Annotated in this window: 55 protein-coding genes, 4 tRNA genes and 1 riboswitch (1 of these 60 only partly in view); of the genes, 29 read left to right on the top strand and 30 right to left on the bottom strand. The window is 70.8% G+C overall.

Translation table 11 applies throughout. The features are described from left to right. Positions 1–314: the 5' portion of a dUTP diphosphatase gene (dut, locus tag ACFWGP_RS18325; protein WP_231430848.1), read on the bottom strand. It extends 145 nt beyond the left edge of the window; 314 of the gene's 459 nt are visible here — the first part of the coding sequence; the start codon lies at positions 312–314; its stop codon lies beyond the left edge, outside the window. 59 nt (positions 315–373) lie between these two features. Between dut and ACFWGP_RS18320 the strand changes: the two genes are divergently transcribed. Next, the gene (locus tag ACFWGP_RS18320) at positions 374–838 is read left to right on the top strand and encodes a DUF3093 domain-containing protein (protein WP_231430847.1); all 465 of its coding nucleotides are present in this window, start codon (positions 374–376) and stop codon (positions 836–838) included. Here the strand turns inward: ACFWGP_RS18320 and ACFWGP_RS18315 are convergent. Beyond that, positions 835–1,128, bottom strand: a complete 294-nt coding sequence (locus ACFWGP_RS18315) for a DUF4193 domain-containing protein (RefSeq protein WP_026378289.1) — start codon at positions 1,126–1,128, stop codon at positions 835–837. The two genes, ACFWGP_RS18320 and ACFWGP_RS18315, sit on opposite strands and share 4 nt — an antisense overlap. Before the next feature lie 196 nt (positions 1,129–1,324). Between ACFWGP_RS18315 and sepH the strand changes: the two genes are divergently transcribed. Further along, positions 1,325–2,413 carry a septation protein SepH gene (gene sepH, locus ACFWGP_RS18310; RefSeq protein WP_275506895.1) on the top strand — a complete coding sequence of 363 codons (1,089 nt, stop codon included), beginning with the start codon at positions 1,325–1,327 and terminating at the stop codon, positions 2,411–2,413. Between the two features lie 67 nt (positions 2,414–2,480). Here sepH and clpX read toward each other — a convergent pair whose 3' ends face one another. The 6 genes from clpX to ACFWGP_RS18280 all read right to left on the bottom strand — a co-directional run bounded on the left by clpX (position 2,481) and on the right by ACFWGP_RS18280 (position 7,462). Continuing rightward, on the bottom strand, positions 2,481–3,758 hold the full coding sequence (clpX, locus tag ACFWGP_RS18305) for an ATP-dependent Clp protease ATP-binding subunit ClpX (RefSeq protein ID WP_231430845.1): 1,278 nt from the start codon (positions 3,756–3,758) through the stop codon (positions 2,481–2,483). Between the two features lie 175 nt (positions 3,759–3,933). Beyond that, entirely contained in the window at positions 3,934–4,617 is a 684-nt protein-coding gene (locus ACFWGP_RS18300) for an ATP-dependent Clp protease proteolytic subunit (protein WP_231430844.1), read from the bottom strand. 26 nt (positions 4,618–4,643) lie between these two features. Beyond that, a complete protein-coding gene (locus ACFWGP_RS18295; RefSeq protein ID WP_231430843.1) occupies positions 4,644–5,228 on the bottom strand; it encodes an ATP-dependent Clp protease proteolytic subunit in 585 nt (194 codons plus the stop codon). 74 nt (positions 5,229–5,302) lie between these two features. Beyond that, complete coding sequence (locus ACFWGP_RS18290) at positions 5,303–5,794, bottom strand: tetratricopeptide repeat protein (protein WP_231430842.1); 492 nt, start codon at positions 5,792–5,794, stop codon at positions 5,303–5,305. 86 nt (positions 5,795–5,880) lie between these two features. Next, positions 5,881–7,338, bottom strand: a complete 1,458-nt coding sequence (gene tig, locus ACFWGP_RS18285; protein WP_376931524.1) for a trigger factor — start codon at positions 7,336–7,338, stop codon at positions 5,881–5,883. A gap of 50 nt (positions 7,339–7,388) precedes the next feature. Further along, positions 7,389–7,462: transfer RNA gene (locus tag ACFWGP_RS18280), tRNA-Pro, on the bottom strand. 171 nt (positions 7,463–7,633) lie between these two features. On the opposite strand from ACFWGP_RS18280, the gene ACFWGP_RS18275 reads away from it, so the two are divergent. Continuing rightward, entirely contained in the window at positions 7,634–11,395 is a 3,762-nt protein-coding gene (locus tag ACFWGP_RS18275) for an SCO7613 C-terminal domain-containing membrane protein (protein ID WP_376931523.1), read from the top strand. 66 nt (positions 11,396–11,461) lie between these two features. Next, positions 11,462–11,532: transfer RNA gene (locus ACFWGP_RS18270), tRNA-Gly, on the top strand. 77 nt (positions 11,533–11,609) lie between these two features. Here ACFWGP_RS18270 and ACFWGP_RS18265 read toward each other — a convergent pair. Then, positions 11,610–12,005, bottom strand: coding sequence for an SHOCT domain-containing protein (locus ACFWGP_RS18265; RefSeq protein WP_231430839.1), 396 nt, complete (start codon positions 12,003–12,005; stop codon positions 11,610–11,612). A 197-nt stretch (positions 12,006–12,202) separates the two neighbouring features. On the opposite strand from ACFWGP_RS18265, the gene ACFWGP_RS18260 reads away from it, so the two are divergent. The 3 genes from ACFWGP_RS18260 to ACFWGP_RS18250 all read left to right on the top strand — a co-directional run bounded on the left by ACFWGP_RS18260 (position 12,203) and on the right by ACFWGP_RS18250 (position 14,546). Continuing rightward, complete coding sequence (locus tag ACFWGP_RS18260) at positions 12,203–12,691, top strand: Dps family protein (protein WP_231430838.1); 489 nt, start codon at positions 12,203–12,205, stop codon at positions 12,689–12,691. Between the two features lie 198 nt (positions 12,692–12,889). After that, a complete protein-coding gene (locus ACFWGP_RS18255) occupies positions 12,890–13,798 on the top strand; it encodes an alpha/beta fold hydrolase (RefSeq protein ID WP_231430837.1) in 909 nt (302 codons plus the stop codon). 49 nt (positions 13,799–13,847) lie between these two features. After that, the gene (locus tag ACFWGP_RS18250; RefSeq protein ID WP_231430836.1) at positions 13,848–14,546 is read left to right on the top strand and encodes a hypothetical protein; all 699 of its coding nucleotides are present in this window, start codon (positions 13,848–13,850) and stop codon (positions 14,544–14,546) included. A 4-nt stretch (positions 14,547–14,550) separates the two neighbouring features. On the opposite strand, the gene ACFWGP_RS18245 is transcribed toward ACFWGP_RS18250, so the two are convergent. From ACFWGP_RS18245 to ACFWGP_RS18215, 7 genes are all read right to left on the bottom strand, one after another. Further along, a complete protein-coding gene (locus ACFWGP_RS18245) occupies positions 14,551–15,210 on the bottom strand; it encodes a response regulator transcription factor (RefSeq protein WP_231430835.1) in 660 nt (219 codons plus the stop codon). A gap of 123 nt (positions 15,211–15,333) precedes the next feature. Continuing rightward, positions 15,334–16,746 (bottom strand): sensor histidine kinase, encoded by a 1,413-nt coding sequence (locus ACFWGP_RS18240; protein WP_376931522.1) that lies wholly within the window; start codon positions 16,744–16,746, stop codon positions 15,334–15,336. Continuing rightward, on the bottom strand, positions 16,736–18,292 hold the full coding sequence (locus ACFWGP_RS18235; protein WP_376931521.1) for a multicopper oxidase family protein: 1,557 nt from the start codon (positions 18,290–18,292) through the stop codon (positions 16,736–16,738). The genes ACFWGP_RS18240 and ACFWGP_RS18235 overlap by 11 nt, the downstream gene beginning before the upstream one ends. Before the next feature lie 81 nt (positions 18,293–18,373). Next, entirely contained in the window at positions 18,374–19,378 is a 1,005-nt protein-coding gene (locus ACFWGP_RS18230; RefSeq protein WP_231430832.1) for an Fpg/Nei family DNA glycosylase, read from the bottom strand. A 4-nt stretch (positions 19,379–19,382) separates the two neighbouring features. Then, entirely contained in the window at positions 19,383–19,898 is a 516-nt protein-coding gene (locus ACFWGP_RS18225; protein ID WP_275506889.1) for a ribose-5-phosphate isomerase, read from the bottom strand. A 9-nt stretch (positions 19,899–19,907) separates the two neighbouring features. Beyond that, entirely contained in the window at positions 19,908–20,900 is a 993-nt protein-coding gene (locus tag ACFWGP_RS18220) for a DUF2332 domain-containing protein (protein ID WP_376931520.1), read from the bottom strand. A 78-nt stretch (positions 20,901–20,978) separates the two neighbouring features. Then, positions 20,979–21,683, bottom strand: coding sequence for a DUF998 domain-containing protein (locus ACFWGP_RS18215; RefSeq protein WP_231430829.1), 705 nt, complete (start codon positions 21,681–21,683; stop codon positions 20,979–20,981). Between the two features lie 187 nt (positions 21,684–21,870). Here ACFWGP_RS18215 and ACFWGP_RS18210 point away from each other — a divergent pair, with 187 nt between their 5' ends. The 11 genes from ACFWGP_RS18210 to ACFWGP_RS18160 all read left to right on the top strand — a co-directional run bounded on the left by ACFWGP_RS18210 (position 21,871) and on the right by ACFWGP_RS18160 (position 36,122). Then, positions 21,871–22,224 carry a YciI family protein gene (locus ACFWGP_RS18210; RefSeq protein WP_231430828.1) on the top strand — a complete coding sequence of 118 codons (354 nt, stop codon included), beginning with the start codon at positions 21,871–21,873 and terminating at the stop codon, positions 22,222–22,224. A 55-nt stretch (positions 22,225–22,279) separates the two neighbouring features. Beyond that, positions 22,280–23,545, top strand: a complete 1,266-nt coding sequence (locus ACFWGP_RS18205; protein ID WP_376931533.1) for an RNA polymerase sigma factor — start codon at positions 22,280–22,282, stop codon at positions 23,543–23,545. Positions 23,546–23,725: 180 nt separating this feature from the next. Beyond that, positions 23,726–26,296: an aminopeptidase N gene (gene pepN, locus ACFWGP_RS18200; protein WP_376931519.1), complete on the top strand. Its 2,571-nt coding sequence runs from the start codon at positions 23,726–23,728 to the stop codon at positions 26,294–26,296. A gap of 117 nt (positions 26,297–26,413) precedes the next feature. Further along, entirely contained in the window at positions 26,414–27,325 is a 912-nt protein-coding gene (locus ACFWGP_RS18195; protein ID WP_275506885.1) for an ABC transporter ATP-binding protein, read from the top strand. Beyond that, complete coding sequence (locus tag ACFWGP_RS18190) at positions 27,322–28,170, top strand: ABC transporter permease (protein WP_231430825.1); 849 nt, start codon at positions 27,322–27,324, stop codon at positions 28,168–28,170. The genes ACFWGP_RS18195 and ACFWGP_RS18190 overlap by 4 nt, the downstream gene beginning before the upstream one ends. Before the next feature lie 10 nt (positions 28,171–28,180). Further along, positions 28,181–29,581, top strand: a complete 1,401-nt coding sequence (locus ACFWGP_RS18185) for a sensor histidine kinase (RefSeq protein ID WP_376931518.1) — start codon at positions 28,181–28,183, stop codon at positions 29,579–29,581. After that, positions 29,578–30,291 (top strand): response regulator, encoded by a 714-nt coding sequence (locus tag ACFWGP_RS18180; protein WP_376931517.1) that lies wholly within the window; start codon positions 29,578–29,580, stop codon positions 30,289–30,291. Before ACFWGP_RS18185 ends, ACFWGP_RS18180 begins: the two co-directional genes overlap by 4 nt. A gap of 53 nt (positions 30,292–30,344) precedes the next feature. Then, on the top strand, positions 30,345–32,915 hold the full coding sequence (gene pepN / locus ACFWGP_RS18175) for an aminopeptidase N (RefSeq protein WP_376931516.1): 2,571 nt from the start codon (positions 30,345–30,347) through the stop codon (positions 32,913–32,915). Positions 32,916–32,926: 11 nt separating this feature from the next. Beyond that, positions 32,927–34,042 (top strand): mechanosensitive ion channel family protein, encoded by a 1,116-nt coding sequence (locus tag ACFWGP_RS18170; RefSeq protein WP_231430821.1) that lies wholly within the window; start codon positions 32,927–32,929, stop codon positions 34,040–34,042. Further along, positions 34,039–34,425, top strand: a complete 387-nt coding sequence (locus ACFWGP_RS18165; RefSeq protein ID WP_275506881.1) for a globin — start codon at positions 34,039–34,041, stop codon at positions 34,423–34,425. The genes ACFWGP_RS18170 and ACFWGP_RS18165 overlap by 4 nt, the downstream gene beginning before the upstream one ends. Positions 34,426–34,472: 47 nt before the next feature. Beyond that, on the top strand, positions 34,473–36,122 hold the full coding sequence (locus tag ACFWGP_RS18160; protein ID WP_376931532.1) for an FAD-binding dehydrogenase: 1,650 nt from the start codon (positions 34,473–34,475) through the stop codon (positions 36,120–36,122). Positions 36,123–36,124: 2 nt separating this feature from the next. Here the strand turns inward: ACFWGP_RS18160 and ACFWGP_RS18155 are convergent, their stop codons facing one another. Next, complete coding sequence (locus tag ACFWGP_RS18155; RefSeq protein ID WP_231430819.1) at positions 36,125–36,805, bottom strand: hypothetical protein; 681 nt, start codon at positions 36,803–36,805, stop codon at positions 36,125–36,127. A 91-nt stretch (positions 36,806–36,896) separates the two neighbouring features. Here ACFWGP_RS18155 and ACFWGP_RS18150 point away from each other — a divergent pair, with 91 nt between their 5' ends. From ACFWGP_RS18150 to ACFWGP_RS18140, 3 genes are all read left to right on the top strand, one after another. Beyond that, positions 36,897–37,778 carry an acyl-CoA thioesterase II gene (locus ACFWGP_RS18150; protein ID WP_231430818.1) on the top strand — a complete coding sequence of 294 codons (882 nt, stop codon included), beginning with the start codon at positions 36,897–36,899 and terminating at the stop codon, positions 37,776–37,778. 96 nt (positions 37,779–37,874) lie between these two features. Continuing rightward, the gene (locus ACFWGP_RS18145) at positions 37,875–38,348 is read left to right on the top strand and encodes a ubiquinol-cytochrome c reductase iron-sulfur subunit (protein WP_275506880.1); all 474 of its coding nucleotides are present in this window, start codon (positions 37,875–37,877) and stop codon (positions 38,346–38,348) included. A 1-nt stretch (position 38,349) separates the two neighbouring features. Beyond that, the gene (locus tag ACFWGP_RS18140; RefSeq protein WP_376931515.1) at positions 38,350–38,874 is read left to right on the top strand and encodes a hypothetical protein; all 525 of its coding nucleotides are present in this window, start codon (positions 38,350–38,352) and stop codon (positions 38,872–38,874) included. Between the two features lie 66 nt (positions 38,875–38,940). Here the strand turns inward: ACFWGP_RS18140 and ACFWGP_RS18135 are convergent, their stop codons facing one another. The 4 genes from ACFWGP_RS18135 to ACFWGP_RS18120 form a co-directional block, all read right to left on the bottom strand. Next, the gene (locus tag ACFWGP_RS18135) at positions 38,941–39,420 is read right to left on the bottom strand and encodes a thioesterase family protein (protein WP_231430815.1); all 480 of its coding nucleotides are present in this window, start codon (positions 39,418–39,420) and stop codon (positions 38,941–38,943) included. Between the two features lies 1 nt (position 39,421). Further along, positions 39,422–41,104 carry an energy-dependent translational throttle protein EttA gene (gene ettA / locus ACFWGP_RS18130; RefSeq protein WP_231430814.1) on the bottom strand — a complete coding sequence of 561 codons (1,683 nt, stop codon included), beginning with the start codon at positions 41,102–41,104 and terminating at the stop codon, positions 39,422–39,424. Between the two features lie 53 nt (positions 41,105–41,157). Beyond that, on the bottom strand, positions 41,158–41,655 hold the full coding sequence (locus tag ACFWGP_RS18125) for a DUF6993 domain-containing protein (protein WP_376931514.1): 498 nt from the start codon (positions 41,653–41,655) through the stop codon (positions 41,158–41,160). Between the two features lie 75 nt (positions 41,656–41,730). Then, positions 41,731–42,357: a single-stranded DNA-binding protein gene (locus tag ACFWGP_RS18120; protein WP_376931513.1), complete on the bottom strand. Its 627-nt coding sequence runs from the start codon at positions 42,355–42,357 to the stop codon at positions 41,731–41,733. Positions 42,358–42,616: 259 nt separating this feature from the next. Here ACFWGP_RS18120 and ACFWGP_RS18115 point away from each other — a divergent pair, with 259 nt between their 5' ends. Next, a complete protein-coding gene (locus ACFWGP_RS18115; protein ID WP_376931512.1) occupies positions 42,617–42,865 on the top strand; it encodes a hypothetical protein in 249 nt (82 codons plus the stop codon). Positions 42,866–42,935: 70 nt separating this feature from the next. Beyond that, on the top strand, positions 42,936–43,610 hold the full coding sequence (locus tag ACFWGP_RS18110) for a hypothetical protein (protein ID WP_275506876.1): 675 nt from the start codon (positions 42,936–42,938) through the stop codon (positions 43,608–43,610). A 13-nt stretch (positions 43,611–43,623) separates the two neighbouring features. Here the strand turns inward: ACFWGP_RS18110 and nadE are convergent, their stop codons facing one another. Further along, the gene (gene nadE / locus ACFWGP_RS18105; RefSeq protein ID WP_376931511.1) at positions 43,624–44,439 is read right to left on the bottom strand and encodes an ammonia-dependent NAD(+) synthetase; all 816 of its coding nucleotides are present in this window, start codon (positions 44,437–44,439) and stop codon (positions 43,624–43,626) included. Positions 44,440–44,529: 90 nt separating this feature from the next. Between nadE and ACFWGP_RS18100 the strand changes: the two genes are divergently transcribed. The 6 genes from ACFWGP_RS18100 (at position 44,530) to ACFWGP_RS18075 (ending at position 48,364) form a co-directional block, all read left to right on the top strand. Continuing rightward, positions 44,530–45,750, top strand: coding sequence for a cation:proton antiporter (locus tag ACFWGP_RS18100; protein WP_275506874.1), 1,221 nt, complete (start codon positions 44,530–44,532; stop codon positions 45,748–45,750). Positions 45,751–45,780: 30 nt separating this feature from the next. Next, positions 45,781–45,853, top strand: a tRNA-Arg gene (locus tag ACFWGP_RS18095). A gap of 59 nt (positions 45,854–45,912) precedes the next feature. Continuing rightward, positions 45,913–46,539: an oligoribonuclease gene (orn, locus tag ACFWGP_RS18090; protein WP_231430807.1), complete on the top strand. Its 627-nt coding sequence runs from the start codon at positions 45,913–45,915 to the stop codon at positions 46,537–46,539. A 44-nt stretch (positions 46,540–46,583) separates the two neighbouring features. Continuing rightward, a tRNA-His gene (locus ACFWGP_RS18085) sits at positions 46,584–46,659 on the top strand. A 78-nt stretch (positions 46,660–46,737) separates the two neighbouring features. Continuing rightward, on the top strand, positions 46,738–47,085 hold the full coding sequence (locus ACFWGP_RS18080; protein ID WP_231430806.1) for a metallopeptidase family protein: 348 nt from the start codon (positions 46,738–46,740) through the stop codon (positions 47,083–47,085). Between the two features lie 25 nt (positions 47,086–47,110). Further along, positions 47,111–48,364 carry a hypothetical protein gene (locus ACFWGP_RS18075; protein WP_376931510.1) on the top strand — a complete coding sequence of 418 codons (1,254 nt, stop codon included), beginning with the start codon at positions 47,111–47,113 and terminating at the stop codon, positions 48,362–48,364. 40 nt (positions 48,365–48,404) lie between these two features. Here ACFWGP_RS18075 and ACFWGP_RS18070 read toward each other — a convergent pair whose 3' ends face one another. The 8 genes from ACFWGP_RS18070 to ACFWGP_RS18035 form a co-directional block, all read right to left on the bottom strand. Further along, entirely contained in the window at positions 48,405–48,662 is a 258-nt protein-coding gene (locus tag ACFWGP_RS18070; RefSeq protein ID WP_231430804.1) for a hypothetical protein, read from the bottom strand. Between the two features lie 4 nt (positions 48,663–48,666). Beyond that, the gene (locus tag ACFWGP_RS18065) at positions 48,667–49,248 is read right to left on the bottom strand and encodes a (d)CMP kinase (protein WP_275506873.1); all 582 of its coding nucleotides are present in this window, start codon (positions 49,246–49,248) and stop codon (positions 48,667–48,669) included. Further along, positions 49,245–49,973, bottom strand: a complete 729-nt coding sequence (locus tag ACFWGP_RS18060) for an energy-coupling factor transporter transmembrane component T family protein (protein ID WP_376931509.1) — start codon at positions 49,971–49,973, stop codon at positions 49,245–49,247. Before ACFWGP_RS18060 ends, ACFWGP_RS18065 begins: the two co-directional genes overlap by 4 nt. A 62-nt stretch (positions 49,974–50,035) precedes the next feature. Beyond that, positions 50,036–51,526, bottom strand: coding sequence for an ABC transporter ATP-binding protein (locus ACFWGP_RS18055; protein ID WP_376931508.1), 1,491 nt, complete (start codon positions 51,524–51,526; stop codon positions 50,036–50,038). A 1-nt stretch (position 51,527) separates the two neighbouring features. Beyond that, complete coding sequence (locus tag ACFWGP_RS18050; RefSeq protein ID WP_231430800.1) at positions 51,528–52,166, bottom strand: ECF transporter S component; 639 nt, start codon at positions 52,164–52,166, stop codon at positions 51,528–51,530. Between the two features lie 38 nt (positions 52,167–52,204). After that, positions 52,205–52,314, bottom strand: a riboswitch (TPP riboswitch). A gap of 89 nt (positions 52,315–52,403) precedes the next feature. Further along, positions 52,404–52,736: a hypothetical protein gene (locus tag ACFWGP_RS18045; RefSeq protein ID WP_231430799.1), complete on the bottom strand. Its 333-nt coding sequence runs from the start codon at positions 52,734–52,736 to the stop codon at positions 52,404–52,406. A 10-nt stretch (positions 52,737–52,746) separates the two neighbouring features. Next, positions 52,747–54,087, bottom strand: a complete 1,341-nt coding sequence (locus ACFWGP_RS18040; protein ID WP_376931507.1) for a DNA polymerase IV — start codon at positions 54,085–54,087, stop codon at positions 52,747–52,749. Between the two features lie 96 nt (positions 54,088–54,183). Continuing rightward, positions 54,184–54,795, bottom strand: coding sequence for a hypothetical protein (locus ACFWGP_RS18035; protein ID WP_275506869.1), 612 nt, complete (start codon positions 54,793–54,795; stop codon positions 54,184–54,186). Between the last annotated feature and the right edge of the window lie 141 nt (positions 54,796–54,936).

The raw sequence follows: 54,936 nt of genomic DNA, 5'->3' as shown, positions 1-54,936 counted from the left end.
ACCGCGATGGCGTACGACTCGCTCGTGTCGGTGTTGAGCAGTGCGACCTTGATCTCGCCGCGATAGCCGGCGTCGACGGTGCCCGGTGCGTTCACGATCGTGATGCCGTGCTTGAACGCGAGCCCGGATCGCGGCACCACGAAGGCGACGTAGCCGTCGGGCAGGGCGATCGAGACGCCGGTGCCGACCGTCGCGCGCTCACCGGGCTCGAGGACGACGGCCTCGGCGGCGTGGAGGTCTGCGCCGGCATCACCCGGGTGGGCGTAGTTCGGCAGGCGCTCGGCGGTGATGAGGACGTCGACGGAATCGGTCACCGTTCGAGGGTAGTCCAGAAGTGTCGGAGGCTCGTGCAGAAGTCTGATCTGATAGAGCCATGCCCGACTATCGCGAGAAACTGTGGCCGACGCCGTGGATCTACCTCTCGAGCCTGCTGCTCGTGCCCGCGAGCATCCTCGTGCTCGCACCGGTGTCGATGCCGGCCGGAATCGCCACCGGCATCATCCTCTATGCCGCGGTCGCCGGCGCCCTGAGCATCACGGCACCCGTCATCGAGGTCAGGAGCGGACGCCTGCACGCAGGGCGTGCCGAGATCTCGCTCGAACTGCTCGGCGAGGCCGTCGCGGCCGACGATGCCGCTGCTCGCATCGAACGGGGCACCGGGCTCGACGCCCGCGCCTTCCTCGTGATCCGGGGCTGGATCCGACCGGTCGTGCGCGTGCCCGTCATCGACCCGGCCGACCCGACGCCGTACTGGCTGGTCTCGACGCGGCATCCCAAAGAACTGGCCGCCGCGATCAACGGATCGCGACGGCCTGACGACACTGAGCGGAGCGCTTAGGAGGCGCACTCCAGGCAGATCGGCCCGAGCTTCGTCTCGTGGTCGATCTGCGAGCGGTGCTTCACGAGGAAGCAGTTCACGCACGTGAACTCATCGGCCTGCGGAGGCAGCACGACGACGTCGAGCTCGACATCCGACAGGTCGGCACCCGAGAGGTCAAAACCTCCGGGGTTGTCGGCGTCATCGACGTCGACCACACCCGACATCTTGTCGGGGACGCGTTCCTTGAGGGCCTCGATCGACTCCGAGTCGTCTTCGGTCTTCCGCGGGGCGTCGTAATCCGTTGCCATTCCCATCCATTTCCTCAAGCGCCGGAGATTCGGCGGCCATAGTCTGCATCAAAACGAGGACGTAAGCAAACCCTTTGTACGGCGGATCGTCCGATGCTTCCTGCTCAACTTCCGCCGCGCCCGGGCTATTCCCGCGAGCACCGGTCCGGGCGTGGCATCCTTGGGCGGAGACGAAAGCACGGAAGGGCTTGTCGCGATGCAGGAACTCAAGGTAATCGGGGTCGAGAACGGCGCGCTCCTCGCCGCCTCCGACGATGGCGCGCGCTTCCGGATCGAGATCGACGAAGTGCTCCAATCGCGGATCCGCCAGGCGCAGCCGGAGCAGCTCACCGGACCGAAGCCGTCGCCACGCGAGGTGCAGGCCCATATCAGGGGCGGCATGTCGGCCGAGGAGGTCGCCCAGCTCACGGGCGCCGCGGTCGAGTACATCCGTCGCTTCGAGGGGCCGGTGATGGCCGAACGCGAACACGTCGTGACGTCCGCCCTCGCCGTGCCCGTGAACGTGACCCTCGACGTCGACCCCGCCGACGAGCCCGCCTCGTTCGGCGGCGTGATCCGCGACCGGCTCGCGAAGCTCGGCGCCGAGGGCGAGCGATGGGCGAGCTGGAAGGACGACGAGCGCGGCTGGATCGTCAAGCTCGAATTCACCGCCGACACCATCGACCACGACGCGCGCTGGACCTTCGAGCCGCGCAAGCAGTCGCTGCAGCCGCTCAATTCCGAGGCGATCACGCTCTCGCAGCAGGGCGAGCTCAAGGGCGGCCTGATCCCGCGCCTGCGCGCAGTCGGCCCCGACTCCGACGAGTCGCGCTTCGACAGCGGCGCCTTCACGTTCGACGAGATCGAGCAGAGCGACAACGACACCGCCCCGCACCTCGAGCCGCTTCCGTACGCGCGCACGGCCCAGACCTCGAGCCCCGCGGCGGCGCGCGCCGCGATCAAGCGAGCCGACGAACCCAAGCCGTCGCTCGGCGAGACCGCCGACCTCCTCGAGGCACTCCGCCGTCGGCGCGGCGAGCGCGAGTCGGCGACGCTCGACGCTCCCGCTCCCCTGCAGCCCGCGACGCTCGACGTGCCCAGCGAGCCGTCACCGGCCACTGAGACGCTGAGCGAACCCGCCGCCGAGGAGAAGCCGGGCGCCGGTGCCCGAAGCCTGTGGGGCAAGGTCTCGTCGTCGTCGTCCTCGACGTCGGGATCGGGGCGCGCAGCCAAGAAGGGCCGCGCATCGATGCCGAGCTGGGACGAGATCGTCTTCGGCGCCCGCACCGACGACGATCTGGCCTGACGCCGCCCACGACCGCACGAGGCCCGGTTCACCGAACGGTGACCGGGCCTCTTCCGTCGTCGAGCGGCTACGCCGACTTCTCGGCGCGACGCGCCTTGTGCGGCACGATCGTCGGCGCGGCATTGTCGAGCACCGCGGCCTTGGTGACCACGACTCGGGCGACCCCGGTCGACGAGGGGACCTCGAACATGATCGGCCCGAGCACCTCCTCCATGATGGCGCGCAGGCCTCGCGCACCGGTCTGACGGAGAACGGCGAGGTCGGCGATCGCCTCGAGCGCCGCGTCTTCGAAGTCCAGCTCGACGCCGTCGAGCTGGAACATGCGCTGGTACTGCTTCACGAGTGCGTTCTTCGGCTCGGTGAGGATCTCCATGAGCGCCTCGCGATCGAGCGGCGTGACCGTCGCGACGACGGGCAGGCGACCGATGAACTCGGGGATGAGGCCGAACTTGTGCAGGTCTTCGGGGAGGACCTCGCTGAAGATGTCGGCCTCCTCCTCTTTATTGTGCAGGGGGGCGCCGAACCCGATGCCGCGCTTGCCCGCACGCGAGGAGATGATGTCCTCGAGCCCGGCGAACGCACCCGCGACGATGAACAGCACGTTCGTCGTGTCGATCTGGATGAACTCCTGATGCGGGTGCTTGCGTCCGCCCTGCGGCGGGACGGAGGCGACGGTGCCCTCGAGGATCTTCAGCAGCGCCTGCTGCACGCCTTCGCCGGACACGTCCCTCGTGATGGACGGGTTCTCGGCCTTACGGGCGATCTTGTCGACCTCGTCGATGTAGATGATGCCCGTCTCGGCGCGCTTGACGTCGTAGTCGGCGGCCTGGATGAGCTTCAGCAGGATGTTCTCGACGTCCTCGCCCACGTAGCCGGCCTCGGTCAGGGCGGTGGCGTCGGCGACGGCGAACGGCACGTTCAACTGCTTCGCGAGCGTCTGCGCGAGATAGGTCTTGCCGCATCCGGTCGGACCGATGAGCAGGATGTTCGACTTCGCGATCTCCACGTCGTCGTGGGCGCGGTCGGCGGTCGTCAGCGTCGTCTTCGCGCGCACGCGCTTGTAGTGGTTGTAGACCGCGACGGCGAGCGCCTTCTTCGCGGCCTCCTGGCCGATCACGTACTCCTCGAGGAAGCCGAAGATCTCCTTCGGCTTCGGCAGCTCGAACTCGCCCGTCTCGGTCTCGCCGGCCTCGGCCAGGCGCTCCTCGATGATCTCGTTGCAGAGTTCGACGCACTCGTCGCAGATGTAGACGCCGGGCCCGGCGATGAGCTGCTGCACCTGCTTCTGGCTCTTTCCGCAGAAGGAGCACTTGAGCAGGTCGGCGCTCTCCCCGATGCGTGCCATCGCACCCTCCTCTCGACGAGCCTGTTCCGAGCCTAGCCCGAGTTCGAGCGGTTGCGGCGTAGCCTGTGCGATTCGACACGCGAGCCGTTTCGCCGGTCGCGAACCGCGCCGGAATCAGAACGACGGATGCCTCGGCCGAGTGTTCGGCCGAGGCATCCGTGCGTGCTGCAAGCGGTCAGCGCGTGATCGCCGGCAGGTTCTTGCGCGACGTGAGCACCTGGTCGATGAGGCCGTATTCGAGGGACTCCTCGGCCGACAGGATCTTGTCGCGGTCGATGTCGTCGTGCACCTGCTGCTGGTCGCGGTTCGAGTGACGCGCGAGCGTCTCTTCGAGCCAGGTGCGCATGCGCAGGATCTCCGCGGCCTGGATCTCGATGTCGCTCGCCTGGCCGTGACCCGCCTCGCCCATCGCGGGCTGGTGGATGAGCACGCGCGCGTTCGGCAGCGCGAGGCGCTTGCCGGGCGTGCCTGCGGCGGCGATGACGGCCGCCGCCGAGGCGGCCTGACCGAGGACGACGGTCTGGATCTGCGGGCGGATGTACTGCATCGTGTCGTAGATCGCCGTCATCGCGGTGAACGAGCCGCCGGGCGAGTTGATGTAGAGGATGATGTCACGGTCGGGGTCCATCGACTCGAGCACCAGGAGCTGCGCCATGATGTCGTCGGCCGAGGCGTCGTCGACCTGCACGCCGAGGAAGATGATGCGATCCTCGAAGAGCTTGGCGTAGGGGTCTTGCCGCTTGTAGCCGTAGGCGGTGCGCTCCTCGAAGCTCGGCAGGATGTACCGCGAGCCGGGCGCCTGCACGCCGTTGAAGGCGGTGCCGCCGAAAGCAGGGCCACCGATAGTAGGTACTGACATTCGCTCGTTCTCTCTTCTCTCGCTGCCTACGCCTGGGTTCCGCCGCCGCCGGCCACGTCGAGGGCCGACTCGCGGATGTGGTCGACGAAGCCGTACTCGAGGGCCTCCTGCGCGTTGAACCAGCGGTCGCGGTCGCCGTCGGCGTTGATCTGCTCGACGGTCTTGCCGGTCTGCGCGGCGGTGATCTCGGCGAGGCGGCGCTTCATGTCGAGGATGAGCTGCGCCTGGGTCTGGATGTCGCTCGCGGTGCCGCCGAAGCCGCCGTGCGGCTGGTGCAGGAGGACGCGGGCGTTCGGGGTGATGTACCGCTTGCCCTTGGTGCCGGCGGTGAGCAGGAGCTGCCCCATCGACGCGGCCATGCCGATGCCGACGGTGACGATGTCGTTGGGCACGAACTGCATGGTGTCGTAGATCGCCATGCCGGCCGTGATCGAGCCACCGGGCGAGTTGATGTAGAGGTAGATGTCCTTCTTGGCATCTTCCGCGGCGAGCAGCAGCAGCTTCGCCGCGATCTCATTGGCGTTCTCGTCGCGCACCTCGGAGCCAAGCCAGATGATGCGGTCCTTCAGCAGTCGATCGAAAACACCGGTGCCTGGTGTCGGTTCGGCCATGTGTCGCTCCGTTTCGGTTGTCGCGTTGGAATCGAATCTATCCGTTGCAACGCGCGCGAACCCCGGTGTTCGCCCTAGGCGGATGCCGTGAGCGCCTCCGCGTATGCGGCGACCGACACGCGATAGCGGGCGAGGTGCGGCGCGAGCGCCGTGAGTGCGACGGATGCCGCGTGGCGGGCGTCGCCCGTATCGACGAGCGCGAGCACGCGGAACGCCGCGACGGCGTCCCGGAGCTCTCCTGCCTCGGACTCGATCGCGTCGAGCAGCGCGAGCGACTCCAGCGGCCGGCCGAGGTTGCGCAGCGTCGATGCGAGCTGCACGTGCGCCTGCACGCGCTCGGATCCAGTCAGGCCCGCGTCGATCGCGTGTCGGTAGAGCGGTTCGGCCTCGGCCTCCAGCCCGGCCGAGTCGCGGGCGCCGGCCCGCTCGAAGAGCGCGAGCGGATCGTGCTCGTCCCGTTCGGCGGCCAGCGCGTCGATGCGCTCGACGACCTCGAGCTCGCCGAGCTCGTCGGCCGCCGCCCAGACCTCGTCGACCCGGCGCTGCCACTCGCTCGCTTCGCTCATCCCATCCTCTTTCCTCGTCCGTCGGTCGTGGAGACGACGAAGGGGCCGAGCGAGAACGCTCGGCCCCTCCGCACTGCGATGCAGGATTACTCCGCGTCGGCCTTCTTCGGCGCGCGCTTGCGAGCCGGCTTCTTCTCCTCGGCCGGGGCCTCGGCCGCCTCCTCGGCGGGAGCCTCTGCCGCGGCCTTCTTCGGCGCGCGCTTCTTCGCGGCGGGCTTCTTCTCCTCGGCGGGGGCCTCGACGGCCTCCTCGGCCTCGTCGTCGCCGGCGACGGCGGTGAACTCGGAGAGGTCGACGGCGTTGCCCGAGGCATCCGTCACCTTCGCCTTGCCGAGCGCGATCGCGAGCGCCTTGTTGCGCGCGACCTCGCCGACCATGGCGGGGATCTGGCCCTGCTGGCTGAGGATCTGAACGAACTCGTTGGGGTCCATGCCGTACTGGGCTGCGCCCTGCACGAGGTACTGGGTGAGCTCCTCCTGGCTGACCTGGACCTTCTCGGCCTCCGCGATCGCGTCGAGCAGGATCTGCGTCTTGAACGCCTTCTCGCTCGCCTCGGCGACCTCGGCGCGGTGCTCGTCGTCCTCGAGGCGGTTCTCGCTCTCGAGGTGGCGGTGCACCTCGTCGTCGATGACGCCCTGGGCGACGGGGACCTCGACGAGCTCGAGGAGCTTGTCGACGAGCAGGTCGCGGGCCTGGTTGCCCTGGCCGAAGACCTTGTTGCGTCCGGCCTGCTCCTTGAGCGAGTCCTTCAGCTCGGCGAGGGTGTCGAACTCGCTCGCGATCTGCGCGAAGTCGTCGTCGGCCTCGGGGAGCTCGCGCTCCTTGACGGCGGTGACGGTGACGCTGATCTCGGCGGTCTCGCCCTCGTGGTCGCCGCCGAGCAGCTTCGACGAGAAGGTGGTCGACTCGTCGGCCGACAGGGTGTCGAGCGCCTCGTCGATGCCCTCGAGCAGTTCGCCCGAGCCGAGCTCGTACGAGATGCCGCTGGCCTTGTCGACCTCGGCGCCGTCGATCGTCGCGACGAGGTCGAGCGTGACGAAGTCGCCCGTCTTGGCCGGGCGGTCGACCGTGATGAGCGTGCCGAAGCGGCTGCGCAGGCGCTCGAGCTCGGCCTCGATCTCGTCGTCGCCGACCTCGACGGAGTCGACCGTCAGCTCGAGGCCGTCGTATGCGGGAAGCTCGATCTCGGGACGCACGTCGACCTCGATGGCGAGCAGCAGGTCGCCGGAGAAGTCCTTCTCGCTCGGCCACTCGACGATGTCGGCCTCGGGGCGGCCCATCGGGCGCAGCTCGTGCTCGGCGACGGCGGCGCGGTAGAAGCCGTCGAGGCCCTCGTTCACCGCGTGCTCGAGCACGGCGGCCTTGCCGACCCGCTGGTCGATGATGGGGGGCGGCACCTTGCCCTTGCGGAAGCCGGGCACGTTGACCTGCTCGGCGATGTGGCTGTAGGCGTGGGTGATGCTGGGCTTCAGCTCCTCGGGCGTCACCGAGATGGTGAGCTTGGCGCGCGTCGGGCTCAGCTTCTCAACCGAAGTGGTCGGCATGGGGAAGTTCTCCTGTTGTGTGGAAGTTCGTGTCGAGTCGGATCGACTCGTCGGGGCGACAGGATTCGAACCTGCGACCTCCCGCTCCCAAAGCGGGCGCTCTACCAAGCTGAGCTACGCCCCGAGTCGCGACTCAACTCGTCGGACCACCGGCGCGGGCATGCCGAAGCACACGTCGGGCCGAGGGACCCCGGAAAGTCTACTGCACGCGCGCAGGCCGGCGCTGTGCGCTCGGTCGACCTGCGGTTGTGGATGGCGCGTGCACACCGTCGAACCGCCATGGCAGAGTGTGCGCATGACCGACCGCCGCTCCGCCGGGCCAATCTCCCCCGGACTCCGTCGCTGGCCGACCTCGCCCGCGCACTTCACCGACACGACGCTCTGCCCGTCGTGCTTCGAGCGCCTCGCGTCATCGCACTGCGGGATGTGCGGCCTCGACCTGTCGACTCCCGACGCGACGCGACTGCTCGCCGCAGGAGAACGGGTGCGCGAGGCGGAGACCGCCCGTCAGCGGTTGCTCGCCGAGGTCGGCGCGGCTCAGGCGGCGACCCTCGTCGCACCGGTTTCGGCGTCGACCGCGGTCGTCGCCCGGCCCGCGCCGGCCGCGCCCCCGTCGCAGCCGATCGTCATGCCGGTGGCCCCGCCGGTGCCTGGCACGGTGCCGGCCGAGCACGTCGTCGCGCGGCCCGCACCGCCCGCCGTCTCGCCGTCGCCCGTCGCGGCCACCGCGGACCGGCAGCCGTCGTCGCCGCTCGCGCCCGTCGTGGGCGATGCCCCCCGCCGCCGGTCGGGCGTGCAGGTCTTCCTGCTCGCGCTCGGCGTCGTGCTCATCTCGATCACCGCGATCGTGTTCCTCTTCGTGGCCTACCTCGTGGCCGGCCTGGAGGTGCGGTCCGTCATCATCGCCGCCGCGAGCGTGCTCGTGCTCGGTGTCGCCTGGCTGTTGCGGGCGCGCCGTCTGCCGGGCACGGCCGAGGGTGTCGCCGCGGTCGCGGTGGTCCTGCTGCTGCTGGACGTCTGGATCGTGCGCGCGAACGGACTCTTCGGGACGGACGCGCTCGGTTCGGCCGGCTACACGGGCGGCGCCCTCCTCGTCGTCGCCGGCCTCCTCGCCCTCACCCGCGTCGTCACCGGGATCCGCGTGCCCGGGTTCGCCGCAGCGGCGCTGATCCCGGTCGCCGCGTTCCTGCTCGGCGTCCAGGCCGCGCCCGAGACCGAGGTCGCGACCGGTGCGTGGGTCGGCGGACTCGCGATGACCCTCGTCGGCGCTGTCGGCGTGCTGGTGCCGACGCGCGTCGAGCGCACGATCCTGCTCTCGGGCGGGTTCGCGGGCGGTGCGCTGGCGTTCGTCGTCGCGGTCTGGGCGCTGCCCGAGGCAGCGTGGCCCGAGCTGTGGACCTTCGGACTCGTCGCGGTCGCCTGGCTGGTCGTGCTGGCCGCCCTGCGCATGCGCGCTGCGGCGGTCTCGGGGGTGTGGACCGACGTCGCCGCGGCGGGCCTCGGCCTCGCTGCGGCGATCGCGCCCGCCGCGGCCATCGCGTCGGAGCTTCCGGCCGGCCCCGCGAGTTGGCTCGCTCCCGCGGCGTCCGGGGCCGTCGTGTGCCTGCTCGCACTCGTCCACCGGCTCAGTGGGGCGCGCGCATGGCTCGTGGCACTGGTCGCCGCGGCCGCGGTCGCCGCTGCGGCCGCGCTTCCCGGTCTCGCCGTAGGCGCGGCCGCGGTGGGTGCGAAGGTGTTCGGCAGCACCCTGCCGACCGGCCCGTTCCGCGCCGGATCGGCGTTCCGCCTCGACGACGAGGCCGAACTCGGTGCGGTGCTCGTGCCGCTCGTGATCGCCGTCGTCAGCACCGCGGTGCTCGCCCTCCTCGGCCGGCTCCGCGGCGTCGCCGCCGTGCCCATCGGTGCCGTGCTGGCAGCGCTGATCGTCGTCGGCGCCGTCGTCGACCCGGCGTGGGCGTCGGCCGCCGTCTGGCTCGCCATCGCAGTCGGAGCACTGGTCTGGGCCGCGCTCGCGGGACGCCGGGTGCCCGGCCTCACGACCGTGCTCGCGGTCGCCGGGGCGTCCGCCGCCGGACTCGGCTGGTGGCTCGGCTTCGGTGATCCCGGTGTCTGGCCGTGGGCGAGCGCCGTCGTCATCGCGGCGGCGTTCGCGGGACGGGTGCTCGCCGCCGTCATCTGGTCGAGGGGCGCCCGGCCGATCGGGCTCGTCCACGTCGTGCTCGCGAGCGCGCTGCTCGTCACGACGCTCGGCTCGTTCGCCTGGTGGCTCGACGCCGTCGGCGTGCCCCTCGCGCAGCCCGTGACGACCGGATGGATCATCGCGGGCCTCGGCACCTCGCTCCTGCTCGGACTCGCGATGCTCGTCGCGGTCGCCACGCCCGGAGACCGGCTCGCCTTCGCGATTCCGATGCTGGCCACGGCGATCATCGCCGTGGCGGCACTTGCATTCACGACGACGGATGCGTCATGGCGGTGGACGCCTGCGGCGGTCCTGACCCTCGCTGCGGCCGTGGGGCTCCGTCGGTCGGCACCGTCGGGGCTCAGGATCGCGTTCGCCGCGGTCGCACCGCTCAGCCTGGGCGTCGCGGTCGCGCTGATCACCCTCGAGCTCGCCGGATCCCGGGCGATCGGGTACGCCCTGGCCGCGACGACGCTCGCGACCGCGGCGATCGCGCACCTCGTGGCGCGCCACCGCGCCGGCGCGGCGACCATCGCCTGGGTGGCCGCCGTCGCCGTGCTCGGCACCGCGACGCTCGCGATGACGACCGCGCCCGCCGGCGAGCCCTGGCTCGTCCTCGCGGTCCTGGCACCGGTGCCGATCGTGCTCGCCGCCATCGCCGGCGACCCGATCGCGGGCGATGCGCCGTGGCGCCACGTCGGCTGGCTGACGCCGGTGCTCGCGATCGGCTCGGTGTGGGCCTGGCTCCTCGGCGACGGCGTCGAGACGGCCGAGGCCTACACGCTTCCGCTCGCGGTCGTCGTCGCCGGCTGCGGCACGCTGATCGCGTGGCGGCGCCCCGCGAAGGCTGCGGCGGACGCCGGCAGGACGGCGCTGTTCGGCACGGCCGCGGCGATCGCGGTGCTGCCGAGCGTGGCGTCGGCCGGCGACTCGGCGCTCCGCACCCTCGTGCTCGTCGGTGGCGGCGCGGTGGTCGCGATCGCGGGCGGGTTCCTGCCGACGTCCCTCGGCGGGGTCCCGGCACGGCTCCTCGTCGTCGCGACGGGCTGGACGGCACTGAGCGGCGCCGCGATCGTTCGCGGGCTCGCACTCGCCCGCGGCGTCGAGGGCGCCGACCCGATCGAGCTGTGGCCCGCCGTGGCGCTCGCCGCCGGCGTCGTCGTCGCCCTGGTCTGGGCCCGCTCTGAGTCGCGGCCCGCGTGGCTCGCCGAGGTGTCACTGGCGGCGTCGCTCGTGCTCGCCGTGCTGCCCACGCTCCTCGCGATCGTCTCCGATGAGCACCCGCTCGCCCGCACGGCCGTGCTCTTCTGGGCCGTCGCCGTGGCGCACGTCGTCGGCGTCGCGGTCCGTGCCAGGCCCGTCGCCGGCCCGGTGTTCGCGTGGACGACGCGCGGCATCCTCGTGATCGGCGGCGTCATCGTGCTGGCTCGCGGGAGTGTCGAGCCGTTCGACCTCGTCACCGTGCCGGTCGGCCTCGCGTTCACGGTCGCAGGAGTGCTCGCCATGCGCCGCTCCCCCGCGCTCGGCAGCTGGCCGGCGCTCGGCGCCGGGCTCGCCGTCCTGCTCGTGCCACCGCTCGTCGCCGACTTCACGGACCCGCAGTTGTGGCGCGTCGTCGCGCTCGGCGTCGCGAGCCTGACCGTGCTCGTCGTCGGCGTCGTGCGCCGGCTCCAGGCACCCGTGCTGATCGGCGGCGGCGTGCTGCTCGTCCACGCCGTCGTGCAGCTGTGGCCGTACATCGCGACGCTCTACGAGGCGGTGTGGTGGTGGCTGTGGCTCGGCATCGCCGGTGTGCTCCTCGTCGTGCTCGCGGCGACGTACGAGCGGCAGCTGCGGTTCGCCCGCTCGACGATCGGCTCGATCGCGGCGCTCAGGTAGGCGCCCACGTGCACGGGCGGGCCGCCGCCGTGTACTACGATGATCCATGGCCCGCGAGCGGGTCGCGGGGATGTAGCTCAATGGTAGAGCCTCAGTCTTCCAAACTGATTACGCGGGTTCGATTCCCGTCATCCCCTCCGAGCGCAACGAGAACGGCCCCGCGACACCGTCGCGGGGCCGTTCTGGTATCTCCGGCTCAGTACCGTTCTCCTGCTCAGTACTTGTTGCCGATCGCCTTGTTCTTGATCGCCTCGAACTCGCCCTGCGTGATCGTGCCCGCGTCGAGCAGCGCCTTCGCCTTCGCGATCTCGTCGGCGGGATTCGCGAACGAGACCGAGCGGATGTACTCCTCGCTGTACTCCTGGTACTCGCGTTGCTTGCGCCCCGCACGCTCCGCCATGCCGTTGCCGCGCGCGATCAGGTACACGAGCGCGGTGATGAACGGCACGAAGATCAGGAAGATCGTCCAGGCCGCCTTGGCCCACCCGTTCAGCTCGTGGTCGCGGAAGATGTCGATGAGGATGTAGACGAGCGCGAAGATGTACGCCACGTAGGCGAACATCCAGAAGAGGAACCAGAACCAGTCCCACACGCTGTTGAGGAAGTACATGGCAGACCCTTTCGTTCGTGCGGCCAAATTATCGGTTCGACGGCACGGAACGCGAGCATGACGCGCGGCACTGCGCCGCGACATCCGGTCATTGTCGGCCATGCCGTGTCAGGAAGCCAGCCCTGCCTACCCTTCCTTGAAATACCGGGGCAGGTGCGTAGCGTTGAGGAGGACATACTCCAGGGAAGGTGGACACGATGACCGACATCCAGACCGCACCGAAGACCGGCTCGAACGCCGACGTCGCCGCAGGCGTCGCCCAGTACCTCACCCCCGTCGTGCATGAGCTCGTCGCCCTCGTCGTCAACGGCAAGCAGGCGCACTGGCACGTTCGCGGCGCGAACTTCATCGCCGTGCACGAACTGCTCGACGACGTCGTCGCCCACGCGCAGGAGTGGGCCGACCTCGCGGCCGAACGCGTCGTCGCCCTCGGGCTGCCGATCGACGGGCGCCTCGGGACCGTCGCCGCGAAGAGCGGCGCCAAGGACCCGAAGCTCGGCTTCCTCTCGTACGAGGAGGCGATCACGGGCGTCGTGACCCAGATCGACCTCGCGACCGAGAAGGTCAACGCCGCGATCGACGGGCTCGCCGACCTCGACCCCGCCAGCCAGGACGTGGTGATCGAGATCCGTCGCGGCCTCGACAAGGACCGCTGGTTCCTGTTCTCGCACATCGCCGTCGAGTAGGCGACTCCCGACGGGCTGACGGGCCCGGATGCCGCACGCCGGGCGCCCCGGTGGCCCGGCGTCCGGGCCCGAGCCGTCTCCGACGCGGCAGCGGGCGGGATTTCACGCGGTTCGCACGAACCGCACGTGCCGCGGGTGCGCGAGAATCGTCCCAGGGCCCGAAACCGACCGGGCGGCACGACGGAAGGGGATGCGACGATGGCGAGCACAGAGGCAGCCTCGAACCGGCATCGGGAGCGCAAGACGCCCAAGCGCCCGCAGTCGAAGCTCGCCGAGCACTGGACCAACGTCGACGGCCTCGACGTCTTCTACCGGGAGTCGCCGGCGCCGCCGCCCGGCGCTCCCGTCGTCATGCACGTGCACGGGTTCGGGCTGTCGGGGCATTACCTGCTGCCCACCGCCGAACTCCTCGCCGACGACTTCCACACGCTCGTGCCCGACCTGCCGGGTTTCGGGCGCAGCGCACGGCGCTCGCGCTCGGAAGGCCTCACCCTGAGCTCGCTCGCAGAGGCGGCCGCCAGGTTCCTCGACGACCGCGGCATCGAGAAGGCCACCCTCGTGGGCAACTCGATGGGCTGCCCGGTGATCTGCGAGTTCGGCCACCACTTCCCCGACCGCCTCGAGCGGGCGATCCTCGTCTCGCCGGCCGGCGGCTACCACAACCAACCCCTCGCCCGCGCGATGGTGCAGCTCGCGCGCGACGGCGGCCGCGAGCCGAAGCGCATGGTGCGCGTCGCCGCACCCGACTACCTGAAGTTCGGCGTCGCGAGCACCGTCAAGATGTTCGGCGCACTGACCCGGTACCCCACGCTCGAGCGCCTCCTCTCGCTGCCGGTGCCGATCCTGGCCGTCATCGGCGACCGCGACCCGCTCATGCCCGACCCGGCGCGCGTGCACGAGGTCGTCGCCCATGTCGACACCGACGTGATCGTCGTCGTGATGGAGGGCGCGGCGCACGCCATCAATTTCAGCCACCCCGGCGAGCTCGCGCACATCATCCGGCAGTTCATGGCCGATGAGCCGATCACCGACGACCCCGACTCCCCCGGCGAGACCAAGGTCATCGAGCTGCATCGAGGCGCGCGCCGCGACGACTCCGACGACTGAACACGCCGCGAGGATGGCGGGCCGCCCGGCCCGGGTGGAGAATGCCGATATGGCGACGGTCGAACCCGAGCCCGAGCCGTCGACCCACGGCGACACCGCATCGTTGAGCGATGCGCAGCGATCGCTGCGCGCGCAGATGCTCGCGACCGAGCACTGGAGCCTGCTCGCATCGAGGAGCACCACGCAGAGCGAGGTGCTCACCCGCATCGCGATCTTCCTCACCCTCGTGTCGGCGGGACTCGTCTCGCTCGGCGTGCTCGGCAACGCGACCGGCTTCCGCGGGTGGTTCGGCGCGGCCGCCCTCGGGGTGCTCGCACTGCTGGTGCTGCTCGGGGTGATCACCCAGCTGCGGGTGTTCAACACGGCGACCGAGGACCTCGTCTACGTCCTCGCGATGAACCGCCTCCGCCGGGCGTACGTGGATCTCGACCCCGGCATCGAGCCCTATCTCATGACCGGTACGACCGACGACGAGGCCGGCGCGAAGACGACCTACTTCCCGTTCGCGGCGCGCGATCGTTCGCAGGTGTTCGCGAGCTCGATGATGGTCATGCTCGTGGTGAACACGGCGCTCGTCGGCCTCTTCATCGGCGCACTGGTCTTCGCTGCGACCGGGTCGATCGCGTGGTCGATCGCCCTCGGCGCGCTCGCCGCCGTCGCCCAGTTCGTGCTCTGGATGCTGCGGGGCTATCGCAGCTATCGCGGAGTGTTCGCCGCCCACGCACCGCTGCGGGGCACGACGCGGTGAGCGTTCAGCGCTGCAGCCAGGTGAGCACCGCGAGGACGCGCCGGTGATCGGTGCCCGAATCCTCGAGGCCGAGCTTCTGGAAGATCGACGTCACGTTCTTCTCGACCGCGCCGACCCCGATGAAGAGCTGCTTCGCGATGCCGGCGTTCGTGCGGCCCTCGGCCATGAGCTCCATGACCTCCCGCTCGCGCGGGGTCAGGGTGGCGAGCGGGTCGCTGCGCCGGGCGAGCAGTTCGCGCACGACCTGGGGGTCGAGCACCGTGCCGCCCTCGCTGACCCGTTCGACCGCGTCCTCGAGTTCGTCGAGGGAGGCCACCCGGTCTTTCAGCAGGTAGCCCATGCCCCCCTCGCCCGACGAGAGGAGCTCGTGCGCGTACGTGCCCTCGACGTACTGGCTGAGCAGCAGCACGCCGAGTCCGGGGCGGCGCTTGCGCAGCTCGATCGCCGCGCGAACGCCCTCGTCGCGGAACGTGGGCGGCATGCGCACGTCGAGCACGGCGAGGTCGGGATCCGTCTCGTCGATCGCGGCGAGCAGGGAGTCGGCTTCGCCGTAGGCGGCGACCGTCTCGAAGCCGGCCTCGTCGAAGAGGCGCACGAGCCCCTCGCGCAGGAGCACCGAGTCTTCGGCGAGGACGATGCGGAGGGGCCGGGCCGAGTCGGTCATGCCCCCCACATTATCGGGGGCGGACGACCCGGGGCGGGCGTGCGCCGGGGCGGGGTCTTGCCCCTCCGTCGCCGCTCGAACGCCCCGGTGCCGTCGTCGCTCGACCGCCGGCGCGGCTCGCGGCTACCCGACCAGCGGGCTGTACGGGATGTGCGCGCCGATCGTCGTCGGGCCGCCGGCGGGGCTGTCGACCACGAACAGTCCGCGCAGACCGTTGACCCGCTCGGCGAGTCCGGCGAGTCCGTGCCCGGGCACCGTCGATGCGCCGCCCCGGCCGTTGTCGGTCACCCAGACGTCGACCCAGTGCCCCGTGGCGCCGGTGTCGCGCGTCGAGACGGCGAGCCGCACGCTCGTCGCCTCGGCGTGCTTCGCCGCGTTGGTCAGGAGTTCGGCGGCCACGAAGTAGACGTTCCGTTCGATCGGGGCCGGCAGCGAGGCATCCTCGGGCAGCGTGATCTGGACCGCGACCGGCACGGGGCTGCGCGCGGCGAGCGATTCGAGGCCGACGGCGAGCCCCCGGTCCTGCAGGATCGGCGGGGCGAAACCGCGTGAGAGCGCACGGAGTTCGTCGAGCGTCTCCCGCGCCTGGTCGCGCGCCTCGCCGAGCAGTTCGCGCGCCGACTCGGGATCGCGGTCGAGCTTGCGCTCGATGGCCGCGAGGTCCATCTGCAGGCGCACGAGCCGTTGCTGCGGCCCGTCGTGGATGTCCCGCTCGAGACGTCGCAGCGAGGCGTCCTCGGCCTGCACGGCGGCGCCGCGCGAAGCAGCCAGCTGCGCGACCTCGCGCTCGAGGGCCTCGGACCGCCATGCCCCGAGCATTCCGCGCGCGACCACGTCGTGCAGGAGCGTGAGCCCGCGGAAGACGTAGGGCAGCGTCGCGAGGAAGATCACGCCGAGGATGAGCTCGAAGACGGTCTCGCCGACCCGCGGGTCGAACTGCCACGTGTTGCCCGGGAACAGGAAGTCGAGCACGGTGTCGAACAGCCAGAAGTCGTCGTCGGCGCGACCGTCGGGGATGTAGCGCTGCCAGATCCAGCCCGTCGTGCCGGCGAGCGCGACCGAGGTCCAGGCGACGGTCAGGCTCCACGAGACGATGCTGACGATCGGGTTCACGACGAGCCCGTGCAGCAGGTACAGCCAGTAGTGCCCGTCGATGAAGGGCGCGAACATCGTGCGCCAGAAGCCCTGGTCGCGATCGCCCCGCTCCCAGGCGGGGCGGGCGACCTCGCGGCGACCGGCCCAGCGCAGCCGTACCAGCTCGAGCGTGCCGAAGCCGCGCGCCATGAACATCGAGGCGACCACGATGAAGATGCCGAAGACGAGGAAGATCAGGCCGAGCCCCGTGAAGAAGGTCGTCGACAGCAGCACGAGCGCCGTGATCGCGATCGGCATCGTCAGGATGAGGAAGGCGAACTCCCTGGGCACGGTCGCCCACAGCGCCCAGTAGCCGCGGCGCCGCGGCGCGGCATCGGTCGTGGTGTTCGTGGTCATCGCCTCGGTGCTCATCGCCTCGGTGCTCGTCGCCTCAGTGCTCATGGTGGGTTCCTCCCGTCATCGTGGCAGACCCGGTGGGATCGAGGGTCGCGGACTGACCTGGTTCGACGACGGCGAACTGCCCCATCATCCCCTGGTCCTCATGCCACAGCAGGTGGCAGTGGTACATGTACGGCGTGTCGGTGTCGGTGTAGTCCTCGAACCGCATCAGCAGCTCGTACTCGGTCTCGGGCTCGGTGAAGATCGTGTCCTTCCAGCCCGAGAGCTCGGGCGGGGGCGCCTCGCCGCCGATCGAGGCGATGCGGAACTGCACGTCGTGCACGTGGAAGCTGTGGGGCACCTGCGTCGCGTTCTCGACCACCCATCGTTCGAGCGTGTCGACCGTGACGGTCTCGTCGATGCGCCCCATGTCCATCGCCTCGCCGTTGATCTCGAAGCTGTCGCTGAGTTCGAAACGTCGGGTCGTCGCGACCTCGGTCTCGTCGATGTCGTCGATCGTGTTGAGCTGCGCCGGCACCGCTGGCGCCGGCTCGAGCGCGTCCCCAGCGCGCACCTCGAGGACGTCGAACGCGTCGCTGCCGCCGTTCGTCGCCGCGACCGGCCCGACGAGGCCGGCGACCTCGGGCGTCATCCTCGATTGCAGCACCACGCGCTGGCCGGGCGTGACCCGCAGCAGGACCTCGGCGCGCTCGCCGGGCGACAGGCGCACCTGGTCGAGCTCGACGGATGTCTCGAGCAGGCCGCCGTCGGTCGCGATGAGCTGGACGGGGCGGGCGTCGCTCCAGGTGAACGCGTAGGTGCGCGCCGTCGAGGCGTTGAGCAGCCGCAGTCGAACGAGCTCGTCGGTCACCTCGAGGTAGGGACTGCGCGTGCCGTTCACGAGGAGTTCGTCGCCGAGCCCGCCCGCGTAGGTGCGCTGCTTCGATTCCTGCTCGCCCTCGGCCGAGAACCCCGTGTCCTGCACGATGACCGGGATGTCGTCGACGCCGTACTCGCCCGGCAGCCCGAGCGAGCGCTCGTGCTCGTCATGGAGGATGAACATGCCGGCGAGTCCGCGTGCGACGTGGTCCTCGGTCTCGCCGTGCGGGTGGGGGTGGTACCAGAGGGTCGCCGCCTGCTGGTCGATGTCCCACTCGGGCGACCACGAGGCGCCCGGTTCGACCATCTGGTGGGGACCGCCGTCCATCTCGGGCGGCAGGTGCATGCCGTGCCAGTGCACGGTCGTCGGTTCGTCGAGCGAGTTCGTCACCTCGACGCGCACGTGCTCGCCGCGGTCGGCGACGAGCGTCGGGCCGAGGTAGCTGCCGTTGAACCCCCACGTGTCGCTCGGTTCGCCCGGCTCGAACTCGGTCGCGCCGGCCTGCGCCTCGAGGGAGAAGACGCGGGTTCCGCCGGCGTCGACCGTCGATTCGGCGAGCGGCGGGATCACGAGCGGGCGGTCGAAGTCGACCTTCCCGATCGTGGAGACCGGAGCGGGGGTGACGAGGCCGCAACCGGCGAAGGCGACGGCGACGAGGCCGCCGGCGGCGATGGCGGCGATGGCGCTGCCGATTGCGGCGCGCGGCCTGCGGAGACGTGTCTGAAGCATGCCTCCAGCCTCGCGAGCGGCGCGCAGCCAGCACAGCCGGCGTGCGCCCGGATCGCGGCGGGGGTTATCCCCACCGTGCCGTCACGCCTGGCAGGACGGGCACCAGTAGAGCTTGCGGGCGCCCATCTCTTCGAGCACGATGTGCGTGCCGCAGACCCGACACGGCAGGCCTTCGCGCTTGTACACCCAGTGCCGGTCTTCGCGGCTCGCCATGGCGGCGCGGTACGCCTCGGGGTCGAGGTCGTCCATCGTCATCATCTGGCCGGTCTCGACGCCGATGCGCAAGAGCTTCGACCAATCGCGCCAGAGCTCGCGCACGAGCTCCTCGGGCACCTGCTTGCCCGGCGTGTGCGGATTGAGGCGCGCCCGGAACAGCAGCTCGGCGCGGTAGACGTTGCCGATGCCGGCGACGACGTTCTGATCCATGAGCAGCAGCCCGATGGGCGTCGGCTTCTTGCGGACGACGCTCGTGAAGCGCTCCTCGGCGACGGCGCCTGGATCGAGCAGCGGGTCGGGGCCGAGCTTCGCGACGATCGCCTCGACCTGGGCGGGGTCGAGCACCTCGCACGCGGTCGGCCCGCGGAGGTCGGCGCAGATCGTGTCGGTGAGCAGCCGAACCCGCACCTGCCCGATCGGTTCGGGCGGGAACGTCTCGAGGCCGTTGCCCTCCTTCTCGGATTCCGACATGCGCAGCCGCGTCGTGCGGGGCGCCCCGATCGAGGTGAGCGAGTTCTCTCCGGCCGAGTCGAAGACGACGGCGTCGGGGTTGGGCGCGTCGAGGAACGTGCCGCGCTGGTTCGTCTGCCCCATGCGCCCGTTCGCCGATGCGATCGTGGCATCCATGAGGATGTCGCCCGCGAAGTCCCAGGCACCGTACATGCCGAGGTGCACGCGCAGCCAGACGTCGCCCTCGAATCCGAGGAACATCTGCTTTCCCACGGCGCGCGCATCGATCATGCGTCGGCCGTCGAGCTCGGCGGCGCCGACGGCGAACCGGCCCTGCGGGCTCGAGGCGTGCACGACGTGGCCGACGAAGTTGCGCTCGAACTGCCGGGTGATGCGGTGGACCGAGTGGCCTTCGGGCACCCTGCTACTCCGCCGGCGCCTCGGCGCGCGGCTCGACGTCCACGCCCTTGCCTGCGATGTCGCCCGTCGTCTCGTACTCGGCGAGCTGCGCGATGCGGCGCACGTGGCGCTCGTCGCCCGAGAACGGCTCGGCGATGAACGCATCGATGTAGCGGATCGCCTCTTCGACGGTGTGCTGGCGCGCACCGATCGAGATGACGTTGGCGTCGTTGTGCTCCCGGGCGAGGATCGCGGTGTCCATGCTCCAGACGAGGGCGGCGCGGATGCCCTTCACCTTGTTCGCGGCGATCTGCTCGCCGTTGCCCGAGCCGCCGAACACGACGCCGAGGGCCTTCACGCCGGCGGCCTGGTCGCGCGCGACGCCGAGCGCGGCATTGATGCAGAACGCCGGGTAGTCGTCGAGCGCGTCGTACTCGACCGGGCCGTGGTCGATCACCTCGTGACCGCCGTTCGACAGGTGGGCTTGGAGGGTCCGGCTGAATTCGAGGCCGGCGTGGTCGGTCGCGATGTGGATGCGCATGCAGCAATTCTAGGGATTCGGCACCCACGTGACGGCGCGCCCGTGCGGCTGCGCCCACGCCCGCTGCACCCCGTCGAGCGCGAGCACGAAGTCGGTCGAATCGTTGGGCACGTCGTCGCGGACGCGGATGCCCGGCACGATCGATCGCCCCTCGACCGAGAGCCAGTGACCCGGCAGCTCGCGCACCGTCTCGACGAACCGGGCGCGCGCGGCCTCGTCGAGGTAGGCGATGACGGCGGTGTGGAGGACGACGAGGGTCGCCTCGGCGGGCGCCTCCGCGGCGAGCGCGGCGAGCCGCTCGTTGAGGTCGCCCGCTTCGAGGCGCGGCGGATCGGCGGCGACGATCGTCGCCGCGGCGCGCAGTCGCTCGCGGCGGTCGTCGTGCTCGGGCCAGATGAGCGCGTCGAGCCAGGCGAGGTCGTCGGGGTCCGTGACGTCGAGCGGATTGAGGTCGATGCCGGCGCGCCAGGCGACCTCGGGCAGGCTGGCGGGTACGGGCACCGGTTCGGTGCCGCGCGTCTCGCAGTCGAGGATGACGCGGCTCGTGCCGTCGGCCGGGTCGAGTCGCCCGTGGCCCGGGTATCGGTAGCTGTACCGGTCGGGGTACAGGCAGAGGCCCGCCGAGGCGCCGACCTCGAGGAGCGCGAGCGGGCCCGGGATCTCGGCGAGCGCGGGAACGTGCAGTGCGCAGCGGCCGGCTTCGTTGGTCTGGGTGGCGTGGGTCTCGGCGGTCTCGCGCACCTCGGGCCAGTGCGCCGCCAGCCACCGCCTGAAGTCGTCGTACGGCGCCGGTTCCGAACCGCGGAATCGCGCGGCCGAGAACACGAGGTTCGGCTGGCGCTTCGCCGGCGGAAGCTCGTCGATGAGCGCGATCGTCGCCGGGTCGTCGGCGACGCCGAGCGCCCATGCATCGTACGTCTCCGACATCCCGCGGGCCTCGACCTCGGCGAACGCGCGGTAGCGCTCGGCGGTCGGGGCGTCGTTGTCGACGGTGGTGCGCATGGGGTCAGGCTACGCCTGCGGCGCGGCGACGGGGACGCCTCGGCGGGAGCTGCGGCATCCCGTCGCCGGAGCGCTCCCTCACACGTCCTCGGTCATCGGCGGCCGGAGCAGCGAGATCGCGTACGCAGCGATCCAGGCGAATCCGAGGGCGACGCCGAGGAGGAGCCGCACGCTCATGCCGGGCCCGAACGGGACGCAGAGCACGAGGCAGGCGACGCCGATCACCCGCGACCAGGCCGCCGCAGCGCGGTGCCCCTCCCAGGCGAGTCGGCGGGCGACGACCCACGTCGCGGCGACGAGCGCGAGGAACGCAAGCGGCGCCGCGAACGCGTGCAGCCACCCGTGCAGGGTCAGCTCGGTCGGCGTGCCGGCGGGCGCACCGGCCGGGAAGCCGAGCGCCGGGTCGGCGGTGAACGCCCCGCCGAGCACGAGCCCGACTCCGTAGAGCGCGAACAGCACCGGGGCAGCGATGCGTCCGGGCCCGTCGCCGAGGCTCCGGCGAGCGCCCGCGGCGAACGCGAGCATGAGCACGCCCGCGATGACGAAGTTCGCGATCTGCACCCAGCCGAGGTCGCCGAGCGAGAGCAGGCTGAGCGGGTGCCGGGCCAGATCGAATCCCTCGCGGGTGAGGACCTGCGCGACGCCCACCACGACGAAGAGCGGTCCGGCGACGACCCCTGCGGCGACGAGACCGCGCGTCGCGGGGTCGCCGGCACGGGCGGCACGTCGTCGGTCGGCGGTCTCGCCCGGTTCGGCGCTCGAGCGGTCGATGCGGGTATCCATGGTGGTGCTCCTTCCGGTCGTGACCCGGTCGATCGACCGGGTCGTTCACCATGGCGTCGCCGCGAGGCATCCGATCTCGACATCGATTCGCAGAATTTCTCGCGACCATGTCGAGAACCGGCAGGAACCGCCGACGCTATCGTGAAGGCACACGCCACCCGGGCGGGCCTCATCGAGGAGGAATCCGATGCGTTACCTGTGCATGATGAAGTCGAGCGAGTCGAACGGCGAGACGCCGCCGGCCGTCTACGAGGCGATGGCCGAGTACGACCGCTGGGGCCGCGCGAACGGCGTGCTGCTCGACAGCCGGGGACTGCTGCCCAGCGAGACCGGCGCGATCATCTCGCTGGCCGACGGCGACATCAAGGCCGTCGACGGTCCGTTCACCGAGGCGAAGGAGCTCGTCGGCGGCTACGCCGTGATCGAGGTCGGCACCCGGGAGGAGGCGCTCGAGCTCGGCCGACGGCTCATGCAGATCCACAAGGACTTCTGGCCGGGATTCGTCGGCAGCGTCGAGATCCGGCAGATCGCAGAGTTCTGACGCCCCGGCGGTTGCGGCCGCGTGGCGCGCGTGGTCTCATGCACCCGTGAGCGAGATGACCACGCGCGCCGCGATCGAGGCGGTCTGGCGGCTCGAGTCGGCGCGCATCATCGCCGCGCTCGTTCGCATCGTGCGCGACGTCGGCCTCGCGGAGGACGTCGCGCAGGACGCGGTCATCGCGGCGCTCTCGCAGTGGCCGGCGTCGGGGATCCCCGACAACCCGGGCGCGTGGCTCATGACCACGGCCAAGCGGCGGGCGGTCGACGCGTTCCGGCGTCGCGCACGGAACGACGAGACGGCGGCCGCGCTCGCGCGCGAGCTCGAGCAGACGATCGACGACGACCCGGCTGCGGGCATCGACCACGTCGAGGACGACGTGCTGCGGCTGATGTTCATCTGCTGCCACCCCTCGCTCACGCAGGAGGCGCAGACGACGCTCACGCTGAAGCTCGTCGCCGGGTTGACGACCAGAGAGATCGCGCGGGCCTTCCTCACGACCGAATCGACGATCGCGCAGCGCGTCTCACGGGCGAAGCGCACGCTCGCCGACACCGGGGCGGCGATCGAGGAGCCGAGCGGCGACGAGCGCGCGGCACGGCTCGAGACCGTGCTCCGTGTCGTGTACCTCCTCTTCAACGAGGGCTACTCGGCGACCGAGGGCGACGACTGGGTCCGCCCGGCGCTCTGCGACGAGTCCGTACGGCTGGGGCGCATCCTCACGGCGATCGTGCCCGAGGATCCCGAGGTGCACGGGCTCTCGGCGCTCATGGAGCTCCAGTCGTCGCGGCTCGCCGCGCGCACCGGCACCGACGGCGAACCGGTGCTGCTCGACGTTCAGGATCGCAGGCGATGGGATACCTCGCGCATCCGCCGCGGCATCGAGGCCCTCGCGCGGGCGGAGTCGCTCGCCGTGGCCGGCGAGGGGCCCGGGCAGTACGCGCTGCAGGCGGAGATCGCCGCCGAGCACGCACGTGCGGCCTCGGTCGCCGACACCGACTGGGCGCGCATCGCCGACCTCTACGAGCAGCTCGGCCGGCGCACGGGCTCCCCCGTCGCCGAGCTCAACCGGGCCGTCGCGCTCGCCCGTGCCCACGGACCGGCGGCCGGGCTCGCACTGCTCGACCAGCTGGCCGAGCTGCAGGCGCTGCGCGGCTACCACCTCGTGCCGAGCGTGCGCGGCGACCTCCTCGAGCAGCAGGGCCGCGGCGCCGAGGCTGCCGCCGAGTTCGACCGGGCCGCCGCGATGACGGCGAACGAACGGGAGCGGCGACTGCTGCTGCATCGAGCGGAAGCGGCGCGGCGGCCGCCGTCCGATCGGTGAGGTGATCGGCGGCGCCCGTCGCCGGTCGCCCTCCCGGCCTTCGGCGCAGCGGTCGTGTCGATCGTGCGCGGTTGAGGCGACCGTGCCGATCATCCGGCTACTCCACCGACGGCCCGAGGGCTAGGCTGGGACGCGTTGCCTGCGGCCACGAGCCGCGTCGATACTTGCGAAGGAGCGCACGTGCCCGGAGAGAACCTCACCCGACTCGAAGCCGAGGAGCGCGCCGCGCTCGTCACGGTGCACGACTACGACGTCGTGCTCGACGTCACCGTCGGCCCCGAGGTCTTCAAGACCACCACGACCGTGCGGTTCGACGCGGCCACGCCCGGCGCCTCGACGTTCATCGACGCGATCACCGCGACCGTGCACTCGGTCACCCTCAACGGGGTCGAGCTCGACCCGGCCGAGGTGAGCGACGGCGTGCGCATCCAGCTGCCGAACCTCCAAGCGCAGAACGTGCTCGTCGTCGAGGCCGACGGGCGATACATGAACACCGGCGAGGGCCTGCACCGCTTCGTCGACCCCGCCGACGGCGAGGTGTACCTCTACACCCAGTTCGAGGTGCCCGACTCGCGCCGCATGTTCGCCGTGTTCGAGCAGCCCGACCTGAAGGCCGCATTCACGTTCACCGTCACGGCCCCGTCGCACTGGCAGGTCGTCTCGAACATGCCGACGCCCGAGCCCGAGCTGCACCCGTCGGGCCGCCGCGCCGACGACGTCTCGACGGCGACGTGGTCGTTCGAGCCCACCCATCGCATCTCGAGCTACATCACGGCGCTCGTCGCCGGCCCCTACGACGTCGTGCGCGACGAGCTCATCTCGCGCGACGGCCGCGTCATCCCGCTCGGCGTGTTCAGCCGCAAGAGCCTGTCGCAGTACCTCGACGCCGACTACATCTTCGAGAAGACGAAGCAGGGCTTCGAGTACTTCGAGCAGAAGTTCGACGTGCCCTATCCCTTTACGAAGTACGACCAGCTCTTCGTGCCCGAGTACAACGCGGGCGCGATGGAGAACGCCGGGTGCGTCACCTTCACCGAGGTCTACGTCTTCCGTTCCAAGGTGACAGATGCCATCAAGGAGCGCCGGGTCGTCACGATCCTGCACGAGCTCGCGCACATGTGGTTCGGCGACCTCGTCACGATGAAGTGGTGGAACGACCTGTGGCTCAACGAGTCGTTCGCCGAGTGGGCCTCGACGATCGCGACCGCCGAGGCGACCGAGTGGCACCACGCGTGGACGACGTTCAACTCGATGGAGAAGAGCTGGGCGTACCGCCAGGACCAGCTGCCCTCGACCCACCCGATCGTCGCCGAGATCCGCGACCTCGAAGACGTGCTCGTGAACTTCGACGGCATCACGTACGCCAAGGGCGGCTCGGTGCTGAAGCAGCTCGCCGCCTGGGTCGGCATCGACGCGTTCTTCACTGGCGTCTCGGCGTACTTCAAGAAGCACGCGTGGGGCAACACGACCCTCGCCGACCTGCTCGCCGAGCTCGAGGTCGCCTCGGGCCGCGACCTGTCGGGCTGGTCGAAGCTGTGGCTCGAGACGGCGGGCGTCAACACGCTGCGCCCCGAGATCGAGACGGATGACTCGGGCGCGATCACGTCGTTCACGGTGCTGCAGTCGGCGCACCCCGACTACCCGACCATCCGACCGCACCGCCTCGCGATCGGCTTCTACAACCTGAAGGACGGCAAGCTGGTGCGCGAGCACCGCGTCGAGCTCGACGTCGACGGCGAGCGCACCGTGGTCGCCGAGCTCTCGGGTCTCGCTCGCCCCGACCTCGTGCTCCTCAACGACGACGACCTCGCCTACGCGAAGATCCGCCTCGACGAGGCATCGCAGAAGGTCGCGATCGCGAACCTCTCGAAGATCGAGGACCCGCTCGCCCGCGCGCTGGTCTGGTCGAGCGTCTGGGACGCGACTCGCGACGCCGAGACGAGCGCGAGCGACTACCTCGACCTCGTGCTCGGCAACATCGCGAGCGAGACCGAGTCGACGACGCTGCGCATCATCCTCGCGAACGCGCAGCTCGCCGCGAGCTCGTACGTCGCACCCGAGCACCGCGCCGACGCGCGCCGCACGCTCGCCGACGGGTTCTGGCAGCTCGCACAGCAGGCCGAGGCCGGCAGCGACGCGCAGTTCCAGTTCGTGAAGTCGTTCGCCGCGATCGCCGAGGCCGGCACCCAGGTCGACGCCCTCGCCGGTCTCTTCGACGGCTCGATCTCGCTCGACGGGCTCGACATCGACACAGACCTCGGCTGGGAGCTGCTCATCGCGCTCGTCGCCGCGGGCCGCGCCGGCGATGCCGAGATCGACGCCCGCCTCGCCACCGACAAGACCGCGACGGGCCAGGAGTCGGCGGCGCACGCCCGTGCGGCGCTGCCGACCGCCGCGGGCAAGCAGCGCGCGTGGGACTCGATCGTCGTCGCCGACACCGCGACGAATTCGGTCGTCCGCACGACCGCCGCCGGCTTCGTGCGCGCCGACGAACAGTCGCTGCTCGCGCCCTTCATCGAGCGCTACTTCGGCATGATCGGCGAGGTCTGGAAGGCCCGCAGCTACGCGATCGCCGAGAAGCTCGTCGAGCTGCTCTACCCCGCCACGCTCGCGAACCGCGAGCTCGTCGACGCGAGCCACGCCTGGCTCGACCAGAACACCGATGCCGCGCCGGCCCTGCGCCGTCTCGTGATCGAGAATGTCGCCGGTGTCGAGCGCGCGCTCGCCGCGCAGGCGCGCGACGCGCAGTAGTCGCACCGCGGCCTCACCGGGGCGGCGGCGAGTGGTACCCCGGTACCACCCGCCGCCGCCCCGAACCATTCCCGCGGCCGATGCGCCGGAGGCGGTCGCATCCGTAGCGTCGAAGGCATGATCACCGCAACCGCGCTCACCAAGCGCTACGGCCAGAAGACGGCCGTCAACGACATCACGTTCACCGTGCGGCCCGGCCAGGTCACCGGGTTCCTCGGTCCGAACGGCGCCGGCAAGTCGACCACGATGCGCATGATCGTCGGCCTCGACCGCCCGAGCGCCGGCACCGTCACCGTCGGGGGCAAGCCGTACGCCGCGCACCGCGCACCCCTCCACGAGGTCGGTGCGCTCCTCGACGCGAAGGCCGTGCACACCGGCCGCACAGCCGAGAACCACCTGCTCGCGATGGCGGCGACCCACGGCATCGGCAAGCGCCGCGTGCGCGAGGTCATCGAGCTCACCGGCCTCGAGTCGGTCGCCCGCAAGCGCGTCGGCGGCTTCTCGCTCGGCATGGGCCAGCGACTGGGCATCGCCGCGGCCATGCTCGGCGACCCCTCGACCCTCATCCTCGACGAGCCGGTCAACGGGCTCGACCCCGAGGGCGTGCTCTGGGTGCGCCAGTTCGTCCGCCACCTCGCCGGCGAAGGCCGCACCGTCTTCCTCTCGTCGCACCTCATGAGCGAGATGGCGCAGACCGCCGATCACCTGATCGTGCTCGGCCGCGGCGAGATCATCGCCGACGCGCCCGTCGACGAGATCGTGGCCGGAGGCACGCGTCCCCGCGTCCGCGTGCGATCGCCGCACGCGTCGCAGCTCGCCGACCTGCTCGCAGCGCCCGAGGTCGCCGTGCTCCGATCCGAAGCCGGCGTGCTCGAGGTCACGGGCGTCGAGGCGGCCGGGATCGGCGACCTCGCCGCCGCGCACGGCCTCGCCATCCACGAACTCACCCCGCAGAACGCGTCGCTGGAGGAGGCCTACATGGCCCTCACCGCCGACGCCGTCGAATACCGTACGGAGGCCGTCCGATGACCACGATCACCCCGACCGCGACGCACCCCGCGCAGGGCGCGCGCTCGACCCGCCTCACGTTCGGCGGCGTGCTCTCGTCCGAATGGATCAAGCTGCGGAGCCTGCGCTCGACCGTCTGGTCGTACCTCATCGTGATCGCGATCTCGCTCGGCATGGCGCTGCTCATGTCGCTCAGCATGGTGAACGGCATGGGCGGCGGCATGGACATCGACGGCGCTCCCGTGGAGCAGCAGCACGAGCTCGTGATGCAGGCCTCGACCTTCGGCGTCTACTTCGGCCAGCTCGTCGTCGGCGTGCTCGGCGTGCTCGTCATCAGCGGCGAGTACACGACCGGCATGATCCGCTCGACGCTCACGGCCGTGCCGCAGCGCCTGCCCGCCCTCGCCGCGAAGGGCGTCGTGCTGTTCGTGGCGACGTTCGTCATCGGCATGCTCGCCAACCTGGGCGCATACCTGACCGCGACGATCGTGTTCGGCACCGACCTCGAACTGCTCGACGCCGACACGCTCCTCACGCTCGCCGGCGGCGCCCTGTACCTCGCGCTCGTCGCGGTGTTCGCCCTCGGGGTCGGCACGATCATCCGGTCGAGCGCAGGTGGCATCGCCGCCGTGCTCGGCCTGCTGCTACTGCTGCCGACGGTGCTGCAGCTCATCCCGGCCGACTGGGCGCACGACGCCATCCCGTACCTGCTGTCGTCGTCGGGCATGACGATGTTCATGGCGATCGGCGCCGAGGACTCGGCGATCGTGGGCCCGAACGCCTGGCAGAGCCTCCTGGTCGTGCTGGCGTGGGTGGGGGTCTCCATCGCCGGCGCCTCGGTGCTCCTGAAGCGCAGGGACGCGTAGAGTCCTGCCTATGACGGAAGCACCGTTCTCCCCCGGCCGCCCGGCTTCGGCGGTCGGGGGAGAACTCCGTCTGCCGAAGCCGCCCGGAGTGATCAGGCAGTTCTGGGCGAGGCATCCACGACTGACCGACTCGCTGATCACGGCGGTGTACGTCGTCCCGACGTTCATCGCCGCGATCGTGATGGCGAGCGACGACCCCGAGCCGCCGCTCTGGTCGACGGTGCTGCAACTGGTCGGCATCGCACTGGGCGGCGCCGCGCTGCTGCTGTTCCGCCGAACCAGGCCCTGGCTCGTGATGGGCGTCGCCTGGCTCGTCTGCATCATCGTCTCGCCCTTCGGCCAGAGCGACATCTTCCCCATGCTGTTCGCGCTCTACGGTCTCGGCGTCTACCGATCGACGAGATCGGCGTGGATCGGCTTCGGCGCCTCGGTGCTCGTGGCCGTCGCCAGCTCGTACGTCGAGGCGTGGACGTCGGCGGTGTTTCCCGGCGGACCGGTCGCCGCATCGTCGCAGTACACCGTGATACTGCTGATCGCGACGCTCATCGGCGTCACCACCGGCAACCGGCGGCGCTACCTCGAGGCGTTGATCGCCCGCGCCCACGACCTCGCGCGCGAGCGCGACCAGCAGGCGCAGCTCGCAGCGGCCGCCGAGCGCGCCCGCATCGCCCGCGAGCTGCACGACATCGTCTCGCACGGGCTCACCGTCATGGTGACCCTCGCCGACGGTGCGGCCGCGACCGTCGCACGCGACCCTGAACGGGCTGCCGACGTCATGCGGAGCGTGGCCGAGACCGGCCGGGATGCGCTCGGCGAGATGCGGCGGATGCTCGGTGTGCTCGCCGAGCCGGGCACCGAGCCGGCCGAACGGGCGCCGCAGCCGGGGCTCGCCGCGATCCCCGAGCTCGTCGACGGGTTCCGTGACGCGGGGCTCCCCGTGGGCCTCACGACGATCGGCGTGCCCGCCCCCGACCCCGCGCTCGGACTGGCGATCTACCGCATCGTGCAGGAGGGGCTCACGAACGCGCTGCGCCACGGCGAGCGGGCGCACCACGTCGACGTCCGCATCGAATACGCCCCGGGAGCCGTCGAAGTCGTCGTCGACGACGACGCACCCGCCGAGACCACCGATGCCATGCCGTCCACTCGCGGAGCCGGTCGCGGTCTCGCCGGCCTCCGCGAGCGCGTCGCCCTCTACGGCGGCTCGCTCGAGGCCGGCCCGCGGGATGGACGAGGCTGGCGACTGCGGGCGACGCTCCACCCCAGACCGGCCACGGATGCCTCGGCCCCTCACCGCGGTGACGACGCGTCCGAGCCCACCGATGGCCGGGGCTTCCCCGGAGTCCCGGAACGGCCCGGCTCCGCCGACTCCCACGACCGCCCGACGATCCCGAACGAGGACGCCGAATGACCGACGCATCACCGCAGACCGCTTCCCCGACTGCGCCGGTGCGCGTCGCCCTCGTCGACGACCAGGCGCTCGTCCGGACCGGATTCCGGCTGGTGCTCGACGCGGAGCCCGGCATCGACGTGGTCGGCGAGGCCGGCGACGGCCGCGCCGCGGTCGAGCTCGCCGACGCGACCGAGATCGACGTGCTGCTGATGGACGTGCGGATGCCCGGCGTCGACGGCATCACCGCCACCGCCGAGGTGACGGCGAGCCATCCCGGGACCCGCGTCATCGTGCTCACGACATTCGATCTCGACGAGTACGCGTTCGCCGCGATCCGCGCGGGCGCGAGCGGCTTCCTGCTGAAGGATGTGCGGCCGAATGAACTCGTCGCCGCGATCCGTACGGTGCACGAGGGCGAGGCGACGCTGTCGCCGCGGGTGACCCGGCGCATGCTCGAGCTCTTCGCAGCCGAGCTGCCGACGGAGCCGGCACGCCCCGCCGGCGCCTCGCCGGCCGGTCCGCTCGACGCGCTCACCGCGCGCGAGCGGGAGATCCTCGTCGGGATCGCCGAGGGGCTCAACAACACCGAGCTCTCCGAGCGGTTCTTCCTCTCGGAGTCGACCGTGAAGACCCACGTCGGGCGAGTGCTGCAGAAGACCGGTGCCAGAGACCGGGTGCAGCTCGTCATCCTCGCGTACGAATCCGGCCTCCTCGACGCGCACGGCTGACGCCACGTGCATCGCTAGGCTGGCTTGGCGCCATCGCTACGAAGGGATCGTCCATGCCTGCTGCCAACCTCACCCGCACCGAAGCCGAGGAGCGGGCGGCGATCGTCGGCTCCCCGAGCTACGAGGTCGTGCTCGACCTCACGGGCGACGGCGCGACGTTCCGCAGCGAGACGACGGCACGGTTCACCGGGGTGGCCGGGGCCTCGACCTTCATCGAGGCCTGCACCGACCGGGTGCACGAGGTCGTGCTCAACGGGCGGGTCCTCGACCCCGCCACGGTGAGCGACGGCACCCGCATCCGTCTCGACGAGCTCGAGGTTGAGAACGAGCTGCGCGTCGTCGCCGACGCACGCTACACGAATTCCGGCGAGGGCCTGCACCGCTTCGTCGACCCCGTCGACGACGAGACGTACCTCTACACCGAGTTCGCCGTCGCCGAGGCGAACCGCGTCTACGCCGTGTTCGACCAGCCCGATCTCAAGGCGGGCGTGCGCTTCACGATCACGGCACCGGCGCACTGGACGGTGCTGTCGAACGCGCCCTCCCCCGAGCCGGTCGCCGGCCCCGCGGCATCCGCGGTCGCGACGTGGGCCTTCGAGACCGGCCCCGTCATCTCGAGCTACATCATCGCGATCATCGCAGGCCCCTACGCGAGCTGGCGCGGCAGCGCCACGAGCGTCGACGGCCGCGACGTGCCGCTCGGCCTCTTCACGCGTGCGTCGCTCGCCCAGTACGCCGACCCCGAGATGATGTTCTCGACCGTGCAGGCGGGCCTGGGCTTCTACGAGCAGGCGTTCGGCGTGCCGTACCCGTACGGCAAGTACGACCAGATCTTCGTGCCCGAGTACAACTGGGGCGCGATGGAGAACGTCGGTGCCGTGACGTTCAACGAGGGCTACCTCTTCCGCTCGCGCGTCTCCGATGCTCGCCGCGAGCAGCGCGCCATCGTGGTGCTGCACGAGCTCAGTCACATGTGGTTCGGCAACTCGGTGACCATGAAGTGGTGGAACGACCTCTGGCTCAACGAGTCGTTCGCGACGTGGGCGTCGACGCTCGCGACGTCGCAGGTCACCGAGTTCACGGGCGTCTGGTCGACGTTCGCGAACGACGAGAAGACGCACGCCGCCGAGCAGGACCAGCTGCCCTCGACGCACCCGATCGTCGCGGAGATCGGCGACCTCGAGGACGTCGAGGTCAACTTCGACGCGATCACCTACGACAAGGGCGCCTCGGTGCTGAAGCAGCTCGTCGCCTGGGTGGGCCTCGATGCGTTCAAGCGCGGCGTCGGCGCCTACCTCGCGAAGCACTCGGGCGGCAACGCGACCCTGCGCGACCTGCTCGACGAGCTCGAGGCCGCGAGCGGGCGCGAGCTCACACGCTGGTCGGAGCTGTGGCTCGAGACGGCCGGCGTGAACACCCTGCGCGCCGAGATCGAGACGGACGCCTCGGGCACCATCACGTACGCGGCGATCGTGCAGACCGCGGCCTCGTCGCATCCGACGCTGCGCCCGCACCGGGTCGCGCTCGGCGGCTACGAGCTCGGCGAGTCCCGGCTCGACCGGGTCTTCCGCGCCGAACTGGACGTCGACGGCGCACGGACCGAGGTGCCCGAGCTCATCGGTAGAGCGCGGCCCGACCTCCTGCTCGTGAACGACGACGACCTGACCTACGCGAAGGTGCGGCTCGACGAACGATCGTTCGACACGGCGGTGCACCACCTCGCCGAACTCGCCGACCCGGTCGCCCGCGCCGTCGTGCTCGGTTCCGCCTGGGATGCGGTGCGCGACGCGGAACTGCCCGCGGCCGCCTTCGTGCGTCTCGTGCTCGCGTCGATCGGGCACGAGACGCAGTCCTCGGCACGTTCGCTCGCGCTCTCCAGGCTCGACCACGCCGTGTCGCGCTACCTGGCCGACGAGCACCGCGAGCGCCTCGCCTCCGAGGCGGGCGACGCCATCTGGGCCCTCGCCGAACTCGCACCGGCGGGCTCCGACGCGCAGCTGCAGTTCGTCAAGGCCTTCACCGGCCTCGCGTCGACCGACGCGCACGGCGACGTCCTCGGGAGCCTGCTCGAGGGCTCGATCGCCCTCGACGGGCTCGCGATCGACCTCGACCTCCGCTGGGAGCTCGTCATCGCACGATCGGCGCTCGGAGCGGGCGACGACGACGAGATCGCCGCGGCGCTCGCGGCCGACGACACCGCGAAAGGTCGCCAGCTCGCGGAAACCGCGCGGGCGGCCCGCCCCGACCAAGCCGTCAAGGACGCCGCGTGGCGGCGCGCGATGACCGACGAGGGCCTCTCCAACGACGTCGCCCGGGCGATCGCCGACGGCTGGCGCCGAACGAACTCCCCCGAGCTGCTCGCGACGGTCGTGCACGAGTACTTCGCCGCGCTTCCCGGAGTGTGGGCCGACCGCAGCTACAACATGGCGTCGATCCTGTCGAAGCGGTTGTTCCCGACCCCGCTCATCGACGCCGAGCTCGCCGAGCTCGCCCGCACGTGGCTGGCCCGCCACCCCGAGCCCGCATCGATGCATCGCGCGGTCACGGAGCACCTCGCCGAACTCGACCGCGCGCTCGCCGCGCGCGCCCGCGATGCCAGCGAGCTCTCGGGCGGGGCTCAGTAGACTTGCACACCATGTTCGGGTTCGAGATCTTCCGCACCACCGGCGACGAAGGCAACCCGGTCGACGTCGACTACTGGACCGGTCTCGGCACCTGGTGGGCCACCCACTGGGACGAGATCCTCGGCAAGCTCATCTCGATCGTCTTCATCATCGCGATCGCCCTGCTCATCCGCTGGGTGCTGCACTTCGTGATCGAGCGCGTCGTCAAGCAGATCGTCTCCGGCGTCAAGAAGAAGCAGGACGTCACCGACACCCAGGCCCTGCAGGCGTCGCCGCTCGCGACCGTGCGGCTCGTGCAGCGAACCCGCACCCTGGGCACGGTGCTCACGAACATCGTCAACGTGACCCTGTTCGTCGTCGTCGTGCTGCTGATCGTCAACACCATCAACTCGGCGATCCTCAGCTCCTTCGCGCTGCTGACCGCCGCGGTCGGCGCCGGCCTCGGCTTCGGCGCGCAGAACATCGTGAAGGACGCACTCAACGGCCTCTTCATGGTCGTCGAGGACCAGCTCGGCGTCGGCGACATCGTCGACCTCGGCCCTGCGACCGGGATCGTCGAAGAGGTGCGCATCCGCATCACGACCGTCCGCGACGTCAACGGCACCCTCTGGTTCGTGCGCAACGGCGAGATCCTGCGCGTCGGCAACATGTCTCAGGGTTGGGCACGCGTGATCATCGACCTCGCGGTGCCCTACGACGCCGACGTCGACGCCGTCGAGGCGGAACTGCTGCGAGCGGCGACCGAGATGGCCCATTCGAGCAAGTGGCGCAGCCGCATCATGGAGAAGCCCGAGGTCTGGGGCCTCGAGTCGATCTCGGCCGACGCGCTCGTCATCCGCGTCGTCATGAAGGTGCGCTCGTCGGCGAAGGACGACGTCGCACGCGAACTGCGCATGCGCCTGAAGCGCGCCCTCGACGAGATGGGCGTCAAGCTGCCGAGCCTCACGAGCGTCGTGCCGACCGGCTTCGAGGGGGCGACCCGGGTCAAAGGCGCGAAGCCCCCGCGCACGGCGCCCAATGCCGTCGTCGCCGACGCGAGCGTGCCGAGCGGGAAGAAGCCGAAGAACCAGGCTCCCCGCGTCCCGCGGACGAAACCGCCCACCCCGCCGACCGGAGGCACTGCATGACCGAGTTGCAGTCGTTCTACGACCAGGTGGGCGGCAGCGCGACGTTCGAGAAGCTCGTGGCCGAGTTCTACCGCGGCGTCGCCGACGACCCGGTGCTGCGCCCCATGTATCCCGAGGAGGACCTCGGGCCCGCCGCACGGCGCCTGCAGCTCTTCCTCGAGCAGTACTGGGGCGGCCCGACGACCTACGGTGACGAGCGCGGTCACCCGCGGCTGCGAATGCGCCACATGCCGTTCAAGGTCAACCCCGACGCCCGCGACCGCTGGCTCGCCCACATGCGCACGGCCGTCGACTCGCTCGAGCTCCCCCCGCTCGCCGAGGAGACGCTGTGGGACTATCTGCAGCGGGCCGCGTTCGCGATGGTGAACACGTTCGACGACTGATCGACCCACCGCCACCCACCCGAAGCGACGAAGGAGTCACTGTGGCAATCACCCCCAACCCCGATGCGATCGTCGTCGGCGCAGGCCTCTCCGGCCTCGTCGCGGCATCCGAGCTCGTCGACGCCGGCCGCAGGGTCGTGATCGTCGACCAGGAGCCCGAGGCGAGCCTCGGCGGCCAGGCCCACTGGTCGTTCGGCGGCCTCTTCCTCATCGACTCCCCCGAGCAACGGCGCATGGGGGTGAAGGACTCCATCGACCTCGCCCGCCAGGACTGGCTCGGCACGGCGGGATTCGACCGCGAGGAGGACGAGTGGGGCCGTCGGTGGGCCGACGCCTACCTCGAGTTCGCGGCCGGCGAGAAGCGGGCCTGGCTGCACGAGAAGGGCGTCCGCTTCTTCCCCGTCGTGGGCTGGGCCGAGCGCGGCGCGGGCGCCGCGTACGGCCACGGCAACTCGGTGCCCCGCTTCCACATCACCTGGGGCACCGGCCCCGGCGTGCTGGCGCCGTTCATCGCCCGGGTGAAGGCGGGCGAGGCGGCCGGACTCGTCGAGTTCCGGCACCGCCATCGGGTCGACGAGCTCATCGTCGAGTCGGGCGCCGTCGTCGGGGTCCGCGGCGCCGTGCTCGCGCCCGACGAGGCGGCCCGGGGCGAGGCATCCAACCGTGACGAGGTCGGGGAGTTCGAACTGCGCGCCCCCGCCGTCGTCGTCGCATCGGGCGGCATCGGCGGCAACCACGACCTCGTGCGCGCCGCGTGGCCCGAGCGGATGGGCGAGCCGCCCGTCGACCTGCTCTCGGGCGTGCCCGCGCACGTCGACGGACGCATGCTCGGCATCGCCGAGGCGTCGGGGGCGCGGCTCGTCAACGGCGACCGCATGTGGCACTACACCGAGGGCATCACCAACTGGGACCCCGTGTGGCCGCTGCACGGCATCCGCATCCTGCCGGGTCCGTCGTCCCTCTGGTTCGACGCAGAGGGACGCCGGCTGCCGGTACCGCTCTTCCCCGGCTTCGACACGCTCGGCACGCTCGAGCACCTCGCCGCGACCGGGCACGCCCACTCGTGGTTCGTGCTGACGCAGAAGATCATCGAGAAGGAGTTCGCGCTCTCGGGCAGCGAGCAGAACCCCGACCTCACCGGCAAGGACCTGAAGCTCCTCGCCCAGCGCGTTCGCGCGGGCGCGCCCGCCCCCGTCGAGGCCTTCAAGCAGCACGGCGCCGACTTCGTCGTCGCCGACACGCTCGACGAATTGTTCGACGGCATGCGCGCCCTCTCCCCCGACGTCGAACTCGACACGGCGAACATCGAGCGCGAGATCGTCGCGCGCGACCGCGAGGTCGACAACGAGTTCTCCAAGGACCTGCAGCTCATCGCCGTCCGCGGCGCGCGCAAGTACCGCGGCGACAAGCTGATCCGAGTGGCGACGCCGCACCGCATCCTCGATCCGGAGGCCGGGCCGCTCATCGCGGTGAAGCTGCACATCCTCACCAGGAAGAGCCTCGGCGGCATCCAGACCGACCTCGACTCGCGCGCCCTCGGTGCGGACGGCGCTCCCGTGCCCGGACTCTACGCGGTCGGCGAGGCCGCCGGTTTCGGCGGCGGCGGCGTGCACGGCTACCGCGCGCTCGAGGGCACGTTCCTGGGCGGATGCCTCTTCACCGGTCGCTCGGCGGGGCGGGCGATCGCTCGGGGCTGACCTCAGGCCTTCAGCGTCCAGGGCTTCCGACGCACGAGCACGTGCCCGCGCCGCGACGTGAGACGCGTCCACGGTCCCGTCTCGAAGAGCCTGACCGGGTCGTCGCCGAGGAATCCCAGGCTGAACGCCGCGAAGGCGGCACCGGTCGGCACGTACTCGAGCCCGTCGACTCCGCGCCCCCACACCTCGGAGCGCACCCGCTGCACGAGCTGCTCGCCGGTGCCCTCCGGGATCGCCTTCGCAACCTCGTCGATACCCGCCCGTGCGGCGGACTCCAGCACCGAGGCATCCGCCTCGCCGAGCGCTCGCCAGCCGCCGCGCGGCGGCGAGATGCCGGCCCAGGTGACGGTGTTCACCTCCGGAGGGCGCGACATCGACACGGGTCGCGACTCGTCGTCATCGGCGAGCTCCCCGCGGGCGCGCACGATGCGCTCCACGAGCGAGCGCATCGGCACGACCGAGTCGAACTCCTCGTCGTCGGCCAGGGCGAAGGTGCGCAGGCCGAGCACGGTGGGGCTCTCGTCGAGGATGCCGCGCGGGTAGAGGATCGCGGTGTAGACGGCGAGGATTCCGGAGCCCGCGACGAGGCGCACCGACCCGTCTTCGACGCGGCCGGCCCGCTGCAGGTACGTGTGCAGATCGCCGAGCGACAGGCTGTCGGCGAGCGTGAGTCGTTCAACCATCTCCTGTCTAAACTACCAAGTGCACGGGCCCGTTCACGGCGGTCCGGGTTCCACGGCGCCGGCGGCGGCCGCCCACCGACACGGAGGAACGATGAACGGACCGATCGACGGCCTGCTGAGCACGCTCAACCTGACCGACACGGGCGCGCGCACGACGGAGGACATCTTCACGGGCCCGTCGCAGTGGATGCCGCTCGGTCGCGTGTTCGGCGGCCAGGTGCTCGCGCAGTCGATCGTCGCGGCGCTCCGTACCGTGCCGGAGGACCGGAACATCCACTCGATGCACGGCTACTTCCTACGGCCGGGCGACGTCGCCCATCCGATCACGTTCTCGGTCGACCGGATCCACGACGGCCGTTCGTTCTCGACCCGACGCACCCAGGCGTTCCAGCACGGCGAGCCGATCCTCTCGCTCATCGCTTCGTTCCAGACGGAGGACGGCGGAGTCGAGCACCAGCTCGACATGCCCGACGACCTGCCGGACCCCGAGTCGTTGCCGTCGACGGCCGACGTGCTCGGGGCGGTCGACCACGACGTCGCGCGCTACTGGTCGAGCGAGCGCGCCTTCGACGTGCGGCACGTGCCGTCGCCCGTCTACCTCAGCGTCGAGGGCGAGCGCACGCCCAGGCAGGCCGTGTGGATGAAGGCGTTCGGCCGCCTGCCCGACGATCCGAAGCAGCATCGGGCCGCGCTCGCGTACGCGAGCGACTACTCGATCCTCGAACCGGTGCTGCGCGCGCACGGCGTCGCGTGGGCCACCCCCGGGCTCAAGGTCGCGAGCCTCGATCATGCGATGTGGTGGCACCGGGACGCCCGCGTCGACGAGTGGCTGCTCTACGTGCAGGAGTCGCCGTCGGCGAGCGGCGGTCGCGGCCTCTCGCTCGGTCGCATCTACACGCGCGACGGGCTGCTCGTGGCGAGCGTCGCCCAGGAGGGCATGGTGCGGGTACCGCACTCCGAACACTTCTCCTGACCGGAGCCGTCGCAATCCCGTCGCCCGAGGCTCGGATAGCCCAGAATGGGGGCAGGGGCGCGGTCGGGCGCCCGACGCGGACGAAGGAGTTCGGCGATGACGGCTTCCCACGATCTCACGCGACGCGCGGCGCTCACGTTCGGCACAGCCGGCGTTGCGGCCGGCGCCCTCGCCCTCGCGGGCTGCGCGGATGTCTCCGGCGATGGCTCGAACGACGACGCGAACTCGTCTCCCATCGCCCCCGACGACACGGCGTCGGCTGAGCCGCCGGCGGCCGGCGAAGCGGTCGCGGCGACCGCCGACGTGCCGGTCGGCGGCAGCATCGACGCGAAGCTCGGCAGCGATCCCGTCCTGGTGGCGCAGCCCAGCGAGGGCGAGTTCGTCGCATACAGTGCCATCTGCACGCACCAGCAGTGCGTCGTCGCGGCGGCGGGCGCGGAGTTCCACTGCCCCTGCCACGGTTCGATCTACGATGCCGCGACCGGCGAGGTGCTCGCCGGACCGGCACCCGAACCGCTGAGCCCCATCGCGGTCACCGTCGCCGGCGACCAGGTCGTCACGGCCTCCTGAGATGGACTACGAATTCGCCGGCCTGCCGGCGCACGTGCTGCTCGTGCACGCGGTGATCGTGCTGACGCCACTCGTGGGGCTCCTGCTCGTCGTGATCGCCGCGTGGCCCGGCGCCCGCCGAGTGCTCTGGCTGCCGGCGCTCGTCGGCGCCGTCGGAGTGCTCGTGCTCGGCCTGCTCACCGTCGAGGCCGGAAAGTGGCTCGAAGTACGGGTTCCGCCGGCGCCGCTCATCCAGCAGCACACCGCGATGGGCGAGGATCTGACGCCCTGGCTCATCTCGATGCTCGTCGTGGCCGTCGCGATCGCCGCGTGGGCGATCGTCGAGCGCAGGTCGGCTTCACGCTCGACGGGAGGCACCGGCGTCGCGTCGCCGTCGCACGGTGTCACGATCGCCGCCGGTGCGATGCTGACGCTCGCCGCGCTGACCGTCGCGATCGGCTCGACCTGGAAGCTCGTTCAGATCGGCGAGGCCGGCAGTCGCGCCGTGTGGGAGGGCTCGTTCGGCGACGAGCCGGTCGAGCGCTGACGGCACGCCCGCTCGGCGAGGCTTTCGCGCACGGCATCAGCGACGCGGGCGGCCCCGTTGGGCGGCTCAGCGCCGCCGGAACTCGATCGTCGGCTCGAGATAGGGCTCCCACGCCGCACGCTCCGACTCGCTCATGCGCCGCGGTCGCTCGGTCGCCGCGTCGACGAGCACGATCGTCGTCACGGCACGCGTGTAGAGCGCCCGCGGTTCGGCGCCCGCCGGCGAGTACACCTCGTAGCAGACGTCGAGACTCGCCCCGCCCATGTGCCCGATCCAGAGCTCGATGTCGAGGGGCAGGCGCTGGTACGGGATCGGCGCAAGGTACTCGACCTCCTGCCGGGCGATCAGCGTGATCGTGGCCGCTCCGGGCGTGGCGTCGAGCACGGCCGTCGACGCGCCGACCGCATGTTCGGCGGTGCCGTCTTCGTTCACCCAGAACGCCTGGATGCGAGCCTCCTCGAGGAGGCTCAGCATTCGGGCGTTGTTCACGTGCCCGTAGGCGTCGAGGTCGCTCCAGCGGAGCGGTGTCGGCACGTGCAGGCGCATGTCAGTCTCTCGTGAGCTTGCGGTAGGTGGACCGGTGCGGCTTCGCCGCGTCGGCGCCGAGCCGTTCGACCTTGTTGGCCTCGTAGGCCTCGAAATTGCCCTCGAACCAGTACCAGTTCGACGGGTTCTCGTCGGTGCCCTCGTAGGCCAGGATGTGCGTGGCGATGCGGTCGAGGAACCACCGGTCGTGGGTGATCACGACTGCGCAACCGGGGAACTCGAGGAGCGCGTTCTCGAGGCTCGAGAGCGTCTCGACGTCGAGGTCGTTCGTCGGCTCGTCGAGCAGCAGCAGGTTGCCGCCCTGCTTCAGGGTGAGCGCCAGGTTCAGGCGGTTGCGCTCGCCTCCTGAGAGGATGCCGGCCCGTTTCTGCTGGTCGGGCCCCTTGAAGCCGAACGTCGACACGTACGCGCGACTGGGCACCTCGGTCTTGCCGACCTGGATGTAGTCGAGCCCGTCGGAGACGACCTCCCACAGCGACTTGTTCGGGTCGATGCCGCCGCGGGTCTGGTCGACGTACGAGATCTGCACGGTCTCGCCGATCTTCACCGATCCGTCGTCGGCCGGCTCGAGGCCGACGATCGTCTTGAAGAGCGTGGTCTTGCCGACGCCGTTCGGGCCGATGATGCCGACGATGCCGTTGCGCGGCAGCGAGAAGCTGAGACCGTCGATCAGGACGCGATCGCCGAAGCCCTTCTTGAGGTTCTTGACCTCGAGCACCACGTCGCCGAGGCGCGGACCCGCTGGGATCTGGATCTCCTCGAAGTCGAGCTTGCGCGTGCGCTCCGCCTCCGAGGCCATCTCCTCGTAGCGCGCGAGTCGCGCCTTCGACTTCGCCTGCCGGCCCTTCGCGTTCGAGCGGACCCACTCGAGCTCTTCCTTCAGGCGCTTCGCGAGCTTGGCGTCCTTCTTGCCCTGGACGGTGAGGCGCTCCTGCTTCTTCTCGAGGTAGGTGGAGTAGTTGCCCTCGTACGGGTAGAGCCGGCCGCGATCGACCTCGCAGATCCATTCCGCGACGTGGTCGAGGAAGTACCGGTCGTGGGTGACGGCGAGCACGGCACCGGGGTACTTGGCGAGGTGCTGCTCGAGCCAGAGCACGCTCTCGGCGTCGAGGTGGTTGGTGGGCTCGTCGAGGAGCAGCAGGTCGGGCTTCTGAAGCAGCAGCTTGCAGAGCGCGACACGGCGCTTCTCGCCGCCCGAGAGCACCGAGACCAGTTCGTCGCCCGGCGGGCAGCGCAGGGCGTCCATGGCCTGCTCGAGCTGCGAGTCGAGGTCCCAGGCGTCGGCCGCGTCGATCTCTTCCTGGAGGGAGCCCATCTCGGCGAGCAGCGCATCGAAGTCGGCGTCGGGCTCGGCCATGAGCAGCGAGATCTCGTTGAAGCGGTCGAGCTTCGCCTTGATCGGACCCACGCCCTGCTGCACGTTCTCGAGCACGGTCTTCGACTCGTCGAGCTCGGGCTCCTGCATGAGGATGCCGACCGAGTACCCGGGGCTCAGCTTCGCCTCGCCGTTCGACGGCTGGTCGAGACCGGCCATGATCTTGAGGATCGTCGACTTTCCGGCGCCGTTCGGGCCGACCACGCCGATCTTCGCCCCGGGGAGGAACGCCATCGTCACGTCGTCGAGGATGACCTTGTCGCCGACCGCCTTGCGGGCGCGCACCATCGAGTAAATGTATTCAGCCAAGACTTTCCCTCACAGCGTTCGGCGGCCGCCGAGCACGGGCCGCCGCATGTCTTCTACCAGTCTATGGGGCGCGTCTGCCCGATGAGGCAGCCGCCGGTGCCGAGCGCCGGACGCACCGCACCGTGATATCCGCCGGACTTCGGGCCGTACTGCCCGACGAGGCACTCGTCCTGGAAGAGCACGGCGAACTGGATCGAGTCAGCCTGATCACCCTGAGTCGTCTCGTCGGAGGTCACCTGCATCGCCGCCTTGTCGAAGCCTGCGGCGACGAGCGCGTCGATGAAGTCGCGACCGCCGGCTGCGGCGTTCGCGGCGACGACGGCGGTGTTCACCGAGTTGAAGAAGTCGAGGTTCTCGCCGGCCGAGAGCTCGGGCCGGAGGGTGGGCGGAGCGGCGGGATCGGTGGTACCCGGCGCGGATGCCGACGGGTCGGCGGACTGGGACGACTGCGGAGTGGGCGGGCCGCCGAACAGCGTGCAACCCGCGAGCGACAACGTCGTCGTCGTCGCGGCGAGCGCGAGCATCACCGTCGTTCCGAACCGCCGTGCCATGCTTCCCCTCACCGCGGTGTCGACCGCCCGAGCCGAGTCTATTGGGTCGCTCGGGCCCGGACGGTCGAAGGCCGGTCAGTCGCTCACCGCCGCGGTGTACACAGCCCGCCCGGCATCGTCGGCCTCCAGTTCATCGTCGAGGTCGTCGTCGAGGTCGTCGCCGACCACGGCGTCACCGTCGGCGAACGGTGCGCCGTCGTCGAGGCCCGTCGAGCCCCCGCTCGCGAGTCCCGACCAGTCCGTGCCGCCGCCGAGCCCCGAGAGATCGGCCCGCTCCCCCTGCTCGCCGAGCCCGTCGGACGAGGCGGCCTCGCCGATCGGGTCGTGCTCGGCGGGCTTCGCCTCCGACTGCATCCGGGCGTAGGTCGAGACGCACCAGGCCATGTCGTGCCCGATCGAGTCGGCGTCGATCTCGACCGACTTCCCGGACTTCGTGCCGGTCTCCCATGCCCGCACCCGCAGTCGTCCCTGCACGATGACGTGCTGGCCCTTGCGCACCGACAGGCTCGCGTTGCGGGCGAGCTGCCGGAAGGCCGAGACGGAGAACCAGTTGGTCTCGGCGTTCTCCCATGTGCCCTTCGCACGGTCGAAGTATCGCCGCGTCGACGCGAGACGGAACGTCGTGATGACGAGGCCGTCGCCCGTCACCTTCTGGATGGGATCGGTGCCGACGATGCCGGTCACCGTGATGCTGTCGGTCATTTGCACTCCTCGTTCGGACGCCGTCGCGAGTCGACGGCTCGTGGTCCCGGAGCGGCCTCGTGCCGGACACCGCCCCGGAACCACGTGGACCCACGATCGCGCCGACATCGAGTCATCCGCCGGGGTTCTCGCCGAATGTGGGTTCTCCACGCTGATCGGCACTTGTCGAGGAGGAGTCGCGACCGCGCGATGTCGGAGGCTCGGGATACCGTCGCATCGACCACCTGCAGGGCCGGCTGCGCGATCGAGAAGGAGCCTCATGACGATCATCGCCGCCCGCCTGCGCGAGTCGTTCCCCGTCGCCGTTCCCGGCCTCGTCATCGTGCCCGCCGCACCCGATCTGTGGAGGGTCGCGCGCCCGGGTGGTGCCGTACTCGGCCACGTCGAACGCCGCGGCGACGGCGACGGCGTTCGGTTCGCCGCTCGCCGCTACGTTCCCGGAGGTCGCCCGCCAGTTCAACTGGGAGAATTCTGGTCGGCCGAGGCGGCCATCGAGCTCTTCCGGTGAGCACGTCCCGATCCCGGCCACGCCGTCGTCACGCGGCCGCACCGCGCGCCGGCCGCAGTAGCCTACGGCCATGCAGTGGTGGAACGACTTCATCTCCTGGCTGACCTCGAGCTCGTCGCAGTCGGCGGTCTTCGCCGCCGGCGTGCTGTTCGTCGCGGTGCTCGCGTCCGGCCTCCTCGCGGCGTGGATCTCGACCGCCGCCGTCCGACGCGTCGTCGCGCAGCGCGACAGAGAAGCGAGGGTCGCGGCGATCGCCGCCCTCGTCGACGCGGCCACCGAGGCCTCCGTCTGGAACTCGCTCACCCCGCACGAGCAGGTGCTGGCCGACCGTACCGTCGGCCAGGCCGACATCGTGGTCCGACTCCTGCCGATCCGCGGCTCGGACGTCGCGGCGAACTGGGCGGCGCACCAGCTGCACGAGCTCAAGCGCGCCTCGGCGACGTTCGGCTATCAGCTCGACCCCGCCGTCGTGGAGTTCCGCGACCGACTCCTCGAGTGGCAGCGTCACCCGGGCCGCACTCGTCGGCAGTTCCAGAACGACCTGGATCGCTGGCGAACGCAGCGCCAGGAGCCCGATCAGGGCATGATCGACGCGCAGGACACCTGGGTCGCCGAGCAGCACCACGATCGGTATCGCGACGTCGCCGGGACGGCCGACGCCTCGACCGCGCCCACCCAGACCTTCGCGTCCGAGTCCGCAGCACCGGCGACCGCCGCGCTGCCCGAGACCGAACCGCAGCGCTGAGCCGACGCGCCGGTCAGCGCCACCACTCGTCGAACATCGACGCCGGGACGGTGCGCTTGTGGCGCGTCTGCAAGTACCGCGCCTCGATCCGATCGGCGATCTCGTCGTCGATCGCCTCGCCCTCGAGGTACGCGTCGAGATCCTCGTAGCGGAGCCCCAGGTTCGCCTCGTCGGCCTGTCCGGGATCACCGTCCAGGAGGTCGGCGGTCGGCACCTTGAGATACAGCCGCTCGGGCGCCCCGAGTTCCTCGAGCAACGAACGGCCCTGCCGCTTGGTCAGGCCCGTGAGCGGCACCAGGTCGACTCCGCCGTCGCCGAACTTCGTGAAGAAGCCCGTGACCGCCTCCGCGGCGTGATCGGTGCCGACGACCAGCAGACCGCCCTCACCCGCGAGCGCGTACTGCGCGACCATGCGCATGCGAGCCTTCACGTTGCCCTTGCCGAAATCGCTGAGCGCACGAGCGGTCGCGAACTCGGACGCGATCCCGTCGACGCCGTCCTTGATGTCGAAGACGACGGTCTCCTGCGGGGCGATGAACCTCAGCGCGAGTTGCGCGTCGTCCTCGTCGCGCTGGACGCCGTACGGCAGGCGCACCGCGATGAACCGCGCGTCGACGCCCTCGTCGACGAGTTCGGCCACCGCCATCCTGCAGAGCCGGCCGGCGAGCGTCGAGTCCTGCCCGCCGCTGATGCCGAGCACGTATCCACGCGCGTGCGACGCGGTCAGGTACTCCTTCAGGAAGTCGACGCGACGACGCACCTCTGCGGCGGGGTCGATCCGCGGGCTGACGTTGAGCTCGGCGATGATTCGCGCCTGGAGATCTCGCATGCCCCGACGATACCGCCGTCATGTTTCGGCGAGGAAACGCGCGCGCTCCACTAGCATCGCGGCAGGAGACTCGCCCGCTCAGGAGGTCACGTGGAGTACTCGATCAGCACGATGGTGCTCGTGCCGGCGATCGCGGTCGCCGCACCGCTCATCGTCCGCGGACTCGGGCGATGGGTCGCGATTCCGCTCGTCGTGTTCGAGATCGTGCTCGGGCTGATCGTCGGCCCGTCGGTGCTCGGCTGGGTCGTGCCCGAGGAATTCATGGGCATGCTCGCGGAGTTCGGCCTCGCGACGCTGTTCTTCCTCGCCGGCAACGAGATCGACTTCAGGGCGGTTCGCGGGCGCCCGCTCAGTCGCGCGGCGATCGGGTGGATCATCTCGCTCGCGGCGGGCATCAGCATCGCGGTGCTGTTCGCCCCCGACCTTCCCGCCGCCGGGTTCATCGGCATCGCGCTCACCTCCACGGCGCTGGGAACGCTCATGCCCGTTCTCCGCGACTCGGGCGACCTGACCACGCCGTTCGGCCTCTCGGTCCTCGCGATCGGCGCGGTCGGCGAGTTCGGACCGCTCCTCGCGATCTCGCTGTTCCTCAGCGGGCGCTCGCCGCTCATCGCCGCGGTCGTGCTGGTCGTGTTCGCCGTCGTCGCCGGCATCGCGATCTGGCTCGCGGCGAAGGGGTACGGCAAGCGCATGCATGCCATGATCACGTCGACGCTCCACACGAGCGGGCAGTTCGCGGTGCGACTCGTCATCTTCATCCTGCTCGCGCTCGTCGCGCTCAGCATCGTGCTCGATCTCGACATGCTGCTCGGCGCATTCACGGCGGGCGTGCTCTACCGGCTGCTGCTGAACGGGGCTCCGGAACGCGACGCCGAAGCGATCGAGTCGAAACTCGAGGCGGTCGGCTACGGCTTCCTGGTGCCCGTGTTCTTCATCAACACCGGCATCACCTTCGACCTCGAGGCCCTCTTCGCCGACGGCAGGACGACGGCCATGCTGCCGATCTTCCTCCTCCTGATGCTCGTCGTACGCGGCATTCCCTCGATGCTCGCGGCACCGGCCGGATCGAGCCGGCGCGACCTGGCCGCGACCGCGTTGTTCGGTGCCACGGGGCTTCCGATCATCGTCGCGGTCACGGCGATCGGCGTCGATGCCGGCGACCTCTCGAGCGGCACGGCCGCCGCGCTCGTCGGCGCCGGCATGCTCTCGGTGCTGCTGTTCCCGCTCATCGCCCTCCTGGTCCGGCGGCGCGGCGGCGCGTCGCGCGATCGCGCCGTGACCGACGACGTGCACGTGCCGACCGAGGGCTGATCGCCCTCGGCGGGTATGCTTGCCACGACCGCCCCCGTAGCTCAGCGGATAGAGCAGGAGCCTTCTAATCTCTTGGTCGCAGGTTCAATTCCTGCCGGGGGCACCGACGACGCGGATGCCGCGTCGAACGACGCTGTCGGCGCCTCCGGTTAGACTCGCCGCATGGCTTCTTCGAGCGACAGACTGGTCTGGATCGACTGCGAGATGACCGGACTCGACCTCGAAGTCGATGAGCTGGTCGAGATCGCCGTCGTCATCACCGACTACGACCTCCGCCCCGTCGACGGTGGGCTCAGCATCGTCATCAAGCCCGACGCGAGCGCACTCGAGTCGATGGGCGAGTTCGTGCGGCAGATGCACACCACCTCGGGGCTCATCGAGGAGATCCCCAACGGCGTCTCCGTCGCAGAGGCCGAGTACCAGGTGCTCGAGTACGTGCTGAAGCACGTGCCCGACGAGCAGAAGGCGCCGCTCGCCGGCAACTCGATCGGCACCGATCGCGCATTCCTCACGAAGTACATGCCCCGACTCGATGCGCACCTGCACTACCGCAACGTCGACGTCTCGTCGATCAAGGAGCTGGCCAAGCGCTGGTTCCCGCGTGCGTACTTCAACTCCCCCGCGAAGAACGGCGGTCACCGCGCTCTGGCCGACATCCTCGAGTCGATCCGCGAGCTGCACTACTACCGCCGCGCCGTCTTCGTCGCCGACCCGGGCCCGGCCAGTCACGAACTGCAGGCGCTCGCCGCCGAAGTGGTGGCCGAGTTCGAGCAGGGCTCCAACGTGTAGTAGGCTCTATCCGTTGTCCTGATCGCCCCGGCGGTCGACACATGGTGGGTATAGCTCAGTTGGTAGAGCGCCTGGTTGTGGTCCAGGAGGTCGCGGGTTCAAGCCCCGTTACTCACCCCAAGCGGTGTGCGAAGCGCGGGTCCGGAAACGGCCCGCGCTTCGTGTATCAGCCCTCTGGACGGACGGATGGGAGAGGCCGTGGAACTCGATGCCGAAGCGTTCGAAGCCCTCGTCGTCGATGAGCTCGACCAACTGCCCGACGACATGATCGACGGGCTCGAGAACGTCGTCTTCGTCGTCGAAGACCGCCCGGAGGACGGCTCGCTCGACCTGCTCGGCCTCTACGACGGCTGGGCGCTGACCGAGCGCGACCGCTACGGATTCGGCGAGATGCCCGACCGGATCATCCTCTACCGCGAACCGCTGCTTGCGATCTGCGACGACGAAGACGAGCTCCGTGAGGAGATCCACGTCACCCTCGTGCACGAGATCGCCCACTTCTACGGCATCGACGACGACCGCTTGCACGAACTGGGCTGGGCGTGAGCTCGGCCGAGATACCCTGAACGTCATGAGTCTGTCGCCCGGCCGCATCGTCGGCATCGCCATCGGCGCCGTCGCGATCCTCGCGGTCGGCGTCTACGGCCCCGCCATGCTGCTCGGTCCCCTGCCGGAGGCGGAGGTCCACGTCAGCACGGCGGGCGAGGGCGCCGCCGGCAAGCCCGAGCCGATCGTGCTGCCCGAGAGCGGAGCGAGTGCCGTCGCGCTCGTCGACGAGAACGGCAGCGCCTCGATGCTCGCGACCGCCGGCGAGACCGGTGTGGTCCCCATCGGCGGCGCCGCGAAGCTCGTGACCGTGCTGGCGACCCTCGACTCGCTGCCGTTGCCCGACGACGGACCCGGCCCCGCGATCAAGATCGGCCCCGCCGACTACACCGACTACCTCGATCACTCGAAGGCCGGCAACCGCACGCTGCAGGTCTCGCCCGGAGACAGCTGGTCGGAACGCGATGTCGTTCGAGCGGTGCTCTTCGCCTCGAGCAACAACCACGCCGACACGCTCGCCCGATGGGCGTTCGGCAGTGTCGACGGATACGTCGACGAAGCGAACGCGTGGCTCGAGGCACAGGGCTTCGAGTCGACGCGAGTGGCCGATGCGACGGGCCTCTCGGCCGACAACGTCGGTACGGCTGAAGAGCTCGCGCGGCTCGCCGCAATGACGCTCGCGAACCCGCAGCTCGCGGCCCTCGTCGCCGATCCCGAGCGCAGCGACCCGACCTCGCGCAACGTCCCCGACGTCATCGACCACCTCGGCGACGAGGGCGTTCGGGCACTCTCGCGCAGTTACACCGACGAAGCAGGCGTTTGCTTCATCTTCACGGCCACCGTTCCCGGGGCCGACGACGAGCCGCAGCGCATCGTGGGAGCGATGACGACCATGCCGGACTACGAGACGCTCGACCCTGCCGTGGTCGAGGCGTTCACGTCGGTCGCGGCATCCGCGGCGCCCGTCACCGTCATCGCCGAGGGCGCCCGCTACGGCACGGTCGAGACCGCATGGGGCGATGAAGCCGACCTCATCGCCCGCACCGAGCGGACCGACGCCGCCTGGGGCAGCGACCCGGGCGAGGCATCCGTCGCCGTCGAACCGTTCACGACGGCGCGTGCCGGGCGCGCGGTCGGTACCGTGACCGTGCCGACCGCGAACGGCGACATCGGCAGTGAACTCGAGCTCTCCGCCGACATCGACGACCCGGGGCCGCTCTGGCGGCTCGCGAACCCGTTCGTGCTGATCGACGCGTTCGTCAACGGCCGATCGGGCTGAGCGAGCGCGTCATCCGCCGTCGACGGCGACGCCGGCCGGTTCAGTCGTTCTCGTCGTCGGACTCCACCGGATCGGAGTCGTCGGCGTCGAAGCTGAAGCGAACGCGCAGCTGGCCGCCCATCTCGCGCTCGTCGACGGCGTTGTACCAGAACAGCGACTCCAGCCCGTCGACCGCGGCGACCATGCCGACGCGCTTCTCGGGCTTGCCCCCGACGAGGGCGCGATGGTCGAACTCGCCCTCGAGCGGTCCGTCGATGAACTCTGCGACGTACTGGGCGCCGACCGAATCTGCACTCATAGCACTACCGTAGCCCCCGGGCTCCGCACTCGGGCAGTTCGACGACCAGGTCGGCCGAACCCAGTGGGTCGGTACGGTGCACGTATCGGCGCCACTCGGTCTCCCAGAGGTCCCAGAACGGGTCGAAACCCCCCGCATCGCGCTCGAGCGCACGGCGCTTCCGCGTCGCCTGCGCCGCTCGCACCCACACCCTGACCACCCCGGTGCGACCCGCTGTCGCCTCGAAGGCACCGCAGCCCTCGACGATGAGCGGCCGACCCGGGAGGACGGTGACGGAGGCCGCCGGCCGATTCCGCGCCCAGTCCCACCCGCGCCATCCGCCCGGCACGCCGCGCGCGAGCGGGGCGAGCAGAGTTCGTTCGAGCGATCCGGAGGCGGTCGCGAGCCCCCGCCAGCCGGGATAGATCGCATCGAGCCGGACGAGTCGGGGGGACGCCCCCGCACGCCACGACAGCGCGAGCGCATCGGCGAGCGTCGACTTGCCGGCACCGCTCGGGCCGTCGATCGCGATGAGCGGCCACGCCGCGCTCGCCTGACGCCGCCGTGCCGCGACCAGTACCCTGGCGACGGCCGCCGCCTCGCTCACGACCACACCGGATGGAAGGTGCCCACCGCGATCGCGGCGCCGATGGCCGCCACCGCGATGGCGAACGCGATCGCGATCAGTACCCAGTCGCTCCAGCCGATCGTCGACGCCCTGGCCCAGGTGCGCGGGCGATCGCTCCCGAACCCTCGAGCCTCCATCGCGGTCGCGAGCTTCGACCCCCGGCGGATCGCGAGCACGAGCAGGGCGAACGCCATGGTCGCGAACCGCCGCAGCACGCCCGTGTCGCCGATCCCTCTCGCGCGACGGCTGAGCGCCATCGCGTGCCAGTCCTCGATGAAGAGCCCGACGAGCCGGGCGCCCGCGAGTGCGCCGAGCACGAAGCGACTCGGGAGCCGCCACACCTGCGCGAGACCATCGGCGAGCTCGGTCGGATCGACCCGCATGAAGAGCAGCACCGCCGGCAGGCCGACCGCGAGCACTCGAACGGTCACCGCGATCGCGAGCTCGATCGAGCCGTCGGTGATGCGCGCGAGCCAGAAGCTCCAGTACTCCTCCCCCGACGGACGGCCGTACAGGAGCATGCTGATGCCGGCGATCGGCGCGGCGATGAGGATCGGCCAGGCCCGTCGGACGAGCATCCGGGGGCGCACGCCCGCGGCCATGAAGAGCACGAGCTCGATGACGAGTGCGGTCGCGGCGCTCACCCAGTCGACGGTGAGCAGCAGCGGGGCGGTGAGCAGCATCGCCGCGGCGAGCTTCGTCACGGGGTTGACTCGATCGATGAACCGGAGTCGGGGAGCGTCGACGGCTCCGGAGGCGACGGCACTCATGCGAACGCCCGGGTGTTCGTCGGCTCCAGGCGGATGCCGCGGTCGCCCAGGGCTGCGATGTACGAGGCGTCGTGGGTGACCGACAACAGCGTGAGGCCCTCGTCGACGAGTTCGCGCAGCAGCGCGGTCAGCTCGAGCCAAGTGATCCGGTCCTGGCCGAACGTCGGTTCGTCGAGGACGAGCACCGAGGGCCGGGCCGCAAGGACGGCAGCGACGGACAACCGGCGCTTCTCGCCGCCCGACAGGGTGAACGGATTCGCCAAGGCGATGCGGTCGAGCCGCAGGCGCGCCAACAGGTCTTCGACGCGAGCGGCCGTCTCGCGGTCGCCGAGCCGGAGCGCCCGCGGCGCCACCTCGAGCTCGGCGCGCACGCTGGACGTGACGAACTGGTGCTCGGGCTCCTGGAACACGGTTCCGATGCGCGTCAGCAGGTCGCGGGAGCGCCAGCCGATCGGGTCGCCTCGAAGCCCTGCCGACAACGACGCGGATGCCTCGACCCGACCGTCGAGCGGGCGCAGGAGGCCGCCCAGGGTCAGGGCGAGGGTCGACTTGCCGGCACCGTTCGGGCCGGTCAGCACCGTGCTGGTGCCACGCGGAAGCTCGACGTCGAGTCCGCGCTGGACGATGTCGCGCGGACGACGGCCGACCGCGAGTCCGTTCGCGGTGAGCAACGGCTCGGTCGGCTCGTCCACGGCGACTCGACGGCGAGGGGCCGTGGGGCCGTGGCCGCCGGGAACCCATACGCCCGCGGCGAGGAGCGCCGCGCGTTGACGCGAGAGCACGACGTCGGGGGGCCCGTCGGCCATGAGACGCCCGTCGAGCCCGAGAACGACGACGCGATCGACGAGATCGGCCCACACCTCGACGCGGTGCTCGACGACGACGAGTGTCGAGCCATGCCGATCGAGTACCCGCTCGACCGCCGCCCTGACCTCTCGGACCCCGTCGGGGTCGAGATTCGCGGTGGGCTCGTCGAGCAGCAGCAGCCCCGGGCGCATCGCGAGGGCGCCCGCGAGGGCGAGCCGTTGCTTCTGCCCGCCCGACAGCGCCGAGCTCGGATGGTCGATCGCCACGTCGAGACCCACCTCGTCGAGCGATTCGCGCACCCGACGCCAGATCTCGTCGCGAGGGACACCGAGGTTCTCGCATCCGAACGCGACGTCGTCGCCCACCCGTGCGAGGATCACCTGCGAGTCGGGATCCTGCAGCACGAGCCCCGAACGCCCCCGCACCCGCGCCGGCTCGGCTCCGTCGACCAGGAGCTCGCCGACGGCCTCGCCCTCGTCGTCACCGCCGTGCACACCGGCCATGGCGTGCAGCAGGGTCGACTTGCCGGCGCCGCTCGGCCCGAGCAGGAGCACCCGCTCGCCCGGCTCGATGCGGAGGTCGATCCCCTCGAGCGCGGGGCGGAGCCGGGAGGCGTGACGCCAACCCCAGCCGCGCACGTCCACGGCGGCCGGGGTCGGCGAAGATGCGGTGTTCGCCACGTCAGACCCGTCGGGTCGCTTCCTGTCCCGCCGCGAACCGGCTGAGCGCGCCCGTCGCGGCGAGCGCGCGAACGAGCAGCCACCCGAGCACGCCGGCGAGCACCGCGCCCGAGACGACGACCGTGCAGAAGTAGAGCGTCAGGAACTCGGCCGACTTCTGCAGGTTTCCCGAGGTGAACAGCTCGAGCGTCCACGCGCCGGCGCCCGCGGCCGCACCGGCGAGGATCGCCTGGAGGAGCCCGAAGCGACGGTAGAGGAAGATCGCGAAGACGAGCTCGGCGCCGATGCCCTGCGCGAGACCCGACCAGATGGTCTCGACGCCCCACTGGTTGCCGACGATCGCGGAGACCATGGCCGCGACGAGCTCGACGAAGAGGGCGGCGCCGGGCTTGCGGATGATGAGGCCGCCGAGCACACCGCCGATGAGCCAGATGCCGACGGCGATGCCGCCGAGTCCCGGGGTCACTGCGTCGGCAGCCACGAACCAGGCGTAGCCGATGTTGTTCCAGAACAGGAACAGCAGCCCCGTCGCCACGGCGACGACCGAGGCGACGACGATGTCGACGACACGCCAGCGGAGATTGCGCGCCGGCGCGGCACCGGTCGTGGAGGCGGTGGGGGTTGGTGCGGATGCGTGCACTGTCGTGCCCTTTCGTTCGGTGGAAAGAGGCACGGGAAATTGAGATCGATTGCCCTCCCTGCGCTGGCATGACCCAGATCAGGTTCGACGGTCGAAGGTTGAGAACCTTCCTCTCAGCCCGGCTCACCGGACTCCCGTGTTCATCGACGAGTATACGCAGGCCACGACCGCATGACGCCGCGCGACGGACGAGCGGCGCGGTCGCCCGTCGAACCGCGCCCCGCCTTCAGGACCGCGTCAGTGCTTGAGCGCGCGGATGACGGCGCGGAGCGCCTTGCCCGTCACCCAGATGAGCGGGGTCGCGACGAGGAGGAGACCGATGAGGTTCGGTTCGAAGCGGACGTCGCCGCCACGGCCGACGTATGCGCCGAGCGGAATGGAGAGCCCACCGCCACCGCCGCCGCCGGCCTGGTCGCCGCCGGAGTCGCTGCCGCTGCCCGCCCCGAACCCGTAGTACCCGAGCGCGACGGGGACGACCTTGGTGCCGTCGAGATCGACGGGTTCGCCGTACGAGGTCTTCACGCCCACGCCGGCGACGGTCTCTGCGAGTTCGAGCACGAGATCAGCCATGACCGCCACGCTACCCGCCGAACTGCGTTCGATCCACCCCCGCCCGGCCTTCGGCCGCCTCGGCGGCGTCCGCCGCGTCGCGCGATGCGCCCGCTGCGTCGAGGGGCCGACGTCGCATGGACTCGACGCGCGCCGCGGCTTCGCGGGGTCGGACGAGCGCGGCCGGTCGCACCGCACCGCGTCCGAACCGGGCCGTCACCTCGTCGACGGCCCGCTCGGCCCCGCGCCACTCCTCATCGGGGTCCCAGAGGGCGGCCCCGCCGCCGGAGGGACGCAGCTGCTCGGCGCGCACCCCGATCAGGCGAATCCGGGCGCCGTCGCCGACGAGCTCGCCGAGCGCGGCCGACGCCTCGTCGTAGATGCGGCGGGCGACGTCGGTCGGCTCACCGAGCGTGCGCGAACGGGTGACGGTGCGGAAGTCGCCGTAGCGCAGCTTCAGCACGACCGTGCGCCCCACGACGCCCGCACGGCGCAGCCGGACCGCGACGTCGTCCGAGAGTCGCAGCAGCTCGCGGCGGATCTGCGTCGGATCGGTGAGGTCGTGGCCGAAGGTGACCTCATGTCCGATGCTCTTCTCCGAACGGGCGGTCTCGACGTCGCGCGGGTCGATGCCGTTGGCGAGCCTCGTCAGACGTGACGCGAGCGCCGGCCCGACGGCGCGCTGGAGGGCATCGGCCGGCATCTCCGCCACGTCGCCGACCGTGCGGAGTCCGAGCCGCGTCAGCGACTCCTCGGTGACGCGCCCGACACCCCAGAGCGCCGACACCGGGAGCGGATGCAGGAATGCGAGGGTCTCGGCGGCGGGCACGACGAGCATGCCATCCGGCTTCGCACGACTCGACGCCACCTTCGCCACGTACTTCGTCGCGGCGACGCCGATGGAGCAGGTGAGGCCGGTCTCGGAGCGGACGCGTTCACGAATCGCCCACGCGATCTCCGCCGGGCTGCCGTGGAGCCGACGAGCACCGGACACGTCGAGGAAGGCCTCGTCGATCGAGAGGGGTTCGACGAGCGGTGTGACCTCCTCGAAGATCTTCATGACCTGCTTCGAGTAGCGCGAGTAGCTCGCGTAGTCGCCCCGGAGCACGATCGCGTTCGGGCAGCGCTGCAACGCCACCGACATCGGCATCGCCGAGTTGACGCCGTACCGGCGGGCCTCGTAGCTCGCTGCCGAGACCACGCCGCGGCCGGCGGTGCCGCCCACGAGCACGGGCTTGCCACGGAGCTCGGGGCGGCGCAGGAGTTCGACCGAGACGAAGAACGCGTCCATGTCGACGTGCAGGATCGGGGTGGCCGAATCGTCGACCGGTCCAGTCGTGACCTGGCGCGACGAGCCGTCCTGCTTGCTCATGTTGCGACTCTATCCCGGTCCGCCGACGTCGCCCGGCCGACCGGAGTCATGCCGGACGGCGGCGAGCCCGACGCACGACGAAGACGGCGCCGGGCCTCAGAACCCGAAGTCGCCGCCGCCGCCGCCGAAGTCTCCCCCGCCGAAGTCGCCGCCGAATCCGCCGAAGTCGCCACCGGTGTCACCCCCGGCTTCGACCGAGCCGGCATCCGCACCGGCATCGGCGCCCCCGGCGTCGAACGATGCGGGGTCGGGCAGGATCGCATCGGCGATCGCCGTGCCGACGACGACACCCGCGATCGAGCCGAGGAGCGAGCCGCCGAACATCTGGCCGAACGACGGTCCGGGTCGCCCCGCACCCTGCGGGCCGCCCTGCGCGCCGGCGTTCGAGAACGCGCGCTCCATGCTCCCCGGCGCCCGCAGCTCCTGGCGGGTGGCGGCCCGGGCGAGGGCGCTCGGGTCGTCGGAGACGAGCCGCTCCCCTGCCGGCGCCTGGTCGGCGAGGGCCCGGTAGACCTGCTGGCGCTGCTCGGGCGTCAACTTCGCGAACGCCTCCGCGTGCACCTGCTCGATCGCCTCCGGCGGTGCGGTGCGCAGCAGGTAGCGGTAGCGCTCGATCGCGAGCTCGTCGGGCGTGAGCCCGCGCCCGGGCGCGGGCGGCACCGGCCGTTGCGGCTCCGGGGCGCCGAAGAGTCGATCGAAGAATCCCATGGTGTCCTCGCCAATCGTGAAGGTGTCATCGAATTCTCGCGGGCCTCGCCTTGAAACGGCTGAGAGCCGGGGGCGCCGCCGCGCCCCCCCCGCCCCCCCGCACACCCAACGCCCCCGCGAATCTGCCCCCCAACCCGCGCC

Source organism: Agromyces sp. NPDC127015, assembly GCF_042725165.1.
GTDB classification, from domain to species: Bacteria; Actinomycetota; Actinomycetes; order Actinomycetales; family Microbacteriaceae; genus Agromyces; species Agromyces chromiiresistens.
The sequence above is the reverse complement of the archived record's forward strand: the minus strand, read 5'-3'. Positions and strand labels throughout refer to the sequence as shown.

Coding starts and splice junctions, on each gene's coding strand:
- ACFWGP_RS18225 (WP_275506889.1), bottom strand. CDS start 19,898: ATGCGCATCCACATCGCGACCGACCACGCCGGCCTCGAATTCAGCCGG.
- ACFWGP_RS18295 (WP_231430843.1), bottom strand. CDS start 5,228: ATGGCCGAACCGACACCAGGCACCGGTGTTTTCGATCGACTGCTGAAG.
- ACFWGP_RS18210 (WP_231430828.1), top strand. CDS start 21,871: ATGCGTTACCTGTGCATGATGAAGTCGAGCGAGTCGAACGGCGAGACG.
- ACFWGP_RS18320 (WP_231430847.1), top strand. CDS start 374: ATGCCCGACTATCGCGAGAAACTGTGGCCGACGCCGTGGATCTACCTC.
- ACFWGP_RS18195 (WP_275506885.1), top strand. CDS start 26,414: ATGATCACCGCAACCGCGCTCACCAAGCGCTACGGCCAGAAGACGGCC.
- ACFWGP_RS18115 (WP_376931512.1), top strand. CDS start 42,617: ATGACGATCATCGCCGCCCGCCTGCGCGAGTCGTTCCCCGTCGCCGTT.
- ACFWGP_RS18255 (WP_231430837.1), top strand. CDS start 12,890: ATGGCGAGCACAGAGGCAGCCTCGAACCGGCATCGGGAGCGCAAGACG.
- ACFWGP_RS18275 (WP_376931523.1), top strand. CDS start 7,634: ATGACCGACCGCCGCTCCGCCGGGCCAATCTCCCCCGGACTCCGTCGC.
- ACFWGP_RS18315 (WP_026378289.1), bottom strand. CDS start 1,128: ATGGCAACGGATTACGACGCCCCGCGGAAGACCGAAGACGACTCGGAG.
- ACFWGP_RS18165 (WP_275506881.1), top strand. CDS start 34,039: ATGACCGAGTTGCAGTCGTTCTACGACCAGGTGGGCGGCAGCGCGACG.
- ACFWGP_RS18170 (WP_231430821.1), top strand. CDS start 32,927: ATGTTCGGGTTCGAGATCTTCCGCACCACCGGCGACGAAGGCAACCCG.
- pepN (WP_376931516.1), top strand. CDS start 30,345: ATGCCTGCTGCCAACCTCACCCGCACCGAAGCCGAGGAGCGGGCGGCG.
- ACFWGP_RS18150 (WP_231430818.1), top strand. CDS start 36,897: ATGAACGGACCGATCGACGGCCTGCTGAGCACGCTCAACCTGACCGAC.
- ACFWGP_RS18075 (WP_376931510.1), top strand. CDS start 47,111: ATGAGTCTGTCGCCCGGCCGCATCGTCGGCATCGCCATCGGCGCCGTC.
- ACFWGP_RS18300 (WP_231430844.1), bottom strand. CDS start 4,617: ATGTCAGTACCTACTATCGGTGGCCCTGCTTTCGGCGGCACCGCCTTC.
- ACFWGP_RS18185 (WP_376931518.1), top strand. CDS start 28,181: ATGACGGAAGCACCGTTCTCCCCCGGCCGCCCGGCTTCGGCGGTCGGG.
- orn (WP_231430807.1), top strand. CDS start 45,913: ATGGCTTCTTCGAGCGACAGACTGGTCTGGATCGACTGCGAGATGACC.
- ACFWGP_RS18155 (WP_231430819.1), bottom strand. CDS start 36,805: ATGGTTGAACGACTCACGCTCGCCGACAGCCTGTCGCTCGGCGATCTG.
- ACFWGP_RS18180 (WP_376931517.1), top strand. CDS start 29,578: ATGACCGACGCATCACCGCAGACCGCTTCCCCGACTGCGCCGGTGCGC.
- ACFWGP_RS18205 (WP_376931533.1), top strand. CDS start 22,280: ATGACCACGCGCGCCGCGATCGAGGCGGTCTGGCGGCTCGAGTCGGCG.
- ACFWGP_RS18035 (WP_275506869.1), bottom strand. CDS start 54,795: ATGGGATTCTTCGATCGACTCTTCGGCGCCCCGGAGCCGCAACGGCCG.
- ACFWGP_RS18070 (WP_231430804.1), bottom strand. CDS start 48,662: ATGAGTGCAGATTCGGTCGGCGCCCAGTACGTCGCAGAGTTCATCGAC.
- ACFWGP_RS18120 (WP_376931513.1), bottom strand. CDS start 42,357: ATGACCGACAGCATCACGGTGACCGGCATCGTCGGCACCGATCCCATC.
- ACFWGP_RS18250 (WP_231430836.1), top strand. CDS start 13,848: ATGGCGACGGTCGAACCCGAGCCCGAGCCGTCGACCCACGGCGACACC.
- ACFWGP_RS18235 (WP_376931521.1), bottom strand. CDS start 18,292: ATGCTTCAGACACGTCTCCGCAGGCCGCGCGCCGCAATCGGCAGCGCC.
- ACFWGP_RS18135 (WP_231430815.1), bottom strand. CDS start 39,420: ATGCGCCTGCACGTGCCGACACCGCTCCGCTGGAGCGACCTCGACGCC.
- ACFWGP_RS18245 (WP_231430835.1), bottom strand. CDS start 15,210: ATGACCGACTCGGCCCGGCCCCTCCGCATCGTCCTCGCCGAAGACTCG.
- ACFWGP_RS18040 (WP_376931507.1), bottom strand. CDS start 54,087: ATGAGCAAGCAGGACGGCTCGTCGCGCCAGGTCACGACTGGACCGGTC.
- ACFWGP_RS18265 (WP_231430839.1), bottom strand. CDS start 12,005: ATGTACTTCCTCAACAGCGTGTGGGACTGGTTCTGGTTCCTCTTCTGG.
- ACFWGP_RS18045 (WP_231430799.1), bottom strand. CDS start 52,736: ATGGCTGATCTCGTGCTCGAACTCGCAGAGACCGTCGCCGGCGTGGGC.
- ACFWGP_RS18260 (WP_231430838.1), top strand. CDS start 12,203: ATGACCGACATCCAGACCGCACCGAAGACCGGCTCGAACGCCGACGTC.
- ACFWGP_RS18215 (WP_231430829.1), bottom strand. CDS start 21,683: ATGGATACCCGCATCGACCGCTCGAGCGCCGAACCGGGCGAGACCGCC.
- nadE (WP_376931511.1), bottom strand. CDS start 44,439: ATGCGAGATCTCCAGGCGCGAATCATCGCCGAGCTCAACGTCAGCCCG.
- tig (WP_376931524.1), bottom strand. CDS start 7,338: ATGCCGACCACTTCGGTTGAGAAGCTGAGCCCGACGCGCGCCAAGCTC.
- ACFWGP_RS18110 (WP_275506876.1), top strand. CDS start 42,936: ATGCAGTGGTGGAACGACTTCATCTCCTGGCTGACCTCGAGCTCGTCG.
- ACFWGP_RS18145 (WP_275506880.1), top strand. CDS start 37,875: ATGACGGCTTCCCACGATCTCACGCGACGCGCGGCGCTCACGTTCGGC.
- sepH (WP_275506895.1), top strand. CDS start 1,325: ATGCAGGAACTCAAGGTAATCGGGGTCGAGAACGGCGCGCTCCTCGCC.
- ACFWGP_RS18140 (WP_376931515.1), top strand. CDS start 38,350: ATGGACTACGAATTCGCCGGCCTGCCGGCGCACGTGCTGCTCGTGCAC.
- clpX (WP_231430845.1), bottom strand. CDS start 3,758: ATGGCACGCATCGGGGAGAGCGCCGACCTGCTCAAGTGCTCCTTCTGC.
- ACFWGP_RS18190 (WP_231430825.1), top strand. CDS start 27,322: ATGACCACGATCACCCCGACCGCGACGCACCCCGCGCAGGGCGCGCGC.
- ACFWGP_RS18220 (WP_376931520.1), bottom strand. CDS start 20,900: ATGCGCACCACCGTCGACAACGACGCCCCGACCGCCGAGCGCTACCGC.
- ACFWGP_RS18290 (WP_231430842.1), bottom strand. CDS start 5,794: ATGAGCGAAGCGAGCGAGTGGCAGCGCCGGGTCGACGAGGTCTGGGCG.
- ACFWGP_RS18240 (WP_376931522.1), bottom strand. CDS start 16,746: ATGAGCACTGAGGCGACGAGCACCGAGGCGATGAGCACCGAGGCGATG.
- ACFWGP_RS18125 (WP_376931514.1), bottom strand. CDS start 41,655: ATGGCACGGCGGTTCGGAACGACGGTGATGCTCGCGCTCGCCGCGACG.